At 35.3% G+C, this 57671-nt stretch carries 41 protein-coding genes, 1 tRNA gene and 1 pseudogene (2 of these 43 running past the window's edge); 28 read left to right on the top strand and 15 right to left on the bottom strand.

The window, feature by feature from the left end:
* The 9 genes and pseudogenes from panB to EKL99_RS12500 form a co-directional block, all read left to right on the top strand.
* On the top strand, window positions 1-746 hold the 3' portion of the coding sequence (gene panB, locus EKL99_RS12460) for a 3-methyl-2-oxobutanoate hydroxymethyltransferase (RefSeq protein ID WP_126554152.1). The gene continues 73 nt to the left of window position 1, outside the view; the window shows 746 of its 819 coding nt (coding positions 74-819); the start codon falls outside the window, past its left edge; it ends in the stop codon at window positions 744-746.
* A gap of 91 nt (window positions 747-837) precedes the next feature.
* Window positions 838-1527 carry an RluA family pseudouridine synthase gene (locus EKL99_RS12465; RefSeq protein ID WP_197037243.1) on the top strand — a complete coding sequence of 230 codons (690 nt, stop codon included), beginning with the start codon at window positions 838-840 and terminating at the stop codon, window positions 1525-1527.
* Between the two features lie 71 nt (window positions 1528-1598).
* Window positions 1599-2939 carry a hypothetical protein gene (locus EKL99_RS12470; RefSeq protein ID WP_231507440.1) on the top strand — a complete coding sequence of 447 codons (1341 nt, stop codon included), beginning with the start codon at window positions 1599-1601 and terminating at the stop codon, window positions 2937-2939.
* A 26-nt stretch (window positions 2940-2965) separates the two neighbouring features.
* Window positions 2966-4294 carry an aldehyde dehydrogenase gene (locus EKL99_RS12475; RefSeq protein WP_126564042.1) on the top strand — a complete coding sequence of 443 codons (1329 nt, stop codon included), beginning with the start codon at window positions 2966-2968 and terminating at the stop codon, window positions 4292-4294.
* A 263-nt stretch (window positions 4295-4557) separates the two neighbouring features.
* Window positions 4558-4812, top strand: a complete 255-nt coding sequence (locus EKL99_RS14715; RefSeq protein ID WP_255416381.1) for a nitroreductase family protein — start codon at window positions 4558-4560, stop codon at window positions 4810-4812.
* Between the two features lie 32 nt (window positions 4813-4844).
* Complete coding sequence (locus EKL99_RS12485; RefSeq protein WP_231507442.1) at window positions 4845-5627, top strand: hypothetical protein; 783 nt, start codon at window positions 4845-4847, stop codon at window positions 5625-5627.
* 751 nt (window positions 5628-6378) lie between these two features.
* Window positions 6379-9759, top strand: a complete 3381-nt coding sequence (locus tag EKL99_RS12490; RefSeq protein ID WP_231507443.1) for a PAS domain S-box protein — start codon at window positions 6379-6381, stop codon at window positions 9757-9759.
* Between the two features lie 126 nt (window positions 9760-9885).
* Window positions 9886-10146: pseudogene (locus EKL99_RS12495) on the top strand (neutral zinc metallopeptidase); the annotation flags it as partial.
* Between the two features lie 226 nt (window positions 10147-10372).
* Entirely contained in the window at window positions 10373-11662 is a 1290-nt protein-coding gene (locus EKL99_RS12500; RefSeq protein ID WP_126577059.1) for a DEAD/DEAH box helicase, read from the top strand.
* Window positions 11663-12279: 617 nt separating this feature from the next.
* Here EKL99_RS12500 and EKL99_RS12505 read toward each other — a convergent pair.
* A complete protein-coding gene (locus EKL99_RS12505; RefSeq protein WP_126515452.1) occupies window positions 12280-13635 on the bottom strand; it encodes a RagB/SusD family nutrient uptake outer membrane protein in 1356 nt (451 codons plus the stop codon).
* Window positions 13636-13646: 11 nt separating this feature from the next.
* Entirely contained in the window at window positions 13647-16667 is a 3021-nt protein-coding gene (locus EKL99_RS12510; RefSeq protein ID WP_126554148.1) for a TonB-dependent receptor, read from the bottom strand.
* A 666-nt stretch (window positions 16668-17333) separates the two neighbouring features.
* On the opposite strand from EKL99_RS12510, the gene EKL99_RS12515 reads away from it, so the two are divergent.
* From EKL99_RS12515 to EKL99_RS12525, 3 genes are all read left to right on the top strand, one after another.
* Window positions 17334-17549 carry a hypothetical protein gene (locus tag EKL99_RS12515; RefSeq protein ID WP_126462544.1) on the top strand — a complete coding sequence of 72 codons (216 nt, stop codon included), beginning with the start codon at window positions 17334-17336 and terminating at the stop codon, window positions 17547-17549.
* Between the two features lie 222 nt (window positions 17550-17771).
* The gene (locus EKL99_RS12520; RefSeq protein WP_126577078.1) at window positions 17772-20267 is read left to right on the top strand and encodes a serine hydrolase; all 2496 of its coding nucleotides are present in this window, start codon (window positions 17772-17774) and stop codon (window positions 20265-20267) included.
* Between the two features lie 42 nt (window positions 20268-20309).
* Complete coding sequence (locus EKL99_RS12525) at window positions 20310-21161, top strand: cyanophycinase (RefSeq protein ID WP_126554146.1); 852 nt, start codon at window positions 20310-20312, stop codon at window positions 21159-21161.
* A 646-nt stretch (window positions 21162-21807) separates the two neighbouring features.
* Here EKL99_RS12525 and EKL99_RS12530 read toward each other — a convergent pair.
* Window positions 21808-22593: a pseudouridine synthase gene (locus EKL99_RS12530; protein ID WP_126462553.1), complete on the bottom strand. Its 786-nt coding sequence runs from the start codon at window positions 22591-22593 to the stop codon at window positions 21808-21810.
* Window positions 22594-22721: 128 nt separating this feature from the next.
* Window positions 22722-24257, bottom strand: coding sequence for a YifB family Mg chelatase-like AAA ATPase (locus EKL99_RS12535; protein WP_126462556.1), 1536 nt, complete (start codon window positions 24255-24257; stop codon window positions 22722-22724).
* Window positions 24258-24490: 233 nt separating this feature from the next.
* Here EKL99_RS12535 and EKL99_RS12540 point away from each other — a divergent pair, with 233 nt between their 5' ends.
* The 4 genes from EKL99_RS12540 (at window position 24491) to EKL99_RS12555 (ending at window position 30870) form a co-directional block, all read left to right on the top strand.
* The gene (locus tag EKL99_RS12540; protein ID WP_126577060.1) at window positions 24491-27487 is read left to right on the top strand and encodes an amidohydrolase family protein; all 2997 of its coding nucleotides are present in this window, start codon (window positions 24491-24493) and stop codon (window positions 27485-27487) included.
* A gap of 44 nt (window positions 27488-27531) precedes the next feature.
* Window positions 27532-28836, top strand: coding sequence for an amidohydrolase family protein (locus EKL99_RS12545; protein ID WP_126462562.1), 1305 nt, complete (start codon window positions 27532-27534; stop codon window positions 28834-28836).
* A gap of 8 nt (window positions 28837-28844) precedes the next feature.
* A complete protein-coding gene (locus EKL99_RS12550) occupies window positions 28845-29222 on the top strand; it encodes a PH domain-containing protein (RefSeq protein ID WP_126462565.1) in 378 nt (125 codons plus the stop codon).
* Window positions 29223-29553: 331 nt separating this feature from the next.
* On the top strand, window positions 29554-30870 hold the full coding sequence (locus EKL99_RS12555; protein ID WP_126462568.1) for an ammonium transporter: 1317 nt from the start codon (window positions 29554-29556) through the stop codon (window positions 30868-30870).
* Between the two features lie 253 nt (window positions 30871-31123).
* On the opposite strand, the gene EKL99_RS12560 is transcribed toward EKL99_RS12555, so the two are convergent.
* Window positions 31124-32971, bottom strand: a complete 1848-nt coding sequence (locus tag EKL99_RS12560) for a CocE/NonD family hydrolase (protein ID WP_126577061.1) — start codon at window positions 32969-32971, stop codon at window positions 31124-31126.
* Between the two features lie 495 nt (window positions 32972-33466).
* Between EKL99_RS12560 and EKL99_RS12565 the strand changes: the two genes are divergently transcribed.
* From EKL99_RS12565 to EKL99_RS12585, 5 genes are read left to right on the top strand one after another with little or no spacing between them, the layout of a single operon-like run.
* A complete protein-coding gene (locus tag EKL99_RS12565) occupies window positions 33467-34939 on the top strand; it encodes a sodium:solute symporter (RefSeq protein WP_126462574.1) in 1473 nt (490 codons plus the stop codon).
* Window positions 34920-35354 carry a GNAT family N-acetyltransferase gene (locus tag EKL99_RS12570; RefSeq protein WP_126515464.1) on the top strand — a complete coding sequence of 145 codons (435 nt, stop codon included), beginning with the start codon at window positions 34920-34922 and terminating at the stop codon, window positions 35352-35354. Before EKL99_RS12565 ends, EKL99_RS12570 begins: the two co-directional genes overlap by 20 nt.
* A gap of 6 nt (window positions 35355-35360) precedes the next feature.
* Window positions 35361-36515: an amidohydrolase gene (locus EKL99_RS12575; protein ID WP_126577062.1), complete on the top strand. Its 1155-nt coding sequence runs from the start codon at window positions 35361-35363 to the stop codon at window positions 36513-36515.
* Complete coding sequence (gene alr / locus EKL99_RS12580; protein WP_126577063.1) at window positions 36505-37656, top strand: alanine racemase; 1152 nt, start codon at window positions 36505-36507, stop codon at window positions 37654-37656. The genes EKL99_RS12575 and alr overlap by 11 nt, the downstream gene beginning before the upstream one ends.
* Complete coding sequence (locus tag EKL99_RS12585) at window positions 37656-38729, top strand: alanine/ornithine racemase family PLP-dependent enzyme (RefSeq protein WP_126462586.1); 1074 nt, start codon at window positions 37656-37658, stop codon at window positions 38727-38729. The genes alr and EKL99_RS12585 overlap by 1 nt, the downstream gene beginning before the upstream one ends.
* A gap of 172 nt (window positions 38730-38901) precedes the next feature.
* On the opposite strand, the gene EKL99_RS12590 is transcribed toward EKL99_RS12585, so the two are convergent.
* The 3 genes from EKL99_RS12590 to EKL99_RS12600 are packed head-to-tail and all read right to left on the bottom strand — an operon-like array spanning window position 38902 to window position 43559.
* Window positions 38902-40935 carry a thioredoxin family protein gene (locus tag EKL99_RS12590; RefSeq protein WP_126577064.1) on the bottom strand — a complete coding sequence of 678 codons (2034 nt, stop codon included), beginning with the start codon at window positions 40933-40935 and terminating at the stop codon, window positions 38902-38904.
* Window positions 40935-42245: a tRNA lysidine(34) synthetase TilS gene (gene tilS, locus EKL99_RS12595; RefSeq protein WP_126462665.1), complete on the bottom strand. Its 1311-nt coding sequence runs from the start codon at window positions 42243-42245 to the stop codon at window positions 40935-40937. Before tilS ends, EKL99_RS12590 begins: the two co-directional genes overlap by 1 nt.
* 27 nt (window positions 42246-42272) lie before the next feature.
* Window positions 42273-43559 carry an anthranilate synthase component I family protein gene (locus EKL99_RS12600; RefSeq protein WP_126462592.1) on the bottom strand — a complete coding sequence of 429 codons (1287 nt, stop codon included), beginning with the start codon at window positions 43557-43559 and terminating at the stop codon, window positions 42273-42275.
* A 142-nt stretch (window positions 43560-43701) separates the two neighbouring features.
* On the opposite strand from EKL99_RS12600, the gene EKL99_RS12605 reads away from it, so the two are divergent.
* Both EKL99_RS12605 and EKL99_RS12610 read left to right on the top strand, forming a co-directional pair.
* Window positions 43702-44106 carry a VOC family protein gene (locus tag EKL99_RS12605; protein WP_126462595.1) on the top strand — a complete coding sequence of 135 codons (405 nt, stop codon included), beginning with the start codon at window positions 43702-43704 and terminating at the stop codon, window positions 44104-44106.
* 36 nt (window positions 44107-44142) lie between these two features.
* Entirely contained in the window at window positions 44143-44523 is a 381-nt protein-coding gene (locus tag EKL99_RS12610; protein ID WP_126462598.1) for a DoxX family membrane protein, read from the top strand.
* Window positions 44524-44600: 77 nt separating this feature from the next.
* On the opposite strand, the gene lpdA is transcribed toward EKL99_RS12610, so the two are convergent.
* From lpdA to EKL99_RS12620, 3 genes are all read right to left on the bottom strand, one after another.
* A complete protein-coding gene (gene lpdA / locus EKL99_RS12615) occupies window positions 44601-46004 on the bottom strand; it encodes a dihydrolipoyl dehydrogenase (RefSeq protein WP_126554111.1) in 1404 nt (467 codons plus the stop codon).
* A 127-nt stretch (window positions 46005-46131) separates the two neighbouring features.
* Window positions 46132-46287 carry a hypothetical protein gene (locus EKL99_RS14460; protein ID WP_156063275.1) on the bottom strand — a complete coding sequence of 52 codons (156 nt, stop codon included), beginning with the start codon at window positions 46285-46287 and terminating at the stop codon, window positions 46132-46134.
* A gap of 416 nt (window positions 46288-46703) precedes the next feature.
* A complete protein-coding gene (locus EKL99_RS12620) occupies window positions 46704-47162 on the bottom strand; it encodes an Lrp/AsnC family transcriptional regulator (RefSeq protein WP_126462604.1) in 459 nt (152 codons plus the stop codon).
* A gap of 280 nt (window positions 47163-47442) precedes the next feature.
* Between EKL99_RS12620 and EKL99_RS12625 the strand changes: the two genes are divergently transcribed.
* Window positions 47443-48648 carry an aminotransferase class I/II-fold pyridoxal phosphate-dependent enzyme gene (locus EKL99_RS12625; RefSeq protein WP_126577065.1) on the top strand — a complete coding sequence of 402 codons (1206 nt, stop codon included), beginning with the start codon at window positions 47443-47445 and terminating at the stop codon, window positions 48646-48648.
* A gap of 104 nt (window positions 48649-48752) precedes the next feature.
* Here the strand turns inward: EKL99_RS12625 and EKL99_RS12630 are convergent.
* The 4 genes from EKL99_RS12630 to EKL99_RS12645 all read right to left on the bottom strand — a co-directional run bounded on the left by EKL99_RS12630 (window position 48753) and on the right by EKL99_RS12645 (window position 51185).
* Window positions 48753-48828: transfer RNA gene (locus tag EKL99_RS12630), tRNA-His, on the bottom strand.
* A 74-nt stretch (window positions 48829-48902) separates the two neighbouring features.
* Complete coding sequence (gene bshB1, locus EKL99_RS12635; RefSeq protein WP_126554109.1) at window positions 48903-49619, bottom strand: bacillithiol biosynthesis deacetylase BshB1; 717 nt, start codon at window positions 49617-49619, stop codon at window positions 48903-48905.
* Between the two features lie 52 nt (window positions 49620-49671).
* On the bottom strand, window positions 49672-50748 hold the full coding sequence (locus EKL99_RS12640; RefSeq protein WP_126462613.1) for a chorismate-binding protein: 1077 nt from the start codon (window positions 50746-50748) through the stop codon (window positions 49672-49674).
* Window positions 50748-51185, bottom strand: coding sequence for a PaaI family thioesterase (locus EKL99_RS12645; protein ID WP_126462616.1), 438 nt, complete (start codon window positions 51183-51185; stop codon window positions 50748-50750). Before EKL99_RS12645 ends, EKL99_RS12640 begins: the two co-directional genes overlap by 1 nt.
* A 115-nt stretch (window positions 51186-51300) precedes the next feature.
* On the opposite strand from EKL99_RS12645, the gene EKL99_RS12650 reads away from it, so the two are divergent.
* The 4 genes from EKL99_RS12650 to purL all read left to right on the top strand — a co-directional run.
* Window positions 51301-52827, top strand: a complete 1527-nt coding sequence (locus tag EKL99_RS12650) for a hypothetical protein (protein WP_126462619.1) — start codon at window positions 51301-51303, stop codon at window positions 52825-52827.
* Window positions 52828-52978: 151 nt separating this feature from the next.
* Window positions 52979-54754, top strand: coding sequence for an endonuclease (locus tag EKL99_RS12655; RefSeq protein ID WP_126462622.1), 1776 nt, complete (start codon window positions 52979-52981; stop codon window positions 54752-54754).
* A gap of 311 nt (window positions 54755-55065) precedes the next feature.
* Window positions 55066-56901 (top strand): endonuclease, encoded by a 1836-nt coding sequence (locus tag EKL99_RS12660; RefSeq protein ID WP_126577066.1) that lies wholly within the window; start codon window positions 55066-55068, stop codon window positions 56899-56901.
* 91 nt (window positions 56902-56992) lie between these two features.
* A protein-coding gene (purL, locus tag EKL99_RS12665) for a phosphoribosylformylglycinamidine synthase (RefSeq protein WP_126577067.1) crosses the window boundary here: on the top strand, window positions 56993-57671 show its 5' end (the start). Its footprint extends 3074 nt past the window's final position; 679 of the gene's 3753 nt are visible here — the first part of the coding sequence; its start codon is at window positions 56993-56995; its stop codon lies beyond the right edge, outside the window.

The raw sequence follows: 57671 nt of genomic DNA on the forward strand, positions 1-57671 counted from the left end.
AAATTTCGATGCTCACCGCATACGATTACACCATGGCAAAAATCGTTGATACGGCAGGAGTTGATGTAATATTAGTGGGAGACTCCGCTTCAAATGTTATGGCTGGTCATGAAACTACATTACCTATTACGCTGGATCAAATGATTTATCACGCCTCCTCTGTGGTAAGAGCCATTGAAAGAGCTTTGGTAGTGGTGGATTTACCCTTTGGAAGTTACCAATCCGATCCTAAAGAAGCCTTGCGCTCTGCCATCCGAATCATGAAAGAAAGCGGTGGTCATGCCGTAAAACTAGAAGGTGGTAAAGAAATTAAAGACTCTATCAAGAAAATATTAAACGCCGGAATTCCAGTTATGGGACATCTAGGTTTAACACCACAATCCATTTATAAATTTGGAACCTACACCGTTCGTGCCAAAGAAGAGGAAGAAGCACATAAGTTAATCGAAGATGCTAAATTACTAGAAATACTAGGCTGTTTTGCCTTAGTTTTAGAAAAAATTCCAGCTCATCTAGCCGAAAAAGTAGCCCAAAGCATCTCGATTCCAGTTATTGGTATTGGTGCTGGGGGTGGTGTTGACGGACAAGTATTAGTAATTCATGATATGTTAGGAATGAACAACGAATTCAGTCCTCGTTTCTTAAGAAGGTATATGAATTTATATGACGGAATGACAACGGCCATTGGCCAATATGTTGCAGATGTAAAATCAAGTGATTTCCCTAATGCAAATGAACAATATTAAATTTGACTTCTTAGATGAGTAGCCTTTAAGAGAATTTGATTATTGTCGAATACTCTAAGAGTATTGGAAATCCAACAATCTAAAAATCCAAATGAAAATAATTTCTACTAAAAACAACCTTCAAATCCTTCACGAAGACAATCATCTTATTGTAATTAACAAACGTGTAGGAGATATTGTTCAAGGGGACAAAACGGGTGATAAACCCTTATCAGATGTGGTTAAAGAATACATCAAAGACAAATACAACAAACCCGGGGAGGTTTTCCTGGGTGTTGTACATCGCTTAGATCGGCCAACAACCGGAATAGTTGTATTTGCCCGAACCAGTAAAGCTCTGACTCGAATGAATGAATTATTCAGTACCCGTGAAACTCAAAAAACATATTGGGCCATTGTCAAAAACAAACCTGCCAAGCCCACTGATACACTCGTTCATTATTTAAAAAGAAACGAAAAAAACAATAGTTCAAAAGCGCACGAAAAAGAAGTCCCTGAAAGCAAATTAGCCAGTTTAGAGTATACAATTATCAAAGAACTAAACAACTACTATGCGCTTGAGATCAATCTTCATACTGGAAGACACCATCAAATAAGGGCTCAACTTTCAGCGATTGGATTACCTATAAAAGGGGATTTAAAATATGGTTTTGACCGAAGCAATCCGGACGGAGGAATCCATTTGCATGCTAGAAAATTAATGTTCATCCATCCTGTTACAAAGGAAAATATAAAAATAATTGCTCCTGCTCCAAATGATGTGATCTGGAATGCCATTTAATACTAAAAAAACAGTATTTTACTTTCAACCTTTCAATAACTCAATAATAAATATTCACAAAAACAAATTGTATGAAAAAACTACCTATTATTTTTTGTTTCATTTCGTTCTTAAACATGACCGCTCAAGACCATTTTTCAGGAATCAATATGTCTACTAGAGTCGGAATACTTAATGCCGGTATGAATCCTGCGGAACTGTCTAATTTAAGTTCAAAATATGAAATAAATATTTTTTCGGCCAGCGTAAATGCTTCTAATAATAAAATAGGATTTAGTGATATTGTTAATGGTGAAAACTTAGAAAATTTGTTATTTACAGGAAATACCCCTGTAAATATGCGCGTAGATGCTGAAATATACGGCCCAGGTTTTGCTATGAAAATGGATAAATGGGCTTTTGGTTTTACTACAAAAGCTGCTGCAAAATTAAATTTAATTGATATTGACCCACAACTTGGTGCGGCGATCAATACCGGAAATCTTATTGGTTCTTCATCAATAAGCAATGATTACAACCAACGTTTAAATGGAACAAGCTGGGGAGAAATAGGAATTTCAGCAGCCAGAAACGTATTTGAAAATGAAAACCATAAATTTAATGCGGGTGCTACCTTGAAATTATTATTTCCAGGCTCGTACACCAACTTAGGCCTGGATCAATTTCAGGGAACCATTAATACTATTGGTGCCGAAGCGTATTTAAATAATACTCAAGCGTCAATGAATATTGCGTATTCCGGGAACTTCAATGATGGTTTTACTGATTTTAATAATTACTCTGAATCCGTTTTTGGAAAACTAAACGGAGTTGCAGCTGATTTTGGTGTAAATTACCAATGGAAAGACCAAGACGGTTACAAAATAAATGCGGGTATCGCAGTGCGAAATATTGGTACGATGACCTTCAAGGATGATGCAAATTCCTCTACTAATTATGCATTAAGCATACAGTCTACTTTTTCTAACCCAAATGGTTTGGCATTAAGCCAATTTCAAAACACTACTACTTTAAAGGAAGTAGAAACCATTTTAGTAAACGACGGATACTTAACTAAAACCACATCCAGCAAAAACTTCAAAGTAACCTTACCTACTGTTTTCTCCGCCTATGCAGATATAAAAGTAATACCTAAATTTTTTGTTGCGCTTTACACACAACAAAAATTAAAGGATGACACCAGCGATAATCAGGTGACAACACAAAATGTGGTTTCTATTACACCTCGATTTTCTTTGAAAAATTATGAAATTTATTCCTCTTGGTCAGATAACGAAATTTCCGGAATTACTGGTGGTGTCGGGTTAAGAGTGTATGGCTTTTATATGGGATCCAGTTCTATAGTGACTGCTTTGGCCAGCGACAGTAAACAAGCTGATTTTTATGTAGGCTACCGACTTGGGTTAAAATAATAAATCTGTACCTTTAAAATCATAATATGAAAAATGAAAATAGTGTAGACTACCGAAAAGAATCTTTAAAAAAACTATTGCATACCATCATAAAACAGGAACAAGCAATTATTAAAGCGCTCTACGATGATTTTAAAAAACCAGCCTTTGAAGCCGTTTTAACAGAAACAAATTATGTCGTAAGTGATTTAAAAGAAACCATTAAAAACATTGATTCTTGGGCTAAACCCAAAAAAGTTCTCGCTTCTTTTTTGAATTTTCCATCGTCAGATTACATATATAGTGAGCCTTACGGAAATGTATTGATCCTTTCGCCTTGGAATTATCCGTTTCAATTAGCCTTATGCCCTCTGATTGCTGCTGTTGCTGCCGGAAATAAAGTAACCCTAAAACCCTCTGAACTTACCCCAAATACGTCTACTATAATAGCGAAAATTATAAATGAAACTTTCCCTGTAAAAGATGTCGTCGTCATTACCGGAGACGCGACTGTTGCTCAGGAATTATTAAAAAAACGTTGGGATTATATTTTTTTTACAGGAAGTGTTGCCGTTGGCAGAATTGTAGCAAAAGCTGCAGCCGAAAACCTAACTCCAGTTACGCTGGAATTAGGCGGGAAAAGTCCTTGTATTGTTGATGAAACTGCCAATTTAGAATTGAGTGCCCGCCGCATTGTCTGGGGAAAAATTATAAATGCCGGACAAACATGTGTTGCCCCTGATTACATAGTGGTGCACCATAAAATGAAAGCTACTTTCATAACTTTACTAATTCTGGAAATTGAAAAGGCACTAGGTCCAAATCCGGAAGAATCCCCTGATTACGCCAGAATTATCAATTTGAAAAACTGGCAACGCCAATTGCATCTATTGGAAAACCAAAAAATACTTTTTGGAGGTCAATACAATAAAGACACTTTATTCCTTGCTCCTACGCTATTGGACGAGCCAAAAATGGACAGTCCGGTGATGACCGAAGAAATTTTCGGCCCCATACTTCCTATACTCTCATACCATTCAGAGGCAGATATTGAAAAAATAATTTTAAGTTTCGAAAAACCATTATCCTTGTATTTATTCTCTCAAAACAAATCTTTTATTGCAGAAGTTTTACAAAAATATTCTTTTGGCGGTGGCTGTATCAATGATACCGTAATCCATTTAGCGAATAATCGCTTGCCTTTTGGCGGTGTTGGTACTTCAGGAATGGGAGCCTATCACGGAAAACGGAGTTTTGATACTTTTTCGCATAAAAAAGCCATTGTAAAAAGGGGGACATGGCTGGATTTACCCCTTCGGTATGCGCCTTACAAAGACAAATTAAAGACCTTTCAAAAAATATTAAAATGGATGTAACCCATGAAAAAACCGTCAGTGCATCCATAAAATACCGACGCTCAGTTCGGGTTTTTATAAATGAAACTATTGTGCGAAAAAAGTAAAAAAGTGTATTTACTTAGCCACAATATGGCAACAAGCTGGAAGCAGAATATTCAAAAAGAGAACAATTTGCTTTTCATTATTATCAAAAAATCGTTCCGTTGTTTTAATTTGATATCACAGGAATTATTGGAATAATCAAATTTATTGCATTTCAATTCATTGGGTTATTCAAACCCATATATGGACAGGTAAGACAAAGTGACATGCACATTGTAGCCCATAAAAGTGCCAGACTTACGGCACAAAATTTCATGATCAACATGACTGCTATAAACTATGATACGTGCCAAATGGAAGGTTTTGATTCGCTACGAATAAAAATATTACATTTACCGGCATCATCCGAAATTAATATGCTACTGGGTAGCGGAAAAGGAGTGTACGGAAAACGATTCAGAGTTCCTTTTGAATACGTTTATTTTGAAAAATAACAGAATAATTAACCCACTAAAACGACCAACAAATGTTGAAAACTACACAAAACCGAATACACGAAATAGAAAAAAATGGATATCCTTTAGATTTTGGAATCGTTTTTAACCATGCTTTTGAAAATTATAAAAAAATTGCGATTTATGCCGGTTTAATTATTTTTGTGTTTTTTATACTGCTGATTGTTTTTGTATCAGTAATATTTGTTGCCTTTTTTGATTCTGCCATGATACTGGAAAAAATGAAACCGGAAAATTTACAACCGGAAAATTTAAGTTTAAACTTTATTTTAATTGTATCCGGGGTTTCTGTTTTACTATCGAGTTTATTTAGTCCTATTAGCGCCGGTTTAATCAAAATGGCGTATTGTGCTGAAAGAGATGAAGAATTTCATGTATCAACCATGTTTGAATACTATAAAATATCGTATTTCAAAGAACTCTTCATTGCTACTTTACTAATTTCAATTTTTAGCACCTTACTATCATCATTGATTGACTATGCACAAATACCCTTCATCGGATTTATTATCACAGTAACTATAACATTATTCACGATACTGACCATTCCACTTATTATTTTTGGAAACTTAAATGCTATTGAAGCTTTAAAATCAAGCATACTAATCGTGGTAAAACAACCGCTTATTTTGCTGGGTTTATTGGTAGTGGGTGCCATTTCTACATTAGTGGGACTCATTGGGTGTTGCATTGGTATAGTATTTACAGTACCCTTTATGTATTCTTTATACTATGCGATTTATAGTGAAATTATTGGTTTTGAAACTACACTAGAACCGGAACAAATGTTCTAATAAAACCGCTTTTTACTAAAAGCCAGAACATAATTACAAGCTGATTTTGGCTTTTTGTAAAAAATAATCTTATATTTATTTTTTACAAAAAGCCAAATCTAGTCTTTAAACCTAACAAACAGTTTCTATGGTGTTATACTGTAGCTTATTATTTACCATTGACTCAGAGTCAATTTTATTCAGCGTTTATAATTCTTTTGCAATCAATAATTTTTTGTGGATTGTAATTCCTGTTTTATTTGTTTTTCTAGTCTGTAAAATTTTTAAAATAAAAATACTATTAAGCAATTCCTTTATTAAATACTATAATGAAGAGGATAGTAAAAACATAGAAAACCAGCGCTATCTTTTATATTTGGGCATACTAATTCCGGTACTTGAAACCCTATTTGAAATTTTCAAAATAAGACCTGTAAGCTTACTGATTTCAAATCTTGGTATCGGTACTTTTTTACTGATTCTCTATTTTATCAGCAAAAAATCAGCTGTTGTGTTTCAAAACCTGGGAAAAATATTTATGATAGTGTATGTAATCTGTTTTAGTTACATATCAATAAATTTGATTTTTACACCCTCTGACAGCATACCTATAGCCGCTTTTGTACTAGCTTTATTCTTTTCGTATACCATCATCAAACCCACCAAACTATATTGGATTTTCCTTATGTGCGTATTTATCTTTTTATTTATACTGTATTTTTTTGAAATAATACCCTTACGATCAATCATTATTTTATCGAATTTCTCATTAATGATCCTAATTATAAACTACATACGGTACACCTCTTTATTAAAAATTACTGATAAACTACGTTTTACTAATGAAATTGTAAATAAAGGCAACTCTCTCATTCTTGCTACCAATAAAAAAGGAGAAATTGTATTTTGCAGTGAAAATGTAAAGACTATTTTAGGTTATTCAGTAAATGAAGTTATGGGATTGGGCTACTGGAAAGTTACTGAGGACAAAGAATTTTATGGTGAAGAGTATCATATTAATTTTAAGGATGATCAGTTGTTTACCAGCAAAGTAAAATGTAAAAATGGAGCATACAAACACATTCAATGGAATGATAAAAAATTCTCAGATGATTTGATCATTGGGATAGGACAGGATGTAACAAATGAAATTAAAATACAAAACCAATATAAAAATTTAATTGAAAATGCTATTGATCTAATTTTTGAAGTCGATAATGAAGGAGATTTTATATTTGTCAATGATTATACTATTAAATCTTTGGGATACAAAATAGATGAAATCATAAATCGAAATTATTCAGAATTTATACGAGAAGATTACCTTATCAGTATCAAAGATCTCTACCAGAATTTATTAATAAATGAAAATTATTTTTCTACCATTGAATTTCCATTGATAAAAAAGGATGGGCAAGAATTGTGGGTTTCCCAGAAAGTGATTATCCGGAGAAATGAATTTGGAGAAGTGGTAGCTTATTCTAGTATTGCCAGAGATATCACTAAGTTTAAAGACATAGAAAACGATATTAAAATACGTCAGGAAAAAGTAGAGGAATACAATGAAGCTGTAAAAAAACTATCAACAACCAACTTTAGTAATTACAAAAACCTGGATGTTAGTGTGATGCAAATAATTGAATTAGCTGCTAAAGTATCAAAGTGCAATCGGGTAAGTTATTGGAAATATACCGAAGATACAATTACCTGTGAAAATTTATATGACTTGGACCATAATTCTTATTCTAAGGGCTCCGTTTTAGAAAAGAAAAATTATCCTATTTATTTTGAGTCCATCAAAAACAAAACACAAATCAGTGCTCCTGATGTTTTTAATAAATATGAAATATCTGAATTTATAAATGACTATTTTTTAAAAAACGATATCAAATCACAACTTGCCATTCCCATTTTCATAAATGGAGACTTATCTGGAACCATTAGCTTTGAAACAGTAAAAACACAACGATACTGGGACAACGAGGACATTATTTTTGCCCGAACCATCTCGGATATTATATCGTTGACTATGATTTCTCACAGTCGGTATGAAACAGAGAAGAAATTAGAATACAAGAGTGAACTTTTATCTGCTATGGCACTTTGTACAGAGAAATTTTTGAACAGCAATGACATCAACGATATTTTCTCAGATGTACTCATTATTATGGGTAAAACTACAAAATCCCATAGAGCGTATTACTACGAAAATGATAGTAATACAGGTTTTATTAGCCAAAAATACAGATGGATAATTAACAATCATAAAATAACGGAAAACAATATTAAACTTCAAAATCTACCACATGTGTTTTTTGAAGAATTGTTGATACCGCTTTTAAACAACAAAGTTTACGATGCAATAATTTCAAAAATTGAGAATCCTTCCTTAAGGAATAAATTAGAAAATCTTGATGTTGTAGCAATAATCCTTTTTCCAATTTTTATCAAAAATAGGTTTCATGGCTTTTTGGGATTTGATGATACTCAAAATGAGAGATGTTGGTCCGAAGATGAGGTCAATATTTTACAAACATTAGCTAGAAACATAGCCTCATCAATAGAACGTATTACGAACGAGACCGCGATATATGAAAGTGAAGAGAAATTTAGATTATTAGCCAATAATATTCCAGGAACCGTTTATTTATCAAATTATGATGAAAACAACACAAAGATCTACATTAATGATGAGATTGAAAAGCTTACCGGATATCCAAAAAATGATTTTCTAACGAACCATTTATCCTTTATTGATTTAATTCATCCCGAAGACAAATTAAAAACCATTGCTACTCAAAAAAATGCAATAGATACTAAAATTCCGATTCATATTGTTTACCGGATTATACACAAGAACAAAACGGTTGTATGGGTGGAAGAATTTGGTGATACCATATACAAAGATGGGAAAATTGCATTCTTGGAAGGAATTTTTATTGATATTACAGCAAGGAAACAAACCGAAACCATAGTCAAAGAAAAAGAACTAGCAGAAGCTGCCAATAAAGCAAAATCAGAATTTCTGGCCAATATGAGTCATGAAATAAGAACACCGTTAAATGGGATTATTGGATTCACAGATTTGTTAATGAAAACACAACTTGGCTCAACCCAAGAAAAATACATCAATACAGTAAAACAATCCGCATATTCCTTGCTGGATATCGTAAATGACATTCTTGATTTTTCAAAGATTGAAGCCGGAAAACTAGATTTACACATTGAAAAATATAACGTAAAAGATGTTCTGGGTCAGATTATTGATTTAATATTATACGAATCCAACCAAAAAAATCTAAGTTTAAAACTAAATATATCGTCTGAAATTCCTGAATATTTTTGGATAGACATTGTCCGATTAAGACAAATTTTAATTAATTTATTGTCAAATGCTGTAAAATTCACAGAAAAGGGTTCCATTAAATTAAATGTTTCTGTGATTGAAAAAATTGATGCGTCGCATGTTAAGATTCGATTTGCAGTGATCGATACAGGAATTGGAATATTAGAAAAAAACAAATATAAAATTTTTCAGGCTTTTTCACAAGAAGACAGTTCTACGACAAGAAAATATGGAGGAACAGGATTAGGCCTGACAATTTCAAACCAATTACTTGGTATAATGAACAGTACCCTGCAACTGGAAAGCACCATCGAACTGGGAAGTACTTTTTATTTTGATTTAGATTTAAAAACCAGCAACGAAACCCCAAAAAATAGTACTGATCCTGAAATAGATCTAGATAAAAAAATACCCATTACAACCGTCAAAAATGCTAAAAAAATAAGCGTTATGATTGTAGAGGATAACAAAGTAAACATGTTACTGCTTAAAACCATTATCAAAAATTTATTTGTAAATCCAATAATTTTCGAAATAGTCAACGGCAAAGAAGCTATCGAAAAATTTGAAATACTCCGGCCTGATCTTATTTTTATGGACATTCAAATGCCCGAAATGAATGGTTACGAAGCAACAAAAATAATAAGAAGCTTGAGTTCGGGTAAAAACCTGCCTATTATTGCAATAACTGCGGGCACCGAAAAAGAAGAGAAAGAAAAATGTCTCGCTGCAGGAATGAATGATTATATTTCAAAACCTATAGTCAAAGGAGTCATTGAGGAAACAATTGCTAAATGGATACTGTAGCCAACTATTTTTCTTTTAATTTATGTACATTTTATTTAAGTACATGACAAAAAGCTAAACAGATTGTTTTCTAAAGACTTAAATCCTGTCAAAAGAAATTTTGACAAGTAATCTAATCCGATAGCGGATTTGCAAGCTGATTTTTATGCGGGCGTATGAACACATTACAATCAAAAAATGAATGATTTACAGGAGGAAGGTGATATTGATGAAGCTTTAAGTGCAGCACATGCAGTTGGTGATGATGCGATTCAAGCTAAAATTCAAGGACACATTGTTCCGGAATCCTTTACACACGGAAGTTCCGCACAACGGAAAGTCTGGTTTATGAAAGGGTATCAATCTGGAGATATTACTCAAGGCGATACTTTTGTAGGAATTAATTAAAAAAGTGTTTAGTCTAATATGAATACTGAACTTTACATTATTTTCCTTTTTTAACTTAGATAATTGGTACCACCAAAGCTTTAGTATAGGAACGGATTAAAAATAACGTACTCGCTTTAAGTAAACAAAGTTAAACAATAAAACCATAACAGGGAAATTAGCAGTACCTTTGCGCCAAATTAAAGGAGTAAACTAAATAATAGTGTTTGCTTCATAAACACCATTTATGTCATTTAACTCATTAGGCTTATCGGATGCTTTACTTAAAGCCATCAGCAAAAAAGGATACACAACCCCTTCTCCAATACAACAAAAAGCAATTCCACCCATTTTAGAAGGCAAAGATGTATTAGCATCCGCACAAACGGGAACAGGAAAAACGGCTGGTTTTACACTGCCTATTTTACAATTATTATCGCAAGGGCAACAGTTGCGACAAAGGCCCATTCGTGCTTTAATATTAACGCCAACCAGAGAATTAGCCGCACAAATATTAGCCAATATAAAAGAATACAGTGAATTTTTAGACTTAAAAAGCACCGTTATTTTTGGAGGTGTAAACCAGAATCCACAAGTAACACAACTGCGTCAGGGTATCGATATTTTAGTCGCCACACCAGGTCGGTTAATCGATTTGCAAAACCAAGGTTTAATATCGCTTGCCAAAGTTGAAATTTTAGTTTTAGATGAAGCGGATCGCATGCTAGATATGGGTTTTGTGCGAGACATTGAGCGTATTATAAAAGTATTACCTGCAAAAAGGCAAAATTTGATGTTTTCGGCAACCTTTTCAACAGATATAAAGAAATTGGCCATGGGCATTTTGCATCATCCCGTTCATGTGGAAGCAACCCCAGAAAATACAACCGTGGATGCTATTACTCAAATAGTGTATCCTGTTGCCAAAGAGAAAAAAACAGAACTCATCATTAAATTGATTACAGAGGGAAACTGGAAACAAATTTTGGTTTTCACCCGTACGAAACAAGGTGCTAATAAGCTGACAGAAAGCATGATTAGTGCCGGAATAAAAGCAGCTGCTATTCACGGAAATAAAGGCCAGGGCGCACGTACCAAAGCCTTGGCGGGCTTCAAAGACGGAAGCCTGACCGCGTTGGTCGCTACAGATATTGCGGCCAGAGGTCTGGATATACCATTATTACCACATGTGGTCAATTTTGAATTACCCAACATTCCAGAAGATTACGTTCACCGCATAGGCCGTACAGGAAGAGCTGGAGCTAATGGAGAAGCTATTTCATTATTCAGTCCGGACGAAACAGTCTTTCTACGTGATATAGAAAAATTAGTGGGTTTGAAATTACCTAAAGAAAACATCAAAGGTTTCGAGCCAGATCCTAACGCTTCCAAAGAACCTATCAAACAAGGACAAGGAAGACAACAACGCGATTCAACTCCGCGAAAACCAAAAACAGAGACCACAAACCGCACCAGCAATAACAGTTTTGGTCCAAGACGCCCGAGTCAAAATAACGACAGACGTTCTAATAGATAACAACTAAGAAAATACTTTTTTTTTAGGAGCAGAACGAGTTCGTTTTTTAAGAACGTATTTCCCGCTATACATTAAAATCCTTATTAGGGCTGAACACCAGCCCTAACAAGGATTTTCATTTCTATCGGGGCTATTTAGATCGTTTTTATTTTTATCATAGCATTTTGTATTCAACTCTTTGAAAAACAAAATCGAGCTCGTTTCCCGCTGCCCGCTACGCAAAGTCTCCGACTTTGAGTATGTGTTTTTCAGTCTCCGACTGATCTTAAAACCCCGATAGGCGGATTTGCAATGGGGCTATTCAAACCGCTTAATCGGGGCTCAAAACTACTCTTGTTGGTTTCAACTATATCCAAAAGCACAGCTATCATTGACCATCAGCAGATTGTTTTTCTTATAAGACAATAACTATTTATAAAAATTCTGCAAAATCAGAAAATGTTTAAAGAACTTTTATTAAAAGAATGGCTGAATGATATTTATTTCTATTAATAGTTAATTTTATATTAGCATTCAAAACACAATACTTGATCCAATTAATTTAAAATTTTAAATGTAAAAAAGGAGCTCTGCTATACAAACAGAACTCCTTTTTAACTTTAAAACTAAATTTTTATTTAATACCCATCATTTTGAGTTAAGTTTTTATTTACATCTATTTCTCTTCTCGGAATAGGTAAAATTAAATTATTGGCATCGTAAGGAAGAGATCCAATATTTTGTTTTAATCGTTTTGCATCAAATAAAGCAAATCCTTCAAAAGATAATTCTCTTTTTCTTTCCATTAAAATAGTAGCCAAATCAACAGTGATAAATAGAGCTGCACCCGAACGTTGGCGTAGTATATTAACATCATTAACAGGAGAAAGCCCTGTAACCGTTCCTAGTCTAAAATTAGACTCAGCCCTTGTTAAATACATTTCAGCTAGACGTAGCATTGGTATATTCGCAAATTGGCTTTTCCATTTTGTTGTACACCACCATTTTGCTTTGTAAAAGAAATCGGCTCTCTTATCATTCGGATCATCATAAATATCCCAATGCTGTGATAAAATTTCCACATCTGGATTTCCCACGCGACCTCCAAAAGCAGAACCGGCCCAAAACACATTAAAATCATTAGAGCTAGCATCCTGACTCGTTATTTGCCAAGCAAATAAATCTTCATTTGAATTTTCTAAATTATTAAATGCTTGTGCAAAAGTAGTCGTTAAAGTCGCGGAACTTTCATTAATAACGATATCAGCCATATTTCGGGCATTGGCATAGTCTCCTTTTTGCAAATAAACTCTAGCAAGAAGTGCCGCTGCACTGTATTTTGTTGCAAAAATATCATTCGATGCTGGTAACAAAGTGTAAGCATCTTTTAAATCCGCAATAACCTGAGTGTATACTTCTTCTAAAGTGTTCCTTTTAGGAAATTCAATCTGACTAGGATCCAGCACCCCTCTAAGAACAATAGGAACTCCAAGCTGACTATTTACGGATCCCGAAACATAGGGTTTCGCAAATAATCGTGCCAAATCAAAATATACCAGACCTCTAAGGAATTTTGCTTCTCCTTCGGTAACATCTTTATCAGCCACGTCGGTGATTACAGCTAAATTATCAAGTACGATATTAACGTGATTACTAATTCCATATCCGTTTAGCCAAATACTTGCAACAAAACTATTGTCCGTTAAAATAGCTTTCTCATTATATTCTCCTGGTTGAATATAAGTTCCGTTCCAATAAAGATCACCATCATTGGCCAGTAATTCTGAAGCTAGTGCGATTCCACCGCCATAACTAGAACTGGACCTCGCAACACCGTAAGCATTGATTAAAATCTTATGTATGTTCTCTGGAGTTGAAATGGCTACCTCTTTTGAAATGGCTTGTTCCGGCTTAATATCCAAGTTATCATCACAACCCACAAAGAAGATAGTAAGTAATGACATTAAAATTATTATGTAGTTATACTTTTTCATAAATGTTTTATTTATAGATCAATATTTAATCCAATAGTAATTGTTTTAGCAGGAGGAGCGGAATAAAATGCAATTCCTTTTTGAATATTAGAATCGCCATTATTATCAAAAGAGGCTTCTGGATCATATCCACTATAATTAGTAAAGGTTAGCAGATTGACTCCTGTTAAGTAAAGTCGCACCCTGTCGACAGACAATTTTTGAATGAGTGTTTTAGGAAGCGTATATCCTAAAGATAAATTTCTTAATCGAACAAAATCAGTTTTTTCTAAATAACGTGTTGAGGCTTGTTGCCCGTTTGTAGAATACATTCTGGCTTGAGGTACCATAGTAATATCCCCCGGATTTTGCCATCTATTTAACTGATCCGTTGTTTGATTGTCTTCATATCGGGCATTCCCTGATTGGAATTTCCCACCTTCATTATACATAGAAGATCCCCATTCGCCTTGAAAAGTAAAAGAAAAATCAAAATTTCTAAAAGATACCGTATTGGTCATTCCTGTCATAAACGTAGGATATGGACTTCCTGAAATTACTCTTTGTGCTTCACTATAATTATTAGTTGTTGATTTATCTAAACTACCATCTGGATTTGCCGTATTTCGATAAAATAAAGCATCTCCATTTGCGGGGTCAACCCCAGCATATTCCACTATATAAAAAGAGGAAATGGTTTCACCTACCCTAACAATATTATGTCCAGCTACAATATCTCCACCAGGCAAAGCAGTCACTTTATTATCTAAAGTCGAAAGGTTTAAAGACGTTTTCCAATTAAAATTAGTTGTTTTGATATTGGTAGTATTCAATACAAATTCAAACCCTTTATTAGTCAAAGATCCTACATTACGAGTTAAAGAACTCCAGCCTGAAGTTCCCGGAAGTGGTTCATTTAATAAAAGATCATTTGTTTTTTTAACGTAATAATCAATTTCACCGCTTACTCTGCTATTCAATATTCCAAAATCAATTCCCACATCAAATTGATTTGTCTTTTCCCATTTTAAATCTTGATTTACCAATTGAACTGGATTAATTGCTGATCGTTGATTATAGGAGGATCCTTCAAAAAGACCTAAACTAGCAAAGTTGCCAATACCTGCATTTCCCGTTACTCCAAAACTTCCTCTAACTTTTAATAAGTTGATGACACCACTGTCTTTCAAAAAATCTTCTTCAGAAATAATCCAACCTGCAGAAGCAGCAGGAAATACTCCGTATCGGTTTGATACTCCAAATCGCGAAGAACCGTCATAACGTATGCTTCCTTTTAAGAGGTATTTATCCATAAATGAAAAAGTAGCTCTACCAAAATAGGAAAGAAAATTATACTTTGTTCTACTTGAAGATCCAGCTATTATTTCAGAAGCACTTTCTATAGTTTGCAGCGCATCTGACGGAAATCCTGTTCCCGCAACATATTGCCTGCTTCGAGAACTTTCTTCAAAGCTCATTCCTCCAACAAACTCTACGTCATAATCCTCATTAAATGTTTTAGCATAAGTAAAATAATTATTAATACTGTACTTATCTGACTGAACTGCATTGGCATCTGCATAACCATTAGTAGAAACAGATTCCGTCAGACTTCCTGAAAAATATTCTTCCGTTTGATTGTTATTATCATAGCCTAACTCTGTTTTAAAAGTCAATTCAGGCAAAATTTTATATTCCAAATAACTATTCATTAAAGTTCTAAAAATATTTACTCCCCAACTTCCATTGAATTCTTGCATTAAAAAATTATAATAGATGGTAGATTGATTGTTAGGTGTCACCCCATCGTCTAAATAAGCGGGAGATAAAGGGGATTGTGCCACCGCTTGCAATGGAGTTGCAAAAGAATTATCTGCTCCAATTCTTGCAATATTTGTTTTACTTAAACTCGTATTAAGTCCCACTCTTAATCTATCGGAAACTTTATGATCTAAATTCCCTCTATAAGAATAACGCTCCATACTGTTCCCTCTAATAATTCCTTGCGTGTTATTATAACCACCTGAAATAAAGAATACCGTTTTTTCATCACCTCCTGATATAGAAAAGGTATGGTCTTGAACTGATCCTTTTACCAAGGCTAAATCTTGCCAATCCGTATCAACTTCATTAATTCTCCAATTTTTACCATTCCCCTGTTGATCAAAAACACCTCCAGGTTCCGTTAACCATAAATCCGCAGCTCCATAACTATTTGCAGAAGCTTCGGTAAAAAGCTCCGTATATTGTGCTGTATTTAACCAGCTCATTTTATTGGTTGCTTCGCTCCAACCTGCAGAGGTGTTCAAAGAGATTTTCGTTTTCCCAGATTTCCCTTGTTTAGTTGTAATCAAAACAACTCCATTCGTTCCTCGAGCTCCGTAAATGGCGGCAGATGAAGCATCTTTTAATATTTGAATAGATTCAATATCATTAGGATTTAATGAAATTAAAGGATTAATAGGGGCGCTTCCCGTACTTTCATTATCATTTATCAATGGCAACCCATCGATTACGTATAAAGGCTCTTGAGACGAAGAAATACTAGAAATTCCTCTTATTCTCATTTTCACACCACCTTCTACTTTACCATTTATTTGAGTAATTTGGACACCCGCAGCTTTACCAACAAGTGCATTTTGCAAATTTGCTACTGGAATTTGATTAATTTGATCAGAAGAAATAGAAGCGATGTTATCCGTTAATTTACGCTTGGATTGTTTTCCAAAACCAATTACTAGAACTTCTTTTAGCTCAGCCGAATCTTCTTTTAAAATTAAATTTAGGGTACTTATCCCTGCTACACTTAATTCCTGAGTTTTTAATCCAATGTAACTAAAGATTAAAACGGCATTAGAGCCAACATTTTTAATCGTAAAATTTCCATCCATATCTGTAAGTACGCCATTGGTTGTTCCTTTAACTAAAATAGTGGCTCCTGGAAGGGGACCATTAGAATCCGACACTCTACCAGAAACCTCTTGTGAATAGGTCATAGTAGTACAAAACATCGTTAGAAACACCATCAAGCCTTTGAGTAGACTATTTTTCATAAATAATAAATAAGTTAGTTAATACCTGTTGTTATTTGTTATAATTTTAACAAATATACACAAATAAGTTAAGAAAATATTAATTGATAACTGATAATAATCAAAAGAGAAGGAATTAAATTTAAAATAGGAAATCATTTACCAAGCGTTAAAGAGTATCGCTTTGAATGAAAAAATTTAAGCAATAAAGCCTAAAACATTAAAAATCATAACTTTAGAATACAAAACAAGGAGGTGATAATTTGTTTTTAAAAGGTATAAAAATCTTAAAAAATTATACTCATTTTTTAAAAAATAAATAAAATATAGGTTAGCACGTGTTAAAATAATAAAATATGAAATTAAAATTTGGTATTCATACAAAAAAAAGAAAATATCGTTTACATTTTTTAACAAAAAACAAAGTACTATTAAATAGTAAATTTCCGTTTTTCCGTGAGAATTCAGAACAAGAGAATAATCAGTCATAATGTAAATCCCTTTCTTTTTGAATCGATTGCAAAACTGACTGTATTCTCTAATTTATTTTTAATTTTATGCTCTACAAAACCATAACTCTTATACTCTTTTGGAACATAAACCAGAATTAAATGTTTTTTAAAGCGAATAATCTCTGTTGTTTGTTTTAAAACGGAAATATTTATTGCCTAAACCAAAAGATATCGGATGCCTTACATCCAATACATTTTCTATGACTATGCCGATGAAAGTGGACATTCTATAACATCTCCACGAATTGAGGCTGAAATGGTTGTGTTTTTTGCTTTTTTACAAACTGCAAAACGCTATTTTAATTTCACATCGAATCCTGTTTTTTTGATTACTTTTATCATTTTCTCATTCGAAAAGAATCAATGCAGGCTTTTAAACTTGGAGGAATAGAATCCAATAATTACAAAAAAAAATAAAATATAGAAAAAATAATGTTCACTTTCTTTAAATATCAGTTTTTCTACTTGAAAGCTAGTCTTGTATTAAATTTAAAAGTCTTGTATTAAAAAATAAATTGTATTTTGGATCAATTCGATAGTTAATCCCATAGAAATTAATTGTAATTTTTTAACTAAAAAGATGAAAAATGTTGTAATAAACTCGATACTGATTATGAAAAAACTGTTATTTCTTCTACTGTTTCTTGTTCCCATTATCATTTTTTCACAAGAATCCAAAAAAATTGCTCATATTGATTCAGTACTGAATTATTTGCATCAACGACAACTTTTTAACGGCAGCCTATTGATTGGAAAAGAAGGAAAAATCCTTTATAAAAAAACATTTGGCAATGCAGACCCAAAAAATGACACTCCCTTAAATAATTCTTCAGCATTCAACCTTGCTTCTGTCTCCAAGCAGTTCTTTTCGATGATGATTATGATATTAAAAGAACAAGGTAAATTGAATTATGACGAATCTGTACAAAAATATTTACCAAACTTTCCATACAACAACATCAGCATTCGTCAACTGATGAATCATACTTCGGGACTTCCCGATTATTTCGAAATAGCGAAAGGCGACATGACATTGCTCGATACACTCAGCAATAAATCGCTGTTGGAATTACTAGCCCTCAAAAAACCAAATCTTGTTTTTCAGTCAGGAGAAAAATGGCAGTACTGCGATACTAATTATGCCATACTTGCCTCCGTCCTGGAAATGGTTTCTGGTAGCACGTCCGACAAATTTTTTCAGCAATATATAGCTGCTCCACTTAAAATGAACAACAGTTATGTCTATCATTTGAAGATGAAATCCTATCCGCCATCACGCGTTTTTGGTATGCGATATAAAGGAGGAAAATCATTGTCTAATGACCTGATTCGTTTTGATGGCGTAGTTGGCGATGGCAATGTATATGCTTCGGCAGAAGATCTATATAAATGGGATCAGGCACTCTACACCGGAAAAATTTTAAACAAATCAAGCTTCACAGAAGCGATCACATCCGGGAAACTAAATAATGGTGCCGAAACTAAATATGGTTTTGGCTGGGACATAATAGAGCCTGGAAAAACGGTGGCACATACTGGCAATTGGGTTGGTTTCAATGCCGCCATCATTCGATACATCGATAAAAATCAAACACTAATTATACTTGACAATTCTTCTAATTCTTATGCAAACAAGTTGATCCCGAATATTTGGGAAGAAAAACCCATTGCACTTCCACAAACCCAGCTTATTACCAATATAAAAGTAATTGATGGAACGGGCCTTCCGGCTTATGCCGCTAATGTTCGCCTTGTGGATGATCGCATACAAGACATCGGATCACTAAAGGTTTTCAAGAATGAAAGTACTACCGACGGAAAAGGAAAAGTACTGGCTCCTGGTTTTATTGACAGCCATAGTCATCATGCCTCAGGACTTGATGAAAAACCTGAAGGAATCGCAGCAACAAACCAAGGTATTACAACTATTGTAATAGGGCAAGATGGAGAATCAGTACCCATCGACACAATACTTTCATCGATAAAAAAAATCCCCGTAAGTATAAATATCGCTACATACACCGGACAGGCTTGGTTACGCGAAAAAATAATGAAGGATGATGTAGGTAGAAAAGCTACTACTCTTGAAATTGATGCTATGAAAATTTTGCTAGCATCTGAGATGGATAAAGGTTCGCTTGGACTTAGCACTGGACTTGAATACGAGGCAGCTTATTACAGTAGTCGCGATGAAGTAGTTGAACTTGCCAAAGTAGCTGCCTCCAAAGGCGGGCGTTACATTAGCCACATTCGCAGCGAAGATATGCATCTCGATGAAGCTATTGATGAAATTATTGATATTGGAAGAGAGGCAAAAATTCCTGTTCAAATCTCTCATTTAAAAATTGCCATGCGTAGTAGATGGGGCAATTCTGGTCTTATTCTTAAAAAATTACAACAGGCACGACTCGAAGGTATCAATATCACAGCCGATGTATATCCTTATACCATGTGGAATTCTACGCCGAGGGTTTTATTTCCAGAGAAAGATTTTGACAATCTCGCCAGTGCTGAATTTGCAACACAAGAATTGTTTGATCCTGCTAATTCAGTAATGGTCCGTTACGCACCAAGTCCTACTTGGCAAGGAAAAACGGTGACCGAAATTGCTGCAATAAATAATGAAACTGCTGCGCAGGCGCTCTTGCGCATCATTCGCGAGACATCAGCAATCGGTCAGGATGGAACTATTGTGGCAAAATCAATGAGTGAAACTGACATCAGCAATTTCCTCAAGTGGCCTTTTAGCAACGTCTGTTCTGATGGGTCGATGGGTGGACATCCTCGTGGACATGGTTCTTTCTCCCGAGTGCTGGGTCGCTATGTCCGTGAGCAAAAACTGATACCACTAGAAACGGCCATACAAAAGATGACTAGCTTATCTGCAGAAAACGTAGGCATAAAAAATCGCGGACTCATTGCCCCAGGTTACTTTGCCGACTTAGTCTTGTTTGATCCTAATACTATAATGGATAATGCCACAGTAAGCAATCCTACGGCTCTTTCCACAGGAATACAGAGCGTATGGGTAAATGGAAAACTAGTTTATAACGAGCAAAAATCAGTTCCGAATTTTACGGGTAAGTTTATTAAAATGGAAAAAAATTAAATACAAAAAAGCAATCAAAATAATTATAAAACACCTAAAACCATGAACAAATCTATTTCAATTTCTAAATTTCATTTTATAATTTTTCTATTATTGGCCTTTTGTTCCATTCAAGCTCAAACTCCAAAAGGAACCTTATTTATCATTGGCGGTGGAAACAGATCAGATAAACTGATGACCTGTTTATTGTCCCTTTCTAAATTAGAAGCAAAAGATTATATCGTCGTATTACCCATGTCCAGCGAAGAGCCAGACAGTGCCTACATTTACTTCAATGATCAGCTAAAAAGGCTAACGTCAAATCCCATAGTGATGCTCAATTTTGATAAAAAAACCGCAACTAATCCAAAATGGATTGACTCTCTTCAAAAGGCAAAACTCATTTTTATAAGTGGAGGCGACCAAACCCGATTCATGGATATCGTCAAAAACACTCCCATTAAAACAGCCATTCATCAAGCCTACAAAAACGGAAGTACCGTTGCCGGAACAAGTGCTGGAGCAGCGGTAATGTGCGAACACATGATCACCGGAAATCAAAAATTAAATCCGGTATATACTGGAACTTTTGACAACATACGCCACAATAATCTCGAAACAACAGAGGGTTTAGGCTTAATGAAAAACGTGATTATTGATCAGCATTTTCTAAAAAGAAGTCGATACAACCGTTTATTATCTGCTATGGTAGAATTCCCTTCTCACGTCGGAATAGGAATTGATGAAGCCACAGCTATCATTGTTCAAAATAAAACTATAGAAATTACAGGAGAAAGCGAAGTTATCGTAATCAAAAATCCAAAAGGGATTCAAAAGTCAGGTACAAATAATCTTATATCCATAGAAAGTCTGGAAATGAGTATTTACAATAATGGTCAAAAATTTAAAATATAAAATTATTATCCAATTATAAAAACGGTCTGAAATTTATCTTACTTACGCTTATGTAAACTCTCCGGTATTTATCAGAATTCCAACTACTAAGAACACAACACCACAAACCGCACCAGCAATAACAGTTTTGGTCCAAGACGCCCGAGTCAAAATAATGATCGACGTTAAACTAAATAATAGTTTAAGAAAATACTTTTTTTTTAGGAGCAGAACGAGTTCGTTTTTTAAGAACGTATTTCCCGCTATACATTAAAATCCTTATTAGGGCTGAACACCAGCCCTAACAAGGATTTTCATTTCTATCGGGGCTATTTAGATCGTTTTTATTTTTATCATAGCATTTTGTATTCAACTCTTTGAAAAACAAAGTCGAGCTCGTTTCCCGCTGCGCGCTGCGCAAAGTCTCCGACTTTGAGTATGTGTTTTTCAGTCTCCGACTGATCTTAAAATTCAAAGATTCAAAAAACAAAATCGGTTAAAAACCGAAAGGCACTTCCTCAAAATCCGAGATTTTGTGGAACGTTGTGATAAACATCTGAAATTAAAAATTGTTGATCAAAAACCCCAACTCTGCTCCACTTTACACTGAAAACTGTTGTTTCCAAATACAACAATAATTTAAAGCTTTATTTTACAAATAAGTATTCTATTCATATGTAGATAATATTTGTTTTTTATAGGAATATGGTATCGCCAGATCTTCATTGGTGTTTGCGACAGCTTCTGTCATGGCGATTTCATACGTATTCAAATCTAGCTTAAGAATAGTACCTACTCTGCTAAACTCTTCATTAATCTTTGCATTCAAGATTAGTTGTTCATTTGTTATTGGATGATTAAAAATTAACTGATGTGCATGAAGCATCATTCCTTTCAGTTCAAAATTCTCCAACCATAATTTATTTTGCTTGTTACAACCATGTGGCCGACTTCCTAAAATGGGATGAAAAATATGTTTGAAATGTTTTCGTAATTGATGCATACGTCCAGTTTCAGGAATCGCTTCTACCAAACAATATCGTGACGTTGGTTGATTGTTAAATTCTAACTCAATTTCGGTAGTTTGCAATCGATGAAAGTAGGTTATTGCATTTTGTATAACACCATCATTATTGGTTAAATCATAATCAATCGTTAGTTCTTCGGGTGACCAACCACGTAAAATTGCTAAATACTTTTTTTCGACTTCGCGTGTGGCAAAACGATCATTCATAATTTTTAAAACCTTTTTATCCAACGCAAATAACAAGACACCAGATGTTTTGCGATCTAACCGATGAATAGGATAAACGTGTCGCCCTCCTATTTGATTTCTCAATTCTTGAATAGCAAAAACTTTTGCATCACGCGCATAGAATGATTTGTGAACCAACAAGCCACTTGGTTTATTAATTGCTATAATATATTCGTCTTGGTAAAGAATTTCTAACATTTGGCAAAAATAAAAGAGATTTCTATCGAAATCTCTTTTTTAACTTATTTATTTCTATTCTTTTCTTTTTCCCCCGCTAGCGCGAAGGTATTCTCATTTTTGCAGCCGTGAAACATCTGAAATCTATTTTAGCCCAACCACCCATCACGATCCAAACTTCTATACTGAATTGCTTCAGCAATGTGGCTGGAAACCACTATTGGAGCCGCATCAAGATCAGCGATCGTGCGTGCAACCTTCAAAATACGATCATAGGCTCGAGCCGATAAATTTAATCGTTCCATCGCTGTTTTCAATAATTGTTTTGAAACATCGTCCAAGGCACAATATTCCCGAATGTGTTTGGTATTCATTTGGGCATTGTAATGGATATTTTCCATTTGCTCAAAGCGTTCGGTTTGAATTTCTCGAGCCGCTGTCACTCTTTTGCGAATGTCTACACTACTTTCTGCTTTTTGATCATCCGATAATTTTTCGAAAGGGACTGGTGTCACTTCGATATGAATATCAATTCTATCTAATAAAGGTCCTGAGATTTTACTCAAATACCGTTGCATTTCATGTGGTGAAGAAGTTTGTGGCGAATCCGGATCGTTGAAAAAACCACTTGGACTCGGATTCATACTTGCCACCAGCATAAACGAGGATGGATAAGTAACTGTAAATTTAGCTCTGGAAATAGTCACTTCTCGATCTTCCAGTGGTTGGCGCATCACTTCCAGAACATCGCGTTTAAATTCCGGCAATTCATCCAGAAACAAAACGCCATTGTGCGCCATTGAAATTTCGCCGGGTTGCGGATAACTGCCGCCGCCAACAAGCGCCACATTCGAAATAGTATGGTGCGGGCTACGAAACGGACGCTGATTCATCAAACCTACTTCCTTCAATTTTCCGGCAACACTGTGAATTTTTGTGGTTTCTAATGCTTCACGCAACGTCATGGGAGGCAAAATACTGGGCAGTCGCTTAGCTAACATGGTTTTTCCGGCACCCGGTGGACCAATCAAGATAATATTATGCCCGCCGGCAGCCGCAATTTCCATACATCTTTTTATAGACTCCTGCCCCTTGACATCACTAAAATCAAATTCAGGAAAGTCTAATGTTTTATAAAATTCGGCTCTAGTATCGATTGTTGTTGGTTCCAAAGTCCCTTTTCCTTCTAGAAAGTCAATTACTTCCTGTATGTTTTCTATTCCATACACATTTAATCCTGCAACAATTGCTGCTTCTTTCACATTTTGCTTTGGAAGAAAAAAACCTTTAAAACCCTCTTCTTTTGCTTTGATAGCAATCGGCAAAGCGCCACGAATGGGTTGCAAACCTCCGTCAAGCGAAAGCTCTCCCATGATTACATACTGGTCAATTTCATCGGCTTTAATCTGCCCAGAGGCTACCAGAATACCAATTGTCAAAGTCAGATCATACGCAGAGCCTTCTTTACGTAAATCCGCAGGAGCCATATTGATGGTGATTTTTTTGCCGGGCATCGCATAGCCATTGTTTTTAAGCGCAGCCGCAATGCGGTAACTGCTTTCTTTAATAGCATTATCTGGTAATCCAACTAAATGGTATCCAATCCCTTTATCAATATTTACCTCAACGGTAATTGTTGTGGCTTCAACTCCAAAAACTGCACTTCCAAAAACTTTAACTAGCATCTGTTTTTATTTGATTTTAAAATTAATGAAACTTTTCTTATTATTATTATAAATCTTACATAAATTCCAATAAAATAATGAACAGCAAAGATTTCATCAAAAGACACTCAAAATACTTTGGTATACAGCTCTATACGATACATTTTTCGCGAAAACAAAATGTTAAAATTAAAAAAAGTGAAGGTATAATATTAACATTTTTCTACTTTTAGAAAATAATTAGAAACCACACTATGAAAAAAATCCTACTCCTACTCTGTTTGAGTTTTTTGGTACCAAAAACCTATGCTCAGGAATACTTTCCTAATAACGAAAGTGTTCAAAACAAAAACACCAATTTCACTGCTTTTACCAATGCCAAAATTTATGTTACCCCAACACAAATTATTGAAAAAGGCACTTTATTAATTCAAAACGGAAAAGTAATTGGTGCCGGTGCTACCATTACTATTCCTAAAAATTGCGTTACTATTAATCTGGAAGGAAAATCAATATATCCTTCTTTTATTGACATTTATACCAGTTTTGGAATTGAAAAACCAAAAGAAATAACAAGTACGGAAAGAAATCCTTTGTACGATACTAAAAGAGTGGGATATTATTGGAATGAAAATATTCGCTCAGAAGTAAATGGATATGAAAGTTTTAAATACGACCCAACTAAAGCAGAGGAGTTGTTAAAAGCAGGATTTGGTGTTGTAGGTACTCACGTTCCGGATGGAATTGCCCAAGGATCCGGAATGTTAATCGCTTTGAACAACGCTGATAAAAGCACACAATTATTATCTGACAAAATCACTAATCACTTTGCATTTACAAAAAGTGCCACTACAAATCAATCCTATCCTAGCTCATTAATGGGAATGATGGCCTTATTACGCCAAATGTACTTTGATTTAGATTGGTACAAAAAAGGGAATGCTGCAACCAAAGATTTATCATTAGAAGCCTTATCAAATAATGAAAAATTAGTTCAAATTTTTGCTTCGGAGGATAAATTAAATAGTGTTAGAGCTTCTAAAATAGCAAAAGAATTTGGATTGAACTATGTATTGAAAGGCATAGGAAATGAATTTGAAAGAATTGAAGAAATAAAAAAAACAAATTCTAAATTTATTATTCCAATCAATTTCCCCGAAGCTTATGATGTGTCTGATCCGTACCAAGCCAATCAAATGGAATTGAAAGATTTGCGTTTCTGGAATCAAGCCCCTACTAATCTGAAGGTTTTGTCTGATAACGGTATTGTTTTCGCCTTGACTACAGACAAATTAAAGAAGGTGGGAGATTTCAGAACTAACCTTCTAAGAGCCATTAAATATGGTTTTGATACAACCAAAGCATTAGAAGCACTGACAACAATTCCAGCATCAATTTTAGGAAAAAGCAACGAAATTGGAAGTTTAAAAACCGGAAGTCTAGCTAATTTTGTGATCACCTCCGGAGAAATATTCGAAGAAAAAACCATCGTTTACGAAAACTGGGTTCAAGGAAGTAAGTATGTCATCAATGATATTATGGTTAAAGACATTCGTGGCAAGTATGACTTAACGGTCAATAACACCAAATACAAATGGACTCTTGACGGCGACATAGCTGCACCAAAATCAGAAATCACAAGTGTTGATGCTAAAAAAATAAAGTCTAAACTTACTATTGCTAATAACTGGATTTCAATAATAATCAAACCCAATGATTCTACAAAAACCAGCTTTACAAGAGCAACAGGATACATAGACGATATTGAGAAAATTTCTGGAAAAGCAATTTTATTCAATGGAAATGAAGTGAAATGGAGCGCTGTAAAAACGGCTCCTTTTGCAAAAGCGGTTGATTCTTCAAAAATTGAAAAAAACAAAATGATCCTCCCTACAACATTTCCAAATGTTGCCTTCGGGACGGTAAAAAAAGCAACACAACAGACACTTTTATTCAAAAATGCCACGGTTTGGACCAATGAAAAAGAAGGTGTATTAGAAGAAACAGATGTTTTAATCAAAAATGGAAAAATTGCTGCTATCGGCAAAAACCTTTCTGATGCTTCCGCCACAGTTTTAGATGCAAAAGGCAAACATTTGACCAGCGGAATAATCGATGAACATTCCCACATAGCCATTTCAAGAGGTGTCAATGAAGGGGGACACAACTCCAGTGCTGAAGTAACAATTGAGGATGTAGTCAATTCCGAAGACGTTAATATCTATAGAGATTTAGCTGGTGGTGTAACAACTTCGCAATTATTGCATGGTTCTGCTAATCCTATCGGAGGACGCTCTGCCATTGTAAAATGGAAATGGGGAGCTTCTGCAGAAGAAATGCTTTACAAAGACCAACCAAAATTTATTAAATTTGCTTTAGGTGAAAATGTGAAACAAGCCAACTGGGGAATTACCAACCCTACTCGTTTTCCTCAAACAAGAATGGGTGTGGAACAGGTTTTTACAGATTATTTTCAACGTGCAAAAGAATATGACTTGGCTTGGAAAACTTATAATTCAAGTGGTAAAAAAGGAAAAGGGAAAGCGCCAAGGGTAGACTTAGAACTACAGACTCTAGCTGAAATCCTTAATAAGGAACGTTTCATTTCCTGCCACTCTTATGTGCAATCTGAAATTTTGATGTTGATGAATGTTGCCGAAAAATTTAACTTTAGAGTAAATACCTTTACACATATCCTTGAAGGATACAAAGTAGCCGATGAAATGAAAAAACACGGAGTAGGAGCCTCGACGTTCTCGGATTGGTGGGCGTATAAATTTGAAGTGAATGATGCCATTCCCTTCAACGGTCCAATCATGCACAATGCGGGACTTGTAGTAGCCTATAACTCTGATGACGCTGAAATGTCCAGAAGATTAAATCAAGAAGCTGCAAAAGCAGTGAAATATGGAAACATTTCAGAAGAAGAAGCATGGAAATTCGTGACTTTGAATCCTGCAAAATTATTGCACATTGATGATAAAGTGGGAAGTATAAAAATAGGAAAAGATGCTGATGTAGTACTTTGGAACAACAATCCTTTATCTATTTATGCTAAAGCTGAAAAAACAATAATTGAAGGTGTCGTTTATTATGATGTGCAAAAAGATGAAGCACAAAGAGTAGCAGTTGCCAAAGAAAGAAATGAGTTAATAGGCCAACTATTGCAAGAAAAAAACAAAGGAATGATCACTCAAGAGCCTAAAAAGAAGGAAAAAATAGAATATCATTGTGATTCTTTGGAACATTAAGCTCAAGAAATCTACGTTTCTTAAATCTAAAACAACAAAATAGGATGAATAAAAATATATATATTTTACTATTGGTATTTAGCATATCAATACTTACAAAGGCACAGCAAGCTCCTGCTTCAAAACAATCAAAATCTATTTTAATTCTAAATGCAACAGCACATTTAGGAAATGGCGAAATAATCGAAAACAGTGCTATAGGATTTGTAGAAGGCAAAATTACATTAGTGGCAGATGCCCGATTAATAAAACTAGCTCAAGGAGCGTATGATATTACCATTGACGCCAGCGGAAAACACGTATATCCAGGATTTATAGCGCCCAATTCTACCTTGGGCTTAGTCGAAATAGATGCCATAAAATCTTCTGATGATGAAAGCGAAATAGGAAATATGAATCCTCACGTAAGAAGTATTATTGCCTATAATGCTGATTCAAAAGTAATTGAAACCATTAAACCAAACGGAATTTTGATGGCGCAAATTACCCCACGTGGCGGAAGAATTTCAGGCACTTCATCCATCGTTCAGCTTGATGCCTGGAACTGGAAGGATGCACTGATAAAAGAAAATGATGGGATTCATCTTAATTTCCCTTCTAGTTTTAAAAGAAGTGGTTCCTGGTTTGAACCCGGAACAATTGAAGCAAATAAAGACTATAGCAAACAACACTCAGAGATAACTACTTTTTTGACTAGCGCAAAAGCATACTTAGCAGATAGCCCCAAAGAAAGAAATTTGATTTTTGAGGCTACAAAAGGATTGTTTGACGGAAATCAAACCTTATTCATACACGCAAATGAAGAAAAACAAATTATTGATGCTATACAAATGGCAAAAGAAAATGGAGTTAAAAAAATAGTAATTGTTGGTGGTTATGAAGCGTATAAAACGGCTGACTTACTTCAAAAAAATAACATTGGAGTATTATTAAAAAGAGTGCATGATATGCCTGAAAATGAAGATCATGACATTGATTTACCGTACAAAAACGCTAAATTATTGACAGATAAAGGCGTTGTTGTAGGCTTGGAAAACAGTGGATCCATGGAGCGTATGAATACCAGAAACTTACCTTTCCTGGCCGGAACATGTGCTGCTTATGGACTTGACAAAGAAAAAGCGCTACAACTAATAACCTTCAATACCGCCAAATTATTAGGGATCGATAAACAATGTGGTACTTTAGAACAAGGAAAGGATGCTACCTTATTTATTTCTGAGGGTGATGCTTTAGACATGAGAACGAACAAACTAACTAATGCTTTTATTCAAGGCAGAATGATCAGTCTTGAAACACACCAAACAAAAATGAACGATATTTATAAAACAAAATACAATCAAAAATAACAAATACAATGGGACTATTTAACGCCATCCTGGGCAATGCCTCTGAAGTAAACATTAAAGATGTTGCTACTGAATTTGAGCCAATCCTAATTGATGGAGAAACAATCGAAAAAGCATATAAATTAATTCGGGATATGTTTGTTTTCACCAATAAAAGATTGATTCTGGTCGAAAAACAATTGGTTGGAACCAAGGTTGATTATATGTCAATTCCGTATTTGAGTATCAAAAAATTCTCTAAAGAAAGTGCTGGAATATTAGATATGGATGCCGAGTTGAAAATTTGGTTAAACAATGACGCAACCCCAATTGTAAAACAATTTGGTAAAGGTGGTAATAACATTAATGAAGTTTACAAACTTTTAAGCAAACATCTTTTAAAATAAGGAGATCCTTTAGTTTTTGAAAAATGCATCACTTGTAGCTATACAATTGGTGCATTTTTTATATATCAAATTTTGTCTTAATGCTAAGTGCATTAAAATTCCCAGATTGGAAGTCTAATTTTTCACCACAAGACCCCAAGTATTCACTAAATTGGTAATTTTATTTAACTAGATTTTAATAAAAAACAAATTTTATCTTTAAAATATAAAATACCCATAAAAAAATAGGGGTTAGATTGTAAAAATAATAAAAATAAAACATTAATATACTTTACTATAGGGGCATGTTGAACAATTTTATATTTTTATAAAAATTTAAAACTGAAAAACGATGCGAAAAATTATTCTAAGTGTGATATTGATCACGATTTTGGTATTAACCCTTTGTTCAAATTATTTCTTAGCCGAAAGTCCAGCTCCTACAGAAGCAGTAAAATTTGATACCGGCGATACCGCTTGGATGATCGTTGCAACTGCACTTGTATTAATCATGACACCCGGTTTAGGTTTCTTTTACGGTGGAATGGTAGGTAAAAAAAATGTCATTAGTACCATGCTTCAAAGCTTTATGGCAATGATAATCGTTACCGTGTTGTGGGTTGTCATCGCTTTCGGATTATCTTTTGGTCCAACTATTGGAGGAATAATAGGGAATCCAATTCCAAATTTATTTTTTCAAGGCGTAAATACAAATACATCTTGGGGTCTAGCTCCAACAATTCCATTTATGCTCTTTGCCTTATTTCAAGCAAAATTCGCCATCATTACACCCGCTTTAATCACCGGCGCTTTTGCAGAACGAATTCGTTTTTGGGCGTACTTACTATTTATGGTTTTATTCATACTGCTCGTTTATACCCCGCTGGCTCACATGACATGGCATCCAGATGGTATTCTCTTTAAAATGGGCGTATTGGATTTTGCTGGTGGAACTGTAGTTCATATGAGTGCTGGTTGGGCTGCTCTGGCTGGTGCCATTTTCTTAGGCAAAAGAAAAGCAGAAAAAGGAAATCCCGCACGTATAACATACGTAATGTTAGGTACCGGATTGTTGTGGTTTGGATGGTTCGGGTTCAACGCAGGTTCCGCTTTAGGAGCTAATGGGCTTGCCGTACAAGCACTGGGGACAACTACTATTGCTGCTGCTGCTGCTGGAATGGCTTGGGTATTTCTTGATAAAATTCTTGGTCATAAATTGTCGGCAATGGGAGCTTGTATTGGTGTAGTGGTCGGATTAGTTGCCATTACTCCTGCAGCTGGTTTTGTTAGCATTCCTCATGCTTTGTTCATAGGAATTTTTGCAAGTATTGTGAGTAATCTGGTGGTTAGAAGTTTCCACAAATGTAAAATTGATGATGCTTTAGATGTATTTGCCTGTCACGGTGTAGGTGGCATCATTGGGATGCTTTTGACAGGTGTATTTGCTTCAAAATCAATAAACGCGGCCGTTGGTGATAACCAAGGACTTATTTTTGGAGAAACAACATTATTCTTAAATCAATTATTTGCTATGGTTGTCGTTTCCATATTTGCATTCTCAATGTCTTATTTCCTTTTCTATATTGTAAACAAAATAACTCCTCTAAGAGTAAGTGAAGAAAAAGAAGAATTAGGCTTAGATATTTCGCAACACGGTGAATTTCTATAAATCTTCGGTATAAAGTTAGAGACGCTCTGAAATTTCAGAGCGTTTTTTTGCTCTTATCCGTTCTAAATACCTATAATATACAAAGCAATTCTTATTCTTTAAACAATAAACTAAAAACTTTAAAAATAGCGTAGTACATATTAATTTTAGCCTGCATACTTTAAAACTAAAATCCCAATCTTTAAAAAAAAGATTGGGATTTTAGTTTTAAATATAGTCGAATGCTTTTATGGCGCACAACCCGATTGCCGTTTTATTTTAAAACAGTACATTCAATTTTAGAGTCGTTATAAATCTTGTGCGTTTGTTTCTTAAAATCTTCAGGTTTTGCATAAAAGATATTGTCAACAAATGTCTGTGGATTCAAATCTATAAATGGAAACCACGTACTTTGAACCTGAATCTGGATTTTGTGTCCTTTTTTGAACGTATGAAATACATCTTGTAACTTAATATTAACTGCTGTTTTCTCATTGGCTACAAAAGGTTCTGGTTTTAAAAAACTATTCCTAAAACGGCCTCGCATAACTTCACTTCGTACCATCATGTGGTAATTACTCATCTTTAAATAAGGAGCTACCTCTTTTGTCTCCGGTTCGTTATTTGGGAAAACATCAATCACTTTTACAATCCAATCCGCATCAGTTCCTGTAGTAGAAACTTGTAATTTAGCCAAGATTGCTCCAGCTAATGTGGTATCATCATTCAATACTTCTGTTTCAAAAACAATCACATCCGGACGTCGTGCAGCAAAACGCTGGTCATCGGTCATGTATTTCCTTGGCGTAAGTCCGTTTTGTTTAATATCCTCCGAATAGGGTACCGGTTTCTTAGGATCACTAATAAATTCTTCAAAAGAAATATTTTGCTTAGCCAATTTTGTCAATTTACTCCCTTGCAAAAAGAAATCTTGTTTTTCAGTATTTACGGGAGGCCAGGCATCATAGGTTTTCCACTCTTTTCTTCCGGTGTCAAAAACATAAGCTTCAGGCAATTTATTAGCTCCTTTTCCATTATTTTTCAAAAAATGTCGGAAGAAATTAGATTCAATATTTTTTTGATAAAAACCAGAAATACTATCTCCAAAATTAATATTACCAATCACTTGCTTTGCTGAATTCCTAGCCCAATCACCATGACTCCAGGGTCCCATAACAATTGTGTTGTAGTTTTTACTGCTCTTTTCTATCGTACTGTAGGTATTCAAAGGACCGTATAAATCTTCGGCATCAAACCAACCTCCTACTGTCATTACCGCTGGTTTAATATTATTCAAATGCTGTAAAATTCCACGCTTTTGCCAAAAATCATCGTAACTGGAATGGTCTTTCAGCTGTTGCCAAAACTCATTCTCTTTTCCATAATATTTGTCTAAATTAGAGAGTGGTCCTGCATCCAGGAAAAACTGATAATCATCGTTTGTACCCGCATTCGTAAATTTGTACCAAGGTTCCGTAGTACGTTTTGTTTTTTGAGGGCCAAATAACGGAGTGACTTTCCAATAACTCAACAAATACGCTCCATTGTGATGAAAATCATCAAAAAAGAAATCAGCGATACATGCCTGAGGCGAAACGGCTTTCAAAGCTGGATGATTACTCAATAAAGAATATGTAGCGTAAAAACCTGGATATGAGATTCCCCAAGTTCCAACATTTCCATTATTGTTAGCCACATTTTTCACCAGCCACTCTATCGTATCATAAGTATCCGAAGCTTCATCCGTATCTTTCTTGCCTTTTTTATTTGGAATAAAACCACGCATGTTGTCATACAAACCATCACTCATGAATCGTCCTCGAACATCTTGATAGACTACAATATATCCTTCTTTCATCATCGTTTCACTGGGAGAAATGCTTTTCTTGAACTGATTTTCTCCATAAGGCCCCGAGTTATATGGTGTTCTTTGCATTATAATTGGATATTTTGTAGAAACATCTTTGGGAGTATAAATGGCAGTAAACAACTCTACTCCATCACGCATTTTAATATGCACTTCCTTTTTAGTATAATTTTCAGACACATAATTGGCTTTATTGTCTTGGGCAAACAGAACTGCACCAATAAAAAAAAGCGAAATACCTAATAGTTTTTTCATGAATTTTTTTGAGTTAAAATAATTTTTAAAGATAAAAAATCTCTTCGAATATTGCATCCATATTCCTTCTTTTTTGAAATTTATGAATTTTAGTTTATCAAAAAAACACCAAATATGTTAAAAAAAATAATCGTTTTTAGGATCTTTTTAAAGAAAACTGCACGGTCAGATTGGCATTTTTCATCAAAAATTTCATTCGATTTTACTTCTATAAAACCAATACTATTAATGCAAAAAGTGGCCGTTATTTGTTGCAAAAAAGACAATATCTGCATTTTAAAAGGATTTTTTAGATAATTTGCCTTACATTTGTAAAATACCAAATTATTTTTTGTGGTTAATAAAGTCTTTTTTTTGCACTTTTAACCCAAAGCTAAGATCCCTTATTTTAGAAAATATTCTAAAAAAAATCATCTTTTTTTTGCAGTTTACTGCACCTTTTGCCTTTTGGAAAAATTCCATGTACAGGCTATTAAATAATCGAAAATTAATAATATGCACCTAATAGATTATGCAATCTTTGTTGTTTACATGCTGGTTATGCTAGGCGTTGGCGTTTATTTTTTCAATAAGAATAAAACCGCGGAAGATTTTTACGTTAGCGGAAGAAATATGAATAGCTGGCACATTGGTTTATCCGTTGTAGCCACAGATGTAGGTGGTGGATTCTCAATAGGATTGGGCGGTCTGGGTTTTACGATGGGAATATCCGGTTCTTGGATGCTGTTCACCGGACTGCTGGGCGCTTGGCTGAGTGCTGTTTTTCTAATTCCAAAAGTAAGTGCATTAGGACATAAATATAAGTTTTTCACTTTTCCCCAAATATTTGATCATTTTTATAATGCTAAAGTAGCGCTACTGGCCGGAATTATTTCGGCTATTGGATATCTTGGATTTACAAGTTCTCAGGTTTTGGCTGGAGCCAAATTAGCTTCGGCAACCATAGAAGGACTTAATTTACAAACAGCGCTAATTGTAATGGGACTTATCGCGGTAATTTATACGGCTATTGGAGGATTAAAAGCCGTTATTTATACCGATACAATCCAGTGGTTAGTCCTTATTGGCGGATTGGTTTTTATAGGAATTCCAGTTGCCTACAATGCCGTGGGAGGGTATGAGGCGATCAAGACTACCCTGGCACCTGAATATTTATCACTGACCAATGTAAAATGGTATCAGATTTTAAACTGGTCCATAACCATTATACCCATTTGGTTTGTAGGAATGACTTTATACCAGCGGATTTATGCTAGCAAAGGAGAGAAAGAAGCTAAAAAAGCATGGTTGATTGCGGGTGTTTTTGAATGGCCTATAATGGCATTTATGGGAGTGATTCTGGGAATGCTGGCTAAAGTGGCTGCAAACAAAGGAATGTTTGACGGTATTACAGATGCAGCCAATATGGATAGCGAAATGGGATTGCCTATTTTACTGGCCACCATACTCCCCGTTGGATTAATGGGGCTGATGCTTTCTTCCTATTTTTCGGCCATACTTTCTACCGCGGACAGCTGCTTAATGGCAGCTTCCGGAAATATTGTCACTGATATTATTGCTAAATTTTCAAAAAAAGAATTGAGTCATAAAAAAGAGCTTCGGCTCTCACAATTGGTCACCTTAATTGTAGGTCTTCTTGCTATTTTAATTGCTTCCCAAATGCAAAATGTACTGGAACTGATGCTCTACTCTTATGCTTTTATGGTGTCGGGCCTTTTCGTTCCGGTAATAGGCGCTTTATTTTGGAAGAAAAGCCATCCAACAGCTGCTTTTTGGAGCATGTTATTTGGGGGTGCCACCACAATCCTGCTAATTGTTACAGAGAATAAACTACCTTTAGATTTAAAATTACCGGAACATTTAGATGCAAACCTTTATGGAATAAGTATTTCTCTTATTTTATTCGTTACAATATCACTTTATCACCATAACAAAAAAGAAAGACAAAATGGAATTCAAACAAATTAATGACACAACCGGAGAAGATACAATTTATACCAATCAAATTATAGCATTATTCCTTTATACCCATTTAGAACAATATGGAGATACGATTGAAGACATTCGAAAATGTATTGATTACGTTATGAATCCTACAAAAGGAGGCAACATTGTAGTGGGAATCGAAGATCAAAAAATCGTAGGAGTTGTCATCTTGAACAACACGGGAATGAAAGATTTTATTCCTGAAAATATTTTGGTATACATTGCCGTGGACAACAGCCAACGGGGAAAAGGGTTTGGAAAACAATTGATGCAAAAAGCAATATCAATTGCCGAAGGAAATATTGCCCTGCATGTAGAACCGGATAATCCTGCCAAAAAACTATATGAAAGCTTAGGTTTTACCAATAAATATTTGGAAATGCGCCTCATTAAATAATCCAAAATGGAAAACTCAAACCCGTCCATCGAGACACTTGTACGGTTACGAAAGGAGCTTCACAAACACCCAGAGGTTTCGGGTAAAGAAAATCAAACAGCAAAACGCGTCCTATCTTTTCTCGAAAATTACCCTCCGGATGAATTGATTACCGGAGTAGGAACAACTGGTGTGGTTGCAATTTATAAAGGTAAAAAAAATGGAAAAACAGTATTATTCCGATGTGAATTAGATGCTTTGCCAATTGAAGAAACGAATCGTTTTGAACATCGTTCACTAATTGATGGTGTCTCACACAAATGCGGACATGATGGACACATGGCTATTCTTTGTGGTTTGGCAGCTGAATTGCATCAGAACAAACCGGACTCTGGAACCGTCATTTTGCTGTTTCAACCGGCTGAAGAAGATGGTAGTGGTGCTCAAAAGGTGTTTTCAGATACTAAATTCACTTTGATTCAACCTGATTACGTCTTTGCGCTGCACAATTTACCAGGGTTTCCAATGCATCAAATTGTAGTAAAAAACGAAACTTTTACCTGCGCCGTAAATAGCATTATCATAAAATTAAAAGGAAAAACAGCCCATGCCGGTGAACCTGAAAGAGGAATTAATCCTACTCTGGCAATAGCCGCCATTATCAATCAATTTAATGCTACTATTCAGACCGATATTACCAAAGAAAACTATTGCCAGATAACTCCCATTTATACCAAAATAGGTAAAAAAGCATATGGTGTAGCAGCTGGTGCGGGAGAAATTCATTTTACAGTACGAAGTGATAGCAATTTACAGATGAGAAAGATCGAAATAGCTTTAGAAAATGCAGCCCAATCAATCGCAAAAGAATATCAACTGAAGTGTAAAACGCAATGGACACAAAGTTTCCAAGCCAATGAGAATGACAAAACTGCTGTAGCATTCATCAAAAAGGCAGCAGAAATTAATGGTTTTGAACTATTCGAAAAAGAGAAACCATTCACTTGGGGCGAAGATTTTGGTTTGTTCACACAGCACTATCCCGGCGCCATGTTCGGACTGGGAGCTGGGGTAAACACTGCCGCACTACACAATCCTGATTATGATTTTCCTGACGAAATTATAGCAACTGGAGTGGCTGTTTTTCATCACATCAGCAAACAAATTACAAATGCACACTAACTCAATAATAGAGCTTAATCGCTCCGCGTATCAAAAGAACATCGATTTTCTAAAAAAGATCTTTGGAAAAAAAGTACTGATTTCCTCTGTCGTAAAAGGAAATGCGTATGGTCATGGAGTACAGCCGTTTGTGGCTATGGCTTTTCAATGTGGTGTAACTCATTTTTCTGTTTTTGATGTTCAGGAAGCCAAAGTCGTAAAAACAACACTACAGGACAAAGCAACTATTATGGTTATGGGACTCGTTCAGGATGAAGATATGGAATGGGTAATCAAAAATGATATTGAATTTTTTGTCTTTGATAAAACTCGACTGACGAAAGCTATGAAAACAGCTAAAAAACTCGAAAAAAAAGCAATTCTGCACATTGAAGTAGAAACCGGAATGAACCGAACTGGTTTTGACAAAAACGAACTGAATACTGTTATTACTTTTTTAAAGAGAGAAGAACAACATCTATCTTTCAAAGGGCTTTGTACTCATTATGCCGGGGCCGAAAGTATCGCTAATTATTACAGAGTGGATCAGCAAATCAAGAAGTTTGAAGAAATTTATGCCTTTTTTTGTAAAAATGATCTGAAGCCACAAATGAGACATTCTGCTTGCTCTGCAGCATCAATAATGTTTCCACAAACCAGAATGGATATGGTGCGAATCGGAATAATGCAATACGGATTGTGGTCCAGTCCGGAAGTATTTGTTACCTATCTCAATTCTAAAAAAAATAAAATAGATCCGCTGCAACGCGTTATCACTTGGAAAAGTGCTATAATGAGCGTAAAGAAAGTAAATATTGGTGATTTCATTGGGTATGGAACCAGTTTTATGGCCAAAAGAAAAATGAAAATTGCTGTTATCCCTATTGGTTACTGCCACGGATACAGTCGCTCGTTGAGCAACCAAGGTCGTGTACTTATTCATGGACAACGCTGTATTGTAGTGGGTTCCGTAAACATGAACATGATGACTGTCGATGTTACTGATATCGACATGGCAAAAAAAGAAGATGAAGTGGTCTTGATAGGCACACAAAAAGAGCTATCCGTTTCTGTAGCTTCCTTTAGTGATTTCAGCAACCAACTCAATTACGAATTATTAACTCGGATTTCCAAATCAATTCCACGTAAAATCATAGAATAATGGCTTTTATAAAACTATATCGCAAAAAACTTGAAGAAAATTATGCCTTTCTGGATACTATTTTTAAATCCAGAAATATACAATGGGGAGTGGTTTCCAAACTATTGTGTGGAAATAAAATTTATCTCAAAGAAATCATCGCTTTAGGAGTACGTGAAATTCATGATTCCAGAGTAAGTAATTTGAAAAAAATTAAAGCCTTGGATCCGGAAATTCAAACCGTGTATATTAAACCACCTGCTAAACGAAGTATTGAAAGTATTGTGCGGTATGCTGACATCAGTTTTAATACTGAAATCTATACCATACAATTACTTTCAGAGGAAGCCGTAAAACAAAACAAGACCCATAAAATCATCATTATGATTGAAATGGGAGACCTTCGTGAAGGTGTAATGGGTGAAGAATTGATCGACTTTTATGGCACAATTCTAAAAATGCCTAATATTGAAATCTCTGGAATTGGTACCAATTTCAATTGCCTTAGCGGTGTAATGCCCACGCAGGACAAATTGATTCAATTGAGCTTATACAAACAGCTAATTGAAGCTAAATTCAATATCAGTATTCCATTTGTCTCCGGAGGAACTTCTGTTACTGTACCGCTACTCCTAAAAAATGCCCGACCAATGGCCGTGAATCATTTTCGAATAGGGGAAGCCCTATTTTTCGGGAAAGATTTGTTTACAGGAAATACCATAGAAGGAATGCACAATGATGTTTTCAAATTATACGCTGAAATCATCGAAATTACAGAAAAACCAAATACACCAACAGGGGAGTTAGGCGAGAATGTAGCCGGAAACTCCTTTTCGATGGATGCTGTCACTGATTTAGGCGATACTTCCCTTAGAGCTATTCTAGACATTGGTTTGTTAGACATGCAACCACAATACATCGAATCTGATGATACGGATATCACTATAGTAGACGCCAGTTCTGACATGCTGGTTATAGACATTTCAAATTCTAAAAAAAATTATAAAATTGGGGATTTAGTGGCGTTCAAAATACGATACATGGGCGCATTGTACCTTTTAAATTCTGCTTATATCGAGAAAATAATCGAATAAAAGGCAATTTTATACCCTACCTTGTATACGCATCTCACGCATCAAAACCGAGTAAATTAAGTCTATAGTATTAAATATAAACACAAATTACACGAATTTCCACGAATTGAATCGTAGGAATTAGTGCAATTCGTGTTTAATATTAGATCTAGTATTTTTCCAGACGTACCTGTTATTCTACCTTTTTAAATCTATCAATTCCTTCTCTTAACCATCCTTTGTAGGCATTGATATCTGAGTTATAACTTTCTGGTTTATCAGACAGCATATTCTCTTCTACATCTAAAACAATGTAATACGGTTGCGCATTGGCTTTGTACCTTGTAATTTGGAAATCGCTCCATTTATTACCCACGCTTACAATTTCTTTGCCCGTTTCTTTAGATACGTATTGCTCACTTTTTGGCAATTCTCTTTTATCATCAACATATAAAGATATTAAAACCACTTCTTCTTGTAATATTTTTAAAATCGCAGGATCTGACCACACATAATCTTCCATTTTTCTACAATTCACACAGGCATAACCCGTAAAGTCAAGTAAAATAGGTTTGTTTACTGATTTGGCATAAGCCAATCCTTTTTCATAATTATCAAAAGCAATAAGATCATGTGGCCCTAAATGTGCGCCTTCCGGCAAAATTTGGGCAGATGCATTTGAGCCACCTTGGGAGTTTCCTACTCCGTAAGGACTTTCGCTATAGGTCATTGGCGGCGGGAAACCAGAAATTAATTTTAATGGCGCTCCCCAAATCCCAGGAATCAAATAGATGGTAAAGGCCAAAACTACTAATCCAAAGGACAGTCGTCCTACTGAAATATGTGTCATCGGGCTATCGTGCGGCAACGTAATTTTTCCGAATAAATAAAAGGCCAATGTTCCAAAAATAGCGATCCATATTGCCAAGAACACTTCTCTTTCCAAGAAATGCAATTGCAAAACCAAATCAGCATTCGACAAAAATTTAAATGCCAAAGCCAATTCTAAAAAGCCTAAAACTACTTTAACTGTATTCAACCAACCACCGGATTTTGGCAATGAATTCAACCAACCCGGGAACATCGCAAACAACATAAAGGGTAAGGCTAGAGCCAATGAAAACCCAAACATACCCACAATTGGAGCTATTCCGCCTTTAGAAGCCGCTTCGACTAATAGGGTTCCTACAATCGGTCCGGTACACGAAAACGAGACAATCGCTAACGCCAAAGCCATGAATAAAATTCCAACTATCCCACCTCTATCCGCTTGATTATCCACTTTATTTGCCCAAGAATTAGGCAGCATAATCTCAAAACCACCCAAAAATGAAGCTGCAAAAGTGACTAACAAAACAAAGAAAATAATATTGAACCAAACATTCGTGGACAACGCATTCAGCGCATCGGCACCAAAAATCCACGTCACTAAGAATCCTAAAACCACATAAATGAATATGATAGCTACTCCATAAATAATGGCATTACTAATCCCTTTTGCTTTTGTTTTGCTTTGTTTAGTAAAAAAACTGACTGTCATAGGAATCATTGGGAAGACACAAGGCGTAAGCAATGCGGCAAATCCAGATAAAAAAGCAATGAAGAAAATAGACCATAATCCTCTTTTTGTAGCTGGTTCAGAGTCTAGAGGAACGACTTTTTCAGGAGTAACTGTTTCTTCGTTATTTACATCCGGACTTACAGCTGCTGTATCAACTTTAGCCGTATCTATCACCGGTAAAACGGGGACTACAGCAGCTATTTCTGCTATTTTTGATGCCGAAGGAATTTTAAACGTAAAATTCTTCTCCATGTTAATACAAACATCTTTGCACACCTGGTAATTGAAATCGACTTTAATTTCAGTCAGCTTAGGATTTGTTAGTGTAATTTCCTGCTGGATTTGACCTTTCTTTTCGAAGAATGTTTCGTTAACTTCAAATATATCATTGTAAGCGGTTCTCGTTTTACTTTCTTTGGCTTTGCCCACTAAAGTGAAGTTTCCTTTTTGATTTTTGAAAATGATTTCCAGTGGCAACGGCCCTCCGTCTGGAGTAAATTGAGAATACAAATGCCAATCCTTTTCTATAACAACATTAAAAGTAAGAATATAATTAGTGTCCGATTTTTTTTCTATTTTTGTTGTCCATTTGGCGGGATCCAGAATCTGGGCATTTCCATTGGCAAAAGCCAAAAAAGCAATAAGTATAAATAGTAATTTCTTCATTATTCTGATTGTATTTTAAGTATATTTTTAGTTGTGTTGTCTATTCTAAAGCGTTCATCCTGACGTAGACCAATTATCCAGACTATTTCATCATTCGAACATAAAAGCCAAGAATTTTCTTTTTCTAGCAAGGATAATTTTTCATCTTTAAAAAACTTGCTCACTTTCTTTGACTTACCGTTCATCCCAAAAGGCTGAAAACTATCGCCTTCGTTCCAATGGCGTAAAATTAATGGATACTGCACTTTATCACCATCTACAAAGATAGTTTTATTTGAAACGATACCAATGTCGGCTACTTTGCAAAACGTAAGATTTAAGGGAATATTAACTTCTTTTTGATTTTCATCTATAAAATATTTGTCCTTTACATTTACGAAATTTATCGGACTTAGGATTAAGTAATCCCTGTCTTTTAATACTCTATATTCTGGAGAAAAAACATGTTTCCCAGATTGACTATCAACCAAATCATAAATATCATCCCAAGCTTTGAATCCAAATTCTTTCAGCCATTGGTACAAATAAGATTTGTAATTGGGTAATTTTTTTAGTTTTTTTAAATCAAAATAAATAGTCTCATTCTCTTGCTTTACCACTTGCTGATAAATCATAATTGAAGCATCTTCAGCCATAACTTGCGCGTCTTGCAAATACAGTTGTGTTTTGTGAAACGAGGAAAGAAAATTAGAATTCAATTCTTTTAACATCGGAACCAGATGATGCCGAATTTTATTCCGAAGGTATTTATCGGATGCATTACTGCTGTCCTCGCGCCATTTAATGTTATTTAATTTGGCATAATCTTCCATTTCTTTTTGGTTAAAGGCCAAAAGTGGGCGAATTACTTTATCGTTCTGCTCCGGAATTCCTGTCAAACCTTCTAATCCTGTTCCACGACTCAGATTGATTAGGAACGTTTCCAAATTATCATCGGCATGATGTGCTGTGAGAATATAATCGAATTTTTCAGTCTCTAATAACTCATAAAACCAGTTATATCGCAACTCGCGGGCTGCAACTTGTGTCGAAATTTTATAATCTTCAGAAAAAGCTTTGGTGTCAAATTGTGTTATAAATACTGGAATAGCATTTGCCGCAGCATATTCCTGGACAAAATTTTGGTCTTCAAAACTTTCCATTCCACGCAATTGAAAATTACAATGGGCCATTCCTATTGTATATTTCAATTGCTGAAACAAATGCACCAATACCATACTGTCTTTCCCGCCACTTGTAGCAAGAAGTATTTTTTTTCCGTTCAAGAACTGGAAATTATGAAGAAGATGGTTTTGGAATTTCTGTAGCATATTCAAATTTAATTCATTCATTTTGATTTAACTTAAAACTTCTCGCATCGCTTTTGCTTTAAGCAAACATTCTTCATACTCCTTTTCAGGAATTGATGGCGACGTGATAGCGCTTCCAACTGAAAAAGAAACATATTTTTTTTCTTGATTGTACAAAATGCTTCGGATAACTACATTAAAATCGAAATCACCATTTGGTGTAAAATACCCCACAGCACCGCTATATAAACCGCGTTTTGTTTCTTCGAGTTTTTCAATTATTTTCATCACCGAAATCTTTGGTGCACCCGTCATACTTCCCATTGGGAAAGTTGTTTTTAAAGTATCTACTATAGAATAGTGCGCCTCTAACTTTGACGTAACCGTTGATATCATCTGATGCACTTGCAAAAAAGAATAAATTGTACACAACTCTTGTACTTCAACGGATCCTTTTTGTGCTGTTCGAGACAAATCATTGCGCACTAAATCCGTAATCATAATATTTTCGGCTCGTTCTTTTGGGTCTAAAGCCAATTGCATTTTCGATTTTTCATCTTCAATTGGGTCTGAAAATCGTTTTGCAGTTCCTTTAATCGGTTGCGAAATAATAAGTTCTCCTTCTTTCCTTAAATAACGTTCCGGTGTCGCCGAAAGTAAAAAGTGATTGTTGTTTTTAAAAAAAACGGCAAATGGCGGCTGAGAAATTTCGTTGAGTTTTATAAATTTTTCTATGGGATCAATCGTTGCATTTTCAGCAAAAAATTCCATACAGAAATTGGCTTCATAAATATCGCCCTGATGAATGTGTTCCAATATTTTTGAAACTTTTTGAAGATAATTCTCTTTCGGAATCCGTTGTTGGATCGTTATTTGTGAATTTTGAACGCTCAACGCTGAACACTGAACACTAATTTCTTTAAAGTCTGCCTCCACTTCCTCCACACACATATTGAGATATTGAATTTCGAGTTGATTTCCTTTCAATAAAAACAGTTTCTTAGGTTGGAAAAAATACAAATCCGGAAAATCCAGCCCGTCAAAATTAGCAGATTGCAACTGCTCAATATCATTTTTTAAATCATACGATAAATAACCAAAAAGCCAGTCTTTCGTATTTTGCTGGTACTGTTTCAAATCCTCAAAGGCATTGTAAACATCTGTTTTGATGGAGGTAAAAGCATCTACGGCAAGAATACAATCGCAACTGGAGTACTGTTGCGGATACTCATTACTATCCATAAAAACAACTTCACGAAATTGTTGTGACCAAAGTAAAAGTTGTTGTTTGAACAATTTTGAATCAGAAATAGACTTATAAATTGAAGTTCTCAAAAAGTTTTAATGTTTAAAAATTCAAAATTACAACAAAAAAAATTCTTCAATAACTGGTTATGCTAAAATTAGCTTATTTTTTTGTAAATTTGGTAGTGCGTGATCAATTTTGGATTTTTTTAATCGTTTAATCATTCCCGTTATGGCTTCAAAAATTTTCCTTAATTTAGCAGTTAAAGACCTTAAAAAATCCATTGTTTTTTTTACACAACTCGGATTTTCTTTCAATCCTCAATTTACTGATGAACAAGCCACTTGCATGATTACAGGAAAAAACATTTTTGTGATGCTGCTTACTGAGCAACGATTTAGAGACTTTACCAAAAAAGAAATTTGCAATGCCCATAAAAATACCGAAGTATTAATCGCAATAGATGTTGAAAGCAAAAAAAAAGTGGACGAAATAGTACAAAAAGCGATATTTGCGGGTGGTACAACGTATATGGAGCCACAAGATCACGGATCGATGTATGCCCATGGTTTTGCGGATTTGGACGGACACCAATGGGAAATTATGTGTATGGATGAACGTGCAATTCCCCAATAATTATTCTCAAATATGTAACCAATAAAACCATATACTATGAAAATTGTAATTATTATTATCCGAACTTTAATTGGAATTTTGCTTCTTTATGCATCAATTAGTTTTTTTCTGAAACTAGCTCCAGAACCGGAGGTTACCGGAAATTTCAAGGCTTTTAATGTGGGCTTGGTTGCCTCTACTTACATTATGCCATTAGCCAAGTCTATTGAGTTGTTATGTGGCCTAGCCTTTTTGACAGGGCGTTATGTTACTCTTGCCAGTATTTTGATTTTACCAATAACCATCAACATTTTATTCATAAATTTTTTCTTGTCTCCAGAGGGAATTCCTACTGCCCTTTTCTTATTCTTGGGAAATATGTTTCTAATTTTTAACCATTGGAACAATTATAAAAGTTTATTTATTGCTAAAGACTAAATAAGTGCACCTCATAACAAAAAAACCCGCTCAATGTAGCGGGTTTCTTTATTCTAAAGCAAAAATTTATTCTTTAATTACACATGCAACGCTCTATTGTCAGTAGCGGCTAGTGCTGCTTCTTTGATCGCTTCTGCAAATGTTGGATGAGCATGAGACATTCTGGAAATATCTTCAGCAGAGGCTTTGAATTCCATTGCAACTACTGCTTCAGCAATTAAATCCGCACAACGAGCCCCAATCATGTGAACGCCTAGTACTTCATCTGTTTTTGCATCAGCAAGAATTTTTACAAATCCGTCTAAATCTCCACCAGCTCTTGCGCGTCCTAAAGCTTTGAAAGGAAAACTTCCTGCTTTATACTCAACTCCGGAAGCTTTCAATTGCTCCTCTGTTTGTCCTACAGCAGCCACTTCTGGCCAAGTGTACACAACTCCGGGAATCAAATTATAATCGATATGTGGTTTTTGACCTGCTAATATTTCAGCCACCATGGCTCCTTCTTCTTCTGCTTTGTGTGCTAACATTGCGCCACGCACCACATCGCCAATTGCATAAATAGTAGGAACTGAAGTTTGCAAATGATCATTTACTTCTACCATTCCTCTATCTGAGATTTTCACACCTGCTTTATCAGCATTTAATCCGTCAGTATACGGACGACGACCTACAGAAACTAAGGAATAATCCCCTTCCAGCGTAATTGTTTCTCCTTTTGTATTTTCAGCTTGAACTACAACGCCTTCACCATTTCGTTCTACGGATTTCACTTTGTGTGAAACATAGAATTTCATGCCTTGTTTTTTTAATACTTTAGTCAATTCTTTAGACAATGAAGCATCCATTCCAGGAATAATTCGGTCTAAATATTCTACAACAGAAACTTGTGATCCCAATCGCAAATACACTTGACCTAATTCGATCCCGATAACTCCACCACCAATAATTACTAAATGTTTTGGTACTTCTTTAAGTTTCAATGCTTCGGTAGAAGTGATGATTCTTTCTTTATCAATTTTGATAAAAGGCAAAGAAGATGGTTTTGAACCTGTAGCGATAATGATGTTTTTGGCTTCGATAGTTTCAGAAGTTCCGTCTGCTTTTGCCACCGCAACATGCGTAGCATCAACAAATGAACCCAATCCTTCCAGAACTGTAATTTTATTTTTGTCCATTAAAAATTTCACACCACCAGAAGTCTGATCTACAACTGCTTGTTTGCGCGCAATCATTTTTTCAAGGTTTACTTTTACTTCCCCGGAAACTTCAATTCCGTGATCTGCAAAATGTGCAATTTCACTGTAATGATGAGAAGAAGCAAGCAGTGCTTTTGAAGGAATACAACCAACATTGAGGCAAGTTCCTCCAAGAGTGGAATATTTTTCGATAATTGCTGTTTTAAAACCCAGTTGTGCACAACGAATTGCTGATACATATCCGCCTGGTCCAGAACCTATAATGACTACGTCAAATGAACTCATAGTATTTTTTTTTATTGTGTTTTTATAAAATGTTCCACAAAATTAAGGAATTAAGTTTTGTTTGAAGTTTAATTCAGAAGGTTTTTTGTTATGAAAATGACATAACCAATATTCATCAAAAAATTATTTATGGCTTTTTAGAAGGATCTCTATAAGTATGAAAATCAGAGTAAATAATAATTTCATCATTAAATACTTCATAAATAATTACAAAAGGGAATTTTTTAAAGGATAATTCTCTGAAAAACGGTTCTTTTTTTAGTGGGAATAGTTCAGGATTCATTTTTAATATTTTTAAATATCCTTTCAGGTAAACAAAAAAACTTTCCCTAATCCCTTTTTCTACTTTTATAAATTTCAATAGCCTCAATTATTTCAATTTCTGCTAATTTTGAAATAACTATTTTAAAAACCATATTTAGCATTTAATTGCTTCTCCAAATCTTCCCAAGAAGTTGATAAACTATTCCCGGAATGATAGACGGTTCTGGCTTCTTCCACTTTTTGATACTGATTATCCGAAACTAGGGAAGCTTTTTCTCAGTTTAAAATAGCGTCAAATATTCCTTCCAAAACGACTAATTTTGAATCATCCTGGATAAGTTTTCCAAAATTCACAATACCCTTTTGTCTAATTTCTTTAGTTTTCATGGAGCAATTGATTTATTCTAAATTTAATGACATTAAAACAATCAACATTTATATATCAACGACAGTCGTGCTTTTTACTTCGCTAATCATAAATGTGCTGTGCGTACTTCCTATATGTTGTAATGTCGTTAGTTTCGTTACTAAAAACTCTCGATAAGCTTCCATATCTTTTACCACAATTTTCAGGATATAATCATAATCACCGCTCACATGATGACATTCTAAAACTTCTTTTAGTTTCACCACTTCACTTTCGAACTTCGTGAGAAACTCTTTGGTATGCTGTATCAATTTGAGGTGACAAAAAACCACAAATCCTTTCTCGGCTTTGGAGCGATTAATCAACGCAACATACTTGTCAATAACCCCTTCTCTTTCTAATTTTTTAATGCGTTCATAAACGGCAGTAACGGAAAGATTGAGTTTTAAGGACAATTCTTTGGTTGTTTTCTTACTATCATTTTGTAATAAAAAAAGTAATTTTTTGTCTGTTGAATCTAATGTCATTGTGTTGCAAATTTCAAATTGATAGATAATCTATAAAAATCCTGATTACCGAACTAATTTAGTGAAAAAAATTAATTATTTAGTGTTATATAGTTTTATAATCTAATAAAACTACAGACTATTGATTTTTAATCTTAAAATATTTTGTTTTGAATAGGATTTCTTGACATACCGGAATGTCCAAGCCCTGATAGCAACGGCATCCTTTTACTTTTTTCTTTAAAAAGTAAAAGATAGAGTGAATAGCAGGAATAGCTTCAAATAACAATAAAAAATAATTATGAAAAATTTCAATCCCGCAGACAACATTCAGGATTTGCAGTACTTTGGCGAATTTGGTGGTGTGAATCCCTCTATTTCTGACTCCTCAACCTACACTTTTTTATCGGCAAAAACGATGTTCGATACTTTTGAAGGCAATATGGAAGGCTGTTATTTGTATTCACGTCATTCCTCGCCGAGTAATTTATACCTGGACAAAGCCTTGGCAGCCATGGAAGGCACGGAAACAGCGAACGTTTCGGCATCCGGAATGGGAGCGATTACGCCTACTTTGTTGCAATTGTGCGGTTCCGGCGACCATATTGTTTCTAGCAGAACCATTTATGGCGGAACGTATGCATTCCTGAAGAATTTTACACCTAGATTAGGTATCAAAACCACATTTGTTGACATCACAAAACTTGAAGTTGTAGAGGCTGCTATTACTGCTGAAACTAAAGTTTTGTATTGTGAGACGGTGAGCAATCCTTTATTGGAAGTGGCTGATATTGAAGGTTTATCAAAAATTGCAAAAAGACATAATTTGAAATTAGTTGTTGATAATACTTTTTCGCCACTATCCGTTTCGCCTGCTAAATTAGGAGCTGATATTGTGATTCACAGTTTGACAAAATACATCAACGGAAGCAGTGATACGGTGGGCGGAGTAACATGCGCCTCTCAGGAATTTATTGATAGTTTAAAAAATGTAAACAGTGGAGCCAGCATGTTATTGGGGCCAACGATGGATAGTCTGCGATCTGCCAGTGTGATGAAAAACTTGCGTACGCTGCACATCAGAATGAAACAGCACAGCCATAATGCGATGTATCTGGCGGAACGTTTTGAAAAAGACGAAATCAAAACAGTCTATCCGGGGTTAAAAAGCCATCCCAGTCATGAGATCTATAAAAGCATGATTAATCCTGAATATGGTTTTGGCGGGATGATGACGCTGGATGTTGGAACTTTGGTGAAAGCCAATGCTTTGATGGAGTTGATGCAGGCCAAAAATCTAGGGTATCTGGCGGTGAGTTTAGGCTTTTATAAAACCTTATTCAGCGCGCCGGGAACCTCAACTTCCAGCGAAATCCCTTTGGAGGAACAAATTGAAATGGGATTGACAGACGGTTTGATTCGGTTTTCTATCGGATTAGACAATGATATTGAAAGAACGTATCAAAGTATGAAGGTCTGTATGATGGAATTGAATCTGCTAAAATAAGGAGCCATAGTCATAGAATGATTATCCTTTAGCCGCGTATCATTTTTAAGGAAAACTAGAAAACACAAAAAAAGCTTCGAATTTCTTCGAAGCTTTTGCTTTCTGGGTGGAAGACGGGGCTCGAACCCGCGACCCTCGGTACCACAAACCGATGCTCTAACCAACTGAGCTACAACCACCATTTGCTTAGCGGTTGCAAATATACGATATAAGTTTATTTCTGCAAATATTTATTTCAAAAAATTACATGAAAATTAGATCAAATCTGCTAAGCTATTGACTGCCAAATATCTTTCAGTCGTAAAACCTTCTGCATGATCCAGTCCTGCAATCCTTCCTAAATCTCTGGAGCGATAATTCAGGCTTTCCAGAAAGTTTTTGCTTGTTATTGGGGATTCCGGTTCCTTTGAGTTGGCATCGTAAAACTGGGAACTGTAGGCTAAAATTGCTTCAATTTTTTTATCGGTAAAACCTGTAATGTCGACTACAAAATCCGGCTCTATATTTTTCCATTGAATGTAATGGTAGACAATTTTTGGCCGCCAAGGCGCTTGCTTTTCGCCTGCTAATGAAGTTTCTATCTTGATCAACCCGGATAAAAAACAAGCATCAGACACTAATTTACTTCCTTTTGCATGATCAATATGGCGGTCATCAATAGCATTGCATAGAATAATTTCCGGCTGGTACTTGCGAATCATTTGTATAATTTCTAATTGGTGTTTTTCGTCATTGACAAAAAAGCCATCTCGCATTTCTAAATTCTCACGCACTGAAACGCCCAATATTTTTGCAGCAGCATTCGCTTCCTGATCTCTGATATCAGCGGAACCGCGAGTCCCTAATTCGCCACGTGTCAAATCAATAATCCCAACTGTTTTTCCTAAGGACATTTCTTTTAAAATGGTTCCCGCACAACCCAACTCTACATCATCAGGATGCGCACCAAAAGCCAATATATCTAATTTCATTATTTTCTGTTTATTTTATTTAAAGTTATACTAACTCGCCTTCATCTAATATTTATAATACTTTTTTCATTGTCATTGATTTATGGACGCTTTCCTCCCACTCTTTTTCAGGGACGCTATCTTTTGTGATACCACAACCCATATACAAATATGCGCTAGTCAATGCGAGATTCGAATCAAAATCAATTTGCATGCACCGCAAATTTACAAACAAATCAGAACTTACGGTATTGGTCGTGAAACTGCTGTTCAATTCCCCCAGAAAACCGGTGTAAAAACTCCTGTCGTACTGCTCGTTTTCTAGAATAAAAGTCTTAGCACTTTCTTTTGGCAATCCACAAACGGCAGGTGTGGGATGCAATAACTGAATTACTTTTTGCAAGCTGGAATCGGAATTTAAACGTCCAGAAATATCTGTTTTTATATGCCAGATACTTCCCGCTTTGACGCTGTACGGCTCCGTCACCAAAACTCCGGAAGCCACACTTTCCAGTTTTGAAACAATATAATCCGTTACAAACTGCTGTTCTTCTTTTTCTTTTTTGTGCCAAGTAATTTCGGATAAACCCAAATCTTTCTGCGTTCCCGCCAAAGAAATCGTTTCAAAAACGGCTTCAGTTGCTTTCAGTAATTGCTCCGGTGTAGCGCCCAACCAAGTTCCAATTTTTGGATGATAAAAACAATACACAAAAGTAGAAGGATAAAGCTGTACTAATTTTTCGAAAGTGGAAACCAAATCAAAATCTGCTACTTCAACGGTTTCTTTTCTGGAAAGCACTACTTTATTACATTCGTTATTCTTTATGGACTGGATCCCTTTGGAAACTAAAGCTTCAAAATTATTTTTAGCCAAGGCATCTACAATCGTAAATTCATTTTTAGAAATAGCATTTTCTTTTTTTTTCAAAGTAACCCGCACCATTTCCGATTCATTTTCAGGAATCAAATGCGTTTTGGCTCCATCAAAAGAGGCAAAAACAAACCCTTTTTCGGTAAAATCAACAGCTGAAAATACCGTATCATTTTGTTGAAAAAAACCAATTACTTCTGCTGAATCAGGCTTACAATACAAAACAAAAGGTAGTTTTTCCTGAAACTGTTTTTTGGCTTTAGCTATAATTGCTTCCATTATTTGTTTTCGCTTTTTCTTTTTGGCAAAATCATATTAGTCAATTTACAAAGCGATATTAAGGTATTATTTTCATCCGTAATTCGTATTTCCCAAAGATGAATGCTTCGTCCTTTGTGCACGATTCGAGCTGTTGCCGTTACAATTCCGTCCCGCTTTGCTTTCAAATGATTGGCTGAAATCTCGATTCCGCGCACTTCACTTAGCTCAGAATTCACATACAGCATTGAGGCTGCACTGCCCACACTTTCTGCTAAAGCTACAGAAGCACCACCATGCAACAATCCCATTGGCTGATGTACGGATGGATTAACAGGCATTGTGGCTACTAAAAAATCTTCTCCTGCATCAGTATATTCAATATTCAACGTTTGCATTAAGGTGTTTTTAGAAATGTGATTGCAATATTGAAGTATTTTTTCTTTGTCGAATGTCATGTTATTGGCTTTAGAAATGTAAAAATAAATAAAAGATAAGTCACAAAACAGTAATTGCAATTGTTATTCTGATTTCGAAATAGATTTTTCCTATTTTTACAAAAAATACAACTAGATGCGTGCCAAAATAGTCCTGCTTTTTATTGGAATAGTATTCTCCATTTGTTCCTGCCGATCTGATTTTGAGACCGTAGCCAGCACCGGTGATTTAGCTTTTTCCAAAGACACTATTTATCTCGACACTGTTTTTTCAAACATTGGTTCCAGCACGTACCGACTCAAAGTATTCAACAAAAGCAAAAATGACATTACCATTCCAACCATTAAATTAGGAAAAGGATTAAGTTCTAAATACCGAATGACCGTTGACGGAATGCAGGGAACGGAAGGTAAAATTTTTACTAATGTGGCTCTTTTAGCCAAAGACAGTTTGTATATTTTCATAGAAACCACTGCAAATAGTACTGATGCTAACCCAAACGATTTTTTATACACCGATCAAATTCAGTTTGACAGTGGCGAAAACCGGCAAAATGTAGAACTGGTAACGCTCATTCAAGACGCTGTTTTTCTTTATCCAAAGCGTTTTACTAATGGAACTACTGAAACACTACCTATTGGAGACCAAAAAATAGATGGCTTTTATCTGGATGAAAACGATCCTGTAAATGGAAATGAATTACAGTTTACCAATGACAAACCCTATGTAATTTATGGATATGCAGCAGTTCCTTCAAATAAAACAGCCACTTTTGAGGCGGGAACCCGAGTTCATTTCCATGCTAATTCTGGGCTTATAGTAACCAATGATGCCTCCATCAATATTAATGGAACAGTATCTATAACGGATAAACTGGAAAACGAAGTCATTTTTGAAGGCGACCGTTTAGAAACTAATTTTTCGGATGTTCCGGGACAATGGGGAACCATTTGGCTTACTGATGGCAGTACGAATAACACATTGAATCACCTGACGATTAAAAATGCCACTATCGGATTATTGATTCAAAATAATGATGGCAGTACAGTTTCTATCAAAAACACTCAAATTTACAACAGCAGTACCTTTGGAATTTTGGCGCAGACCGCAAAAATAAATGGAGAAAATATAGTCATCAATAATGCCGGATTAGCCAGTTTAGCCTGTACGTATGGCGGAAATTATTCCTTTACACATTCAACCTTCAATAACAACTGGAACAGTTCCCAACAAGTGGCGGTTTTGATAAATAATTATATTTTGGGAGCAATTCCGGAAGTTAAAGATTTAACCGCAGCTACTTTTAACAACTGCATTATTTACGGTTCCTATTCAAACGAAATGAGTTTAAACAAGAAAACGGGAGCCACTTTTGAATACCAATTTAATAATTGCCTGATTAAATTTGATAACACATCGAATCAATTTGCAACGAATCCTGATTATCAATTCAGTACGGATACGGCACATTACAATGCGATACTTTTGAACAAGGATCCAAAATTCTTTAATATAACACAGAACAAATTTAATATTAACGAAACTTCGGCTGCTTTCGCAAAAGGGAATTCGGCATACCTGATTCCGTTAGATATTACAGGAAACACCAGAAGTTTACCCCCCGATTTAGGCGCATATCAAAACAAAGTATTCCCAAAATAAACAACTTTGAATGACAACACAAACTAAGACAAAACGCCTCCTATAATTAACTATTTAGTAACCTGATACACCGATTTAAAGAGTAGTTTTATCAAAAATTTTACTCAAAAATCCAATCTATTTTAAAACCAATTTAATCTATTATCAGACTATGAAACAAATCTACTCACTTCTCTTTTTATTTCTTTTCACGGCAGGTTTTGCGCAAGCGCCAGCAGGATATTATACCAATGCCACAGGAACGGGCTACACGTTGAAAACTCAATTATACAACATCATCAAAGACCATACAGTACAAACGTATGCAGGCTTATATGTTACTTATGAAACTTCCGATATTGATAATTTCTTTGAAAAGGACGGAACAGTTTTAGATATGTACTCTGAAAATCCTGCCGGAGCTGATCCATATACGTACACTATTGCAACTACGCAACGATGCGGAAGCAGTGGTTACGCAAAAGAAGGAGATTGTTACAATCGAGAACACATTATACCGCAATCTATATTCAGCGAAGCCTTACCAATGGTTTCTGATGCGCATTTCATAACGCCTACTGACGGAGAAGTAAATGGAATCCGATCTAATTACCCGCATTCTGTAGTAGCAACCGCTACTCAAACTACCCTTAACGGAAGTAAACTTGGAGCCAGTACAACAGCAGGTTATACAGGTCCTGTTTTTGAACCAATAGATGAATTCAAAGGGGATATTGCCCGTATGTATTTCTATTTTGCCACTCGTTATGAAAATACAGTTGCCGGATACAATTACCCAATGTTCAACAATTCAACTAGTAAAGTATTTACCACCGCATTTTTAAATCAACTGCTGGCTTGGCACAATCAAGATCCGGTAAGTGCCAGAGAAATTGCCCGTAACAACGCTATTTATGCGCGCCAGAACAATAGAAATCCTTACATTGACAATCCTAACTATGTAACGGCTATTTGGAAAACTGAAGCGGTTGATATTGAAGCTCCCTCTGCTGTTACAAACTTAATAGTAACCGAAACAACTTCAAACTCGGCTACTTTAACATGGACAGCAGCAACAGATAATGTTGGTGTTACCGGTTATGATGTGTATGTAAACGGTACATTAAAATCTACCGAAACAGGGTTAACTGCTACAGTAAACGGTTTAGTTGCATCTACCACTTATTCCTTTTATATTATAACCAGAGATGCTGAAAGAAATTCTTCGGTTGCCAGTACATCAGTAAATGGAACCACTAAAGCACCAGCTGCCGGTACCACTTTTTGTGCCTCTGAAGATTTTCAAACTATTCCTGCAAATGCAAGTTCTTATGCTACACAAACGTGGACTAACGCAGGAATAACATGGACCTCTACTGATTCTCGTACCGACCAAACATTAAATTCAAGAGCAATAACAATACGAAATGGCGCTCTTACCTCTTCATCTGTTGCTAATGGTATCAAGGATTTGACAGTTACCACCCAGCTTATTTTTTCTGGATCTGCAGGATCTTTTAAACTGAATGTCAATGGAACAGAAGTTGGCACTATCCCTTACAGCAGTACGTCAACGACGACGACAATACCAAACATCAATGTAACTGGGAATGTGATTATTACCCTTTCTGGAAACAGCACAGCATCAAATCGTGTTCGATTTGATGATCTTTCTTGGACTTGTGCCGCTTCACTTGGTGTTGATCAATTAGAAACAAAAAGTTTTGAAATTTATCCCAATCCATCCAATGGAAATATCAAAATAAATTTCAATAATTCAAATGAAAAATACTCGGTTCAAGTATTTTCAGTATTAGGACAAAAAGTTTTTGAAAAAGAGTATACCAACAGTTCTTCTGCAGCGGTTAACAATCTTCAAAAAGGAGTTTATTTAATTAAAATAACCAACGATTCTAAATCAGTTACTAAAAAACTAATTGTAAACTAATTTAAGTACGAACCATTTCTTTTAAAGCGGCATTTATTGCCGCTTTTTTTGTTTTATTTTAGACTTGTTTTATACATAAAAAGAAAATTTTTAGCTCCTTTACAACTTAGCGCTACAGGTTTCCTGTTTATTTTTCTAAAAAAAATGCAACCTGTTGTACTTCAAATGTTACTAATTATGTTAATAAAAATGCAAATACCTTCATAATTTCATAACATATACCATCCAAAATGTTATAAATTTGTGAGTCTTCAGTATTTTCCCATTTGGAAGCCTGAGACTAACCCCAATAACCAAAACAAATTTAAATTATGAAAAAAATCTACTCTGCATTATTATTACTGTTCGTCACAGCAACGATAGCCCAAATACCAAGTGGTTATTACAACACCGCCACAGGAACTGGCTACACACTCAAAACACAATTATACAACGTCATCAAAGGGCATACGGATAACGGATATGGCGGTTTATACACCATATATCAAACCTCGGATAGGGATTATTACTTTGAAAATGACGCCACAATTTTAGACATGTATTCTGAAAATCCTGCCGGAACAGACCCTTATAACTACTCCGCTGGAACAACCCAAAGATGTGGCACTTATAGTGTAGAAGGAGATTGTTACAATAGAGAACACATCATTCCGCAATCTACTTTTGGTTCTGCAGCCCCAATGGTTTCAGATGCCCATTTCATCACACCCACAGACGGAAAAGTAAACGGTCAGCGTTCTAATTATCCGCACGGACCGGTGACTTCAGCATCTTGGACTTCCTTAAACGGAAGTAAACTTGGAACGAGTACAACTTCTGGTTATTCAGGACCTATTTTTGAACCTATCAATGAATTCAAAGGCGATATTGCCCGAATGTATTTTTATTTTGCCACCCGTTATGAAAATACAGTTGCTGGTTATTCCTATGCAATGTTCAATGGATCGAGTAATCAAGTGTTCACGACCGCTTTTTTAAACGTATTGATTACTTGGCACAACCAAGATCCTGTCAGCACTAGAGAAATTGATCGCAACAATGCCATTTATAATTCTCAAAACAATAGGAATCCTTATATTGATCATCCTGAGTATGTACAGGCAATTTGGAACCCAAGCGCTGATGCACAAGCCCCAACTACTCCAACGAATTTAGTTGCTAGCGGAACAACATCAAATTCCGTTTCATTAAACTGGACGGCTTCCTCTGATAATAGTGGAGTAACTGGCTATAATGTGTATATGAACAGTGCTTTAAAAACAACCACAACCGGAACAACAACCACTATCACTGGGCTAACCGCTTCTACTGCCTACTCTTTCTTTGTAAAAGCTAAAGATGCTGCAGGAAATATCTCTGGCCCAAGTAACACGGTGAATGTGACAACTGCTGCAGCAAGTGGTTCAACTGCAACAGATTTATTATTTTCAGAATATATTGAAGGCTCTTCAAACAATAAAGCTTTGGAAATTTCGAACGCAACTGGCGCCGCGATCAGCTTATCGATTTATAGCATAAAAAAACAAACGAATGGTTCCGGTGCCTGGAGTACAGGATTAGCCCTAACAGGGACTTTGAATACCGGCAGTAAATTCACAATCGTAAATAGTTTAATGGCGTCTAGTTGTTATCCTACAAGCTCAGCAAACCTTTCTACATCAGCAACTGAAATGACTTTTAATGGGAATGATGCTGTAGGTTTATTCAAAAATGGCGTCTTAATTGATATCATTGGAACTTTTAACGGTGGAACTGCAAACTTTGCGGCGGATCAAACCCTGAGAAGAAAATCAACCGTTACGGCACCAACAACTACTTTTAATAAAACAACCCAATGGGATTCCTTTACATCAGATACGTGTAACAATTTAGGAAGTCGTACGATTGAAAAAACACCAAAAACCAGTGTGGCTTTAGATATAAATGATATTGCCCTCTATCCAAATCCATCCAATGGAACTTTCTCTATCAATAATTCGAATAAAAGCTATGCTATCGAAATTTATTCTATAATTGGTCAGAAAATTTACAGCGACGAAAACAGCACCAAATCAGAAATTACGCTGCCAAATAGTGTAAAAGGAACGTACTTGGTTCGAGTGACTATTGATTCCAATTCAGTCCTCAAGAAATTAATAATCAACTAATTAACAAAGCGGCAAATTGCCGCTTTTTTTTTACTCCAAATTTAATCTTAATTGACTAAATTTGCACCGCAATACAACAAACTACATAACAATGATCCATTTCTTTGAAAACCAAAGCAAGACTGTTTATGCCGTACATACGCAAAACGCATTGAGCGAAGTCGAAATGTCAGCTCAAGACATTTCAAGACTCAACTGGCTTTTTGCCAATTCAAATAAAATAGAAAAATCCGTACTGACGGATTTTTTTGTTGGTCCTCGCGCCACAATGATAACCCCTTGGAGTACTAATGCTGTAGAAATCACCCAAAACATGGGAATATCCGGCATCATTAGAATCGAGGAATTTCATAAAGCGACCGCTGATTTTTCTGATTTTGACCCGATGCTTTCGCAAAAGTACACCGAGTTGAATCAAGATATTTTTACTATCAATGTACTTCCGGAAGCTATTTTGGACATCGATGATATTGCTGCTTACAACAAACAAGAAGGATTGTCTTTGAGTCCGGAAGAAGTAGCATATTTAGATAATCTAGCGCTTAAATTAGGGCGAAAACTAACGGATTCTGAGATTTTTGGTTTTTCACAAGCCAATTCAGAACACTGTCGCCACAAGATTTTCAACGGAACTTTTATAATTGACGGGGAAGAAAAAGAATCTTCTTTATTCAAATTAATCAAGAAAACATCCCAAGAAAATCCGAACGATATTGTCTCGGCTTACAAAGATAACGTTGCTTTTGTAAAAGGGCCTCGGGTACAACAAT

This window comes from Flavobacterium sp. ZB4P23 (assembly GCF_003970375.1).
Classification (GTDB): Bacteria; Bacteroidota; Bacteroidia; order Flavobacteriales; family Flavobacteriaceae; genus Flavobacterium.

Excerpts from the sequence above, each read along its gene's own strand:
- EKL99_RS12465 (WP_197037243.1), top strand. The coding sequence starts at position 838 with ATGAAAATAATTTCTACTAAAAACAACCTTCAAATCCTTCACGAAGAC.
- EKL99_RS12470 (WP_231507440.1), top strand. The coding sequence starts at position 1,599 with ATGAAAAAACTACCTATTATTTTTTGTTTCATTTCGTTCTTAAACATG.
- EKL99_RS12475 (WP_126564042.1), top strand. The coding sequence starts at position 2,966 with ATGAAAAATGAAAATAGTGTAGACTACCGAAAAGAATCTTTAAAAAAA.
- EKL99_RS12485 (WP_231507442.1), top strand. The coding sequence starts at position 4,845 with ATGTTGAAAACTACACAAAACCGAATACACGAAATAGAAAAAAATGGA.
- EKL99_RS12490 (WP_231507443.1), top strand. The coding sequence starts at position 6,379 with ATGATCCTAATTATAAACTACATACGGTACACCTCTTTATTAAAAATT.
- EKL99_RS12500 (WP_126577059.1), top strand. The coding sequence starts at position 10,373 with ATGTCATTTAACTCATTAGGCTTATCGGATGCTTTACTTAAAGCCATC.
- EKL99_RS12505 (WP_126515452.1), bottom strand. The coding sequence starts at position 13,635 with ATGAAAAAGTATAACTACATAATAATTTTAATGTCATTACTTACTATC.
- EKL99_RS12510 (WP_126554148.1), bottom strand. The coding sequence starts at position 16,667 with ATGAAAAATAGTCTACTCAAAGGCTTGATGGTGTTTCTAACGATGTTT.
- EKL99_RS12515 (WP_126462544.1), top strand. The coding sequence starts at position 17,334 with ATGCCTTACATCCAATACATTTTCTATGACTATGCCGATGAAAGTGGA.
- EKL99_RS12520 (WP_126577078.1), top strand. The coding sequence starts at position 17,772 with ATGAAAAAACTGTTATTTCTTCTACTGTTTCTTGTTCCCATTATCATT.
- EKL99_RS12525 (WP_126554146.1), top strand. The coding sequence starts at position 20,310 with ATGAACAAATCTATTTCAATTTCTAAATTTCATTTTATAATTTTTCTA.
- EKL99_RS12530 (WP_126462553.1), bottom strand. The coding sequence starts at position 22,593 with ATGTTAGAAATTCTTTACCAAGACGAATATATTATAGCAATTAATAAA.
- EKL99_RS12535 (WP_126462556.1), bottom strand. The coding sequence starts at position 24,257 with ATGCTAGTTAAAGTTTTTGGAAGTGCAGTTTTTGGAGTTGAAGCCACA.
- EKL99_RS12540 (WP_126577060.1), top strand. The coding sequence starts at position 24,491 with ATGAAAAAAATCCTACTCCTACTCTGTTTGAGTTTTTTGGTACCAAAA.
- EKL99_RS12545 (WP_126462562.1), top strand. The coding sequence starts at position 27,532 with ATGAATAAAAATATATATATTTTACTATTGGTATTTAGCATATCAATA.
- EKL99_RS12550 (WP_126462565.1), top strand. The coding sequence starts at position 28,845 with ATGGGACTATTTAACGCCATCCTGGGCAATGCCTCTGAAGTAAACATT.
- EKL99_RS12555 (WP_126462568.1), top strand. The coding sequence starts at position 29,554 with ATGCGAAAAATTATTCTAAGTGTGATATTGATCACGATTTTGGTATTA.
- EKL99_RS12560 (WP_126577061.1), bottom strand. The coding sequence starts at position 32,971 with ATGAAAAAACTATTAGGTATTTCGCTTTTTTTTATTGGTGCAGTTCTG.
- EKL99_RS12565 (WP_126462574.1), top strand. The coding sequence starts at position 33,467 with ATGCACCTAATAGATTATGCAATCTTTGTTGTTTACATGCTGGTTATG.
- EKL99_RS12570 (WP_126515464.1), top strand. The coding sequence starts at position 34,920 with ATGGAATTCAAACAAATTAATGACACAACCGGAGAAGATACAATTTAT.
- EKL99_RS12575 (WP_126577062.1), top strand. The coding sequence starts at position 35,361 with ATGGAAAACTCAAACCCGTCCATCGAGACACTTGTACGGTTACGAAAG.
- alr (WP_126577063.1), top strand. The coding sequence starts at position 36,505 with ATGCACACTAACTCAATAATAGAGCTTAATCGCTCCGCGTATCAAAAG.
- EKL99_RS12585 (WP_126462586.1), top strand. The coding sequence starts at position 37,656 with ATGGCTTTTATAAAACTATATCGCAAAAAACTTGAAGAAAATTATGCC.
- EKL99_RS12590 (WP_126577064.1), bottom strand. The coding sequence starts at position 40,935 with ATGAAGAAATTACTATTTATACTTATTGCTTTTTTGGCTTTTGCCAAT.
- tilS (WP_126462665.1), bottom strand. The coding sequence starts at position 42,245 with ATGCTACAGAAATTCCAAAACCATCTTCTTCATAATTTCCAGTTCTTG.
- EKL99_RS12605 (WP_126462595.1), top strand. The coding sequence starts at position 43,702 with ATGGCTTCAAAAATTTTCCTTAATTTAGCAGTTAAAGACCTTAAAAAA.
- EKL99_RS12610 (WP_126462598.1), top strand. The coding sequence starts at position 44,143 with ATGAAAATTGTAATTATTATTATCCGAACTTTAATTGGAATTTTGCTT.
- lpdA (WP_126554111.1), bottom strand. The coding sequence starts at position 46,004 with ATGAGTTCATTTGACGTAGTCATTATAGGTTCTGGACCAGGCGGATAT.
- EKL99_RS14460 (WP_156063275.1), bottom strand. The coding sequence starts at position 46,287 with ATGAATCCTGAACTATTCCCACTAAAAAAAGAACCGTTTTTCAGAGAA.
- EKL99_RS12620 (WP_126462604.1), bottom strand. The coding sequence starts at position 47,162 with ATGACATTAGATTCAACAGACAAAAAATTACTTTTTTTATTACAAAAT.
- EKL99_RS12625 (WP_126577065.1), top strand. The coding sequence starts at position 47,443 with ATGAAAAATTTCAATCCCGCAGACAACATTCAGGATTTGCAGTACTTT.
- bshB1 (WP_126554109.1), bottom strand. The coding sequence starts at position 49,619 with ATGAAATTAGATATATTGGCTTTTGGTGCGCATCCTGATGATGTAGAG.
- EKL99_RS12640 (WP_126462613.1), bottom strand. The coding sequence starts at position 50,748 with ATGGAAGCAATTATAGCTAAAGCCAAAAAACAGTTTCAGGAAAAACTA.
- EKL99_RS12645 (WP_126462616.1), bottom strand. The coding sequence starts at position 51,185 with ATGACATTCGACAAAGAAAAAATACTTCAATATTGCAATCACATTTCT.
- EKL99_RS12650 (WP_126462619.1), top strand. The coding sequence starts at position 51,301 with ATGCGTGCCAAAATAGTCCTGCTTTTTATTGGAATAGTATTCTCCATT.
- EKL99_RS12655 (WP_126462622.1), top strand. The coding sequence starts at position 52,979 with ATGAAACAAATCTACTCACTTCTCTTTTTATTTCTTTTCACGGCAGGT.
- EKL99_RS12660 (WP_126577066.1), top strand. The coding sequence starts at position 55,066 with ATGAAAAAAATCTACTCTGCATTATTATTACTGTTCGTCACAGCAACG.